Source organism: Vibrio sp. 16 (assembly GCF_963681195.1).
Lineage (GTDB): Bacteria > Pseudomonadota > Gammaproteobacteria > Enterobacterales > Vibrionaceae > Vibrio > Vibrio sinaloensis_D.
The window spans coordinates 1,383,292-1,440,962 of the sequence record NZ_OY808998.1; the positions used below are offsets into that span (position 1 = coordinate 1,383,292).

53 protein-coding genes (2 of these 53 only partly in view) are annotated in these 57,671 nt (G+C 45.4%); 36 read left to right on the forward strand and 17 right to left on the reverse strand.

Features of this window, described 5'->3' with window-relative positions; genetic code table 11:
- The 5 genes in view from citE to U9J37_RS20435 are tightly spaced (at most 52 nt apart) and all read left to right on the forward strand, a layout consistent with a single transcriptional unit that may run on beyond the window.
- Positions 1-223, forward strand: the 3' end of a protein-coding gene (gene citE / locus U9J37_RS20415) for a citrate (pro-3S)-lyase subunit beta (RefSeq protein WP_005474575.1). Its footprint begins 656 nt before the window's first position; 223 of the gene's 879 nt are visible here — the last part of the coding sequence; the start codon falls outside the window, past its left edge; it ends in the stop codon at positions 221-223.
- 52 nt (positions 224-275) lie between these two features.
- Positions 276-1,745, forward strand: coding sequence for a citrate lyase subunit alpha (gene citF, locus U9J37_RS20420; protein WP_416200462.1), 1,470 nt, complete (start codon positions 276-278; stop codon positions 1,743-1,745).
- A 3-nt stretch (positions 1,746-1,748) separates the two neighbouring features.
- Complete coding sequence (citX, locus tag U9J37_RS20425) at positions 1,749-2,270, forward strand: citrate lyase holo-[acyl-carrier protein] synthase (RefSeq protein WP_005474538.1); 522 nt, start codon at positions 1,749-1,751, stop codon at positions 2,268-2,270.
- A 16-nt stretch (positions 2,271-2,286) separates the two neighbouring features.
- A complete protein-coding gene (gene citG / locus U9J37_RS20430) occupies positions 2,287-3,213 on the forward strand; it encodes a triphosphoribosyl-dephospho-CoA synthase CitG (RefSeq protein WP_043887219.1) in 927 nt (308 codons plus the stop codon).
- A 24-nt stretch (positions 3,214-3,237) separates the two neighbouring features.
- A complete protein-coding gene (locus U9J37_RS20435; RefSeq protein WP_005474558.1) occupies positions 3,238-4,011 on the forward strand; it encodes a DUF5718 family protein in 774 nt (257 codons plus the stop codon).
- Between the two features lie 60 nt (positions 4,012-4,071).
- Here the strand turns inward: U9J37_RS20435 and U9J37_RS20440 are convergent, their stop codons facing one another.
- Positions 4,072-4,347: a hypothetical protein gene (locus U9J37_RS20440; protein ID WP_005474527.1), complete on the reverse strand. Its 276-nt coding sequence runs from the start codon at positions 4,345-4,347 to the stop codon at positions 4,072-4,074.
- Positions 4,348-4,628: 281 nt separating this feature from the next.
- Here U9J37_RS20440 and U9J37_RS20445 point away from each other — a divergent pair, with 281 nt between their 5' ends.
- Entirely contained in the window at positions 4,629-6,629 is a 2,001-nt protein-coding gene (locus U9J37_RS20445) for a HAMP domain-containing methyl-accepting chemotaxis protein (RefSeq protein WP_005474586.1), read from the forward strand.
- Positions 6,630-6,911: 282 nt separating this feature from the next.
- Positions 6,912-8,933, forward strand: a complete 2,022-nt coding sequence (gene fusA / locus U9J37_RS20450; protein ID WP_005474589.1) for an elongation factor G — start codon at positions 6,912-6,914, stop codon at positions 8,931-8,933.
- Positions 8,934-9,012: 79 nt separating this feature from the next.
- Here the strand turns inward: fusA and U9J37_RS20455 are convergent, their stop codons facing one another.
- Positions 9,013-9,708, reverse strand: a complete 696-nt coding sequence (locus U9J37_RS20455) for a VV20781 family protein (protein ID WP_005474567.1) — start codon at positions 9,706-9,708, stop codon at positions 9,013-9,015.
- Between the two features lie 731 nt (positions 9,709-10,439).
- Between U9J37_RS20455 and U9J37_RS20460 the strand changes: the two genes are divergently transcribed.
- The 3 genes from U9J37_RS20460 (at position 10,440) to U9J37_RS20470 (ending at position 14,621) form a co-directional block, all read left to right on the forward strand.
- The gene (locus U9J37_RS20460; RefSeq protein ID WP_005474552.1) at positions 10,440-11,144 is read left to right on the forward strand and encodes a response regulator transcription factor; all 705 of its coding nucleotides are present in this window, start codon (positions 10,440-10,442) and stop codon (positions 11,142-11,144) included.
- 26 nt (positions 11,145-11,170) lie between these two features.
- Positions 11,171-12,496: a sensor histidine kinase gene (locus U9J37_RS20465; protein WP_005474505.1), complete on the forward strand. Its 1,326-nt coding sequence runs from the start codon at positions 11,171-11,173 to the stop codon at positions 12,494-12,496.
- A 364-nt stretch (positions 12,497-12,860) separates the two neighbouring features.
- On the forward strand, positions 12,861-14,621 hold the full coding sequence (locus tag U9J37_RS20470; protein ID WP_005474522.1) for a hypothetical protein: 1,761 nt from the start codon (positions 12,861-12,863) through the stop codon (positions 14,619-14,621).
- 71 nt (positions 14,622-14,692) lie between these two features.
- Here U9J37_RS20470 and U9J37_RS20475 read toward each other — a convergent pair whose 3' ends face one another.
- A complete protein-coding gene (locus U9J37_RS20475; RefSeq protein ID WP_005474588.1) occupies positions 14,693-15,415 on the reverse strand; it encodes a TetR/AcrR family transcriptional regulator in 723 nt (240 codons plus the stop codon).
- A 184-nt stretch (positions 15,416-15,599) separates the two neighbouring features.
- Here U9J37_RS20475 and U9J37_RS20480 point away from each other — a divergent pair, with 184 nt between their 5' ends.
- The 9 genes from U9J37_RS20480 (at position 15,600) to U9J37_RS20520 (ending at position 27,619) form a co-directional block, all read left to right on the forward strand.
- Positions 15,600-16,676, forward strand: coding sequence for an efflux RND transporter periplasmic adaptor subunit (locus tag U9J37_RS20480; protein WP_052297972.1), 1,077 nt, complete (start codon positions 15,600-15,602; stop codon positions 16,674-16,676).
- Position 16,677: 1 nt separating this feature from the next.
- Positions 16,678-17,733 (forward strand): efflux RND transporter periplasmic adaptor subunit, encoded by a 1,056-nt coding sequence (locus U9J37_RS20485; RefSeq protein ID WP_005474579.1) that lies wholly within the window; start codon positions 16,678-16,680, stop codon positions 17,731-17,733.
- On the forward strand, positions 17,730-20,789 hold the full coding sequence (locus U9J37_RS20490) for an efflux RND transporter permease subunit (protein ID WP_005474548.1): 3,060 nt from the start codon (positions 17,730-17,732) through the stop codon (positions 20,787-20,789). Before U9J37_RS20485 ends, U9J37_RS20490 begins: the two co-directional genes overlap by 4 nt.
- Positions 20,790-21,403: 614 nt before the next feature.
- Positions 21,404-22,144 carry an SDR family oxidoreductase gene (locus U9J37_RS20495; protein ID WP_005474583.1) on the forward strand — a complete coding sequence of 247 codons (741 nt, stop codon included), beginning with the start codon at positions 21,404-21,406 and terminating at the stop codon, positions 22,142-22,144.
- Between the two features lie 10 nt (positions 22,145-22,154).
- A complete protein-coding gene (locus U9J37_RS20500) occupies positions 22,155-23,363 on the forward strand; it encodes an acetyl-CoA C-acetyltransferase (protein ID WP_005474502.1) in 1,209 nt (402 codons plus the stop codon).
- Between the two features lie 60 nt (positions 23,364-23,423).
- The gene (locus U9J37_RS20505; RefSeq protein ID WP_005474523.1) at positions 23,424-23,771 is read left to right on the forward strand and encodes a phasin family protein; all 348 of its coding nucleotides are present in this window, start codon (positions 23,424-23,426) and stop codon (positions 23,769-23,771) included.
- 58 nt (positions 23,772-23,829) lie between these two features.
- The gene (phaC, locus tag U9J37_RS20510; RefSeq protein WP_005474514.1) at positions 23,830-25,602 is read left to right on the forward strand and encodes a class I poly(R)-hydroxyalkanoic acid synthase; all 1,773 of its coding nucleotides are present in this window, start codon (positions 23,830-23,832) and stop codon (positions 25,600-25,602) included.
- 159 nt (positions 25,603-25,761) lie between these two features.
- Entirely contained in the window at positions 25,762-26,460 is a 699-nt protein-coding gene (locus U9J37_RS20515; protein WP_005474534.1) for an aspartate/glutamate racemase family protein, read from the forward strand.
- Complete coding sequence (locus U9J37_RS20520) at positions 26,450-27,619, forward strand: MFS transporter (protein ID WP_005474492.1); 1,170 nt, start codon at positions 26,450-26,452, stop codon at positions 27,617-27,619. Before U9J37_RS20515 ends, U9J37_RS20520 begins: the two co-directional genes overlap by 11 nt.
- 71 nt (positions 27,620-27,690) lie before the next feature.
- Here the strand turns inward: U9J37_RS20520 and U9J37_RS20525 are convergent, their stop codons facing one another.
- The 4 genes from U9J37_RS20525 to U9J37_RS20540 all read right to left on the reverse strand — a co-directional run bounded on the left by U9J37_RS20525 (position 27,691) and on the right by U9J37_RS20540 (position 31,809).
- Complete coding sequence (locus tag U9J37_RS20525; RefSeq protein WP_005474531.1) at positions 27,691-28,932, reverse strand: SGNH/GDSL hydrolase family protein; 1,242 nt, start codon at positions 28,930-28,932, stop codon at positions 27,691-27,693.
- A gap of 644 nt (positions 28,933-29,576) precedes the next feature.
- Positions 29,577-29,759, reverse strand: coding sequence for a hypothetical protein (locus U9J37_RS20530; protein ID WP_005474533.1), 183 nt, complete (start codon positions 29,757-29,759; stop codon positions 29,577-29,579).
- 149 nt (positions 29,760-29,908) lie between these two features.
- The gene (locus tag U9J37_RS20535; RefSeq protein ID WP_005474560.1) at positions 29,909-31,612 is read right to left on the reverse strand and encodes an FAD-dependent oxidoreductase; all 1,704 of its coding nucleotides are present in this window, start codon (positions 31,610-31,612) and stop codon (positions 29,909-29,911) included.
- A gap of 11 nt (positions 31,613-31,623) precedes the next feature.
- Positions 31,624-31,809, reverse strand: a complete 186-nt coding sequence (locus tag U9J37_RS20540) for a YgaP family membrane protein (RefSeq protein ID WP_038137354.1) — start codon at positions 31,807-31,809, stop codon at positions 31,624-31,626.
- 163 nt (positions 31,810-31,972) lie between these two features.
- On the opposite strand from U9J37_RS20540, the gene U9J37_RS20545 reads away from it, so the two are divergent.
- From U9J37_RS20545 to U9J37_RS20565, 5 genes are read left to right on the forward strand one after another with little or no spacing between them, the layout of a single operon-like run.
- Positions 31,973-32,281 carry an ArsR/SmtB family transcription factor gene (locus tag U9J37_RS20545; RefSeq protein ID WP_005474513.1) on the forward strand — a complete coding sequence of 103 codons (309 nt, stop codon included), beginning with the start codon at positions 31,973-31,975 and terminating at the stop codon, positions 32,279-32,281.
- Positions 32,282-32,311: 30 nt separating this feature from the next.
- The gene (locus U9J37_RS20550; protein WP_005474577.1) at positions 32,312-32,731 is read left to right on the forward strand and encodes a YeeE/YedE family protein; all 420 of its coding nucleotides are present in this window, start codon (positions 32,312-32,314) and stop codon (positions 32,729-32,731) included.
- An 18-nt stretch (positions 32,732-32,749) separates the two neighbouring features.
- A complete protein-coding gene (locus U9J37_RS20555) occupies positions 32,750-33,208 on the forward strand; it encodes a YeeE/YedE family protein (RefSeq protein ID WP_005474585.1) in 459 nt (152 codons plus the stop codon).
- A gap of 40 nt (positions 33,209-33,248) precedes the next feature.
- Positions 33,249-34,253 carry an efflux RND transporter periplasmic adaptor subunit gene (locus tag U9J37_RS20560; protein WP_043887223.1) on the forward strand — a complete coding sequence of 335 codons (1,005 nt, stop codon included), beginning with the start codon at positions 33,249-33,251 and terminating at the stop codon, positions 34,251-34,253.
- Positions 34,254-34,255: 2 nt separating this feature from the next.
- Entirely contained in the window at positions 34,256-37,405 is a 3,150-nt protein-coding gene (locus U9J37_RS20565) for an efflux RND transporter permease subunit (protein WP_043887216.1), read from the forward strand.
- Between the two features lie 47 nt (positions 37,406-37,452).
- On the opposite strand, the gene U9J37_RS20570 is transcribed toward U9J37_RS20565, so the two are convergent.
- Positions 37,453-38,340 (reverse strand): endonuclease/exonuclease/phosphatase family protein, encoded by an 888-nt coding sequence (locus U9J37_RS20570; RefSeq protein ID WP_005474571.1) that lies wholly within the window; start codon positions 38,338-38,340, stop codon positions 37,453-37,455.
- Between the two features lie 293 nt (positions 38,341-38,633).
- Here U9J37_RS20570 and nrdD point away from each other — a divergent pair, with 293 nt between their 5' ends.
- From nrdD to U9J37_RS20595, 5 genes are all read left to right on the forward strand, one after another.
- Positions 38,634-40,754: an anaerobic ribonucleoside-triphosphate reductase gene (nrdD, locus tag U9J37_RS20575; protein ID WP_005474592.1), complete on the forward strand. Its 2,121-nt coding sequence runs from the start codon at positions 38,634-38,636 to the stop codon at positions 40,752-40,754.
- Positions 40,755-40,836: 82 nt separating this feature from the next.
- The gene (nrdG, locus tag U9J37_RS20580; RefSeq protein WP_005474529.1) at positions 40,837-41,307 is read left to right on the forward strand and encodes an anaerobic ribonucleoside-triphosphate reductase-activating protein; all 471 of its coding nucleotides are present in this window, start codon (positions 40,837-40,839) and stop codon (positions 41,305-41,307) included.
- Positions 41,308-41,475: 168 nt separating this feature from the next.
- Positions 41,476-42,657, forward strand: a complete 1,182-nt coding sequence (locus tag U9J37_RS20585) for an amino acid aminotransferase (RefSeq protein WP_038136725.1) — start codon at positions 41,476-41,478, stop codon at positions 42,655-42,657.
- An 89-nt stretch (positions 42,658-42,746) separates the two neighbouring features.
- A complete protein-coding gene (locus tag U9J37_RS20590) occupies positions 42,747-43,391 on the forward strand; it encodes an ATP-dependent zinc protease family protein (RefSeq protein WP_043887217.1) in 645 nt (214 codons plus the stop codon).
- Between the two features lie 189 nt (positions 43,392-43,580).
- A complete protein-coding gene (locus tag U9J37_RS20595; RefSeq protein WP_038136730.1) occupies positions 43,581-43,967 on the forward strand; it encodes an NUDIX hydrolase in 387 nt (128 codons plus the stop codon).
- A gap of 43 nt (positions 43,968-44,010) precedes the next feature.
- Here U9J37_RS20595 and U9J37_RS20600 read toward each other — a convergent pair whose 3' ends face one another.
- Both U9J37_RS20600 and U9J37_RS20605 read right to left on the reverse strand, forming a co-directional pair.
- Positions 44,011-44,484 (reverse strand): BamJ family beta-barrel-assembly machinery protein, encoded by a 474-nt coding sequence (locus U9J37_RS20600; RefSeq protein ID WP_005474516.1) that lies wholly within the window; start codon positions 44,482-44,484, stop codon positions 44,011-44,013.
- An 18-nt stretch (positions 44,485-44,502) separates the two neighbouring features.
- Positions 44,503-45,123 carry a thiol:disulfide interchange protein DsbA/DsbL gene (locus U9J37_RS20605; RefSeq protein WP_039473941.1) on the reverse strand — a complete coding sequence of 207 codons (621 nt, stop codon included), beginning with the start codon at positions 45,121-45,123 and terminating at the stop codon, positions 44,503-44,505.
- Positions 45,124-45,347: 224 nt separating this feature from the next.
- On the opposite strand from U9J37_RS20605, the gene U9J37_RS20610 reads away from it, so the two are divergent.
- Entirely contained in the window at positions 45,348-45,965 is a 618-nt protein-coding gene (locus tag U9J37_RS20610; protein WP_038190593.1) for an OmpA family protein, read from the forward strand.
- A gap of 61 nt (positions 45,966-46,026) precedes the next feature.
- Here the strand turns inward: U9J37_RS20610 and U9J37_RS20615 are convergent, their stop codons facing one another.
- Both U9J37_RS20615 and U9J37_RS20620 read right to left on the reverse strand, forming a co-directional pair.
- Entirely contained in the window at positions 46,027-46,278 is a 252-nt protein-coding gene (locus U9J37_RS20615) for a YgjV family protein (RefSeq protein WP_038136740.1), read from the reverse strand.
- A gap of 301 nt (positions 46,279-46,579) precedes the next feature.
- The gene (locus U9J37_RS20620) at positions 46,580-46,900 is read right to left on the reverse strand and encodes a DUF496 family protein (protein WP_038136743.1); all 321 of its coding nucleotides are present in this window, start codon (positions 46,898-46,900) and stop codon (positions 46,580-46,582) included.
- A gap of 191 nt (positions 46,901-47,091) precedes the next feature.
- On the opposite strand from U9J37_RS20620, the gene U9J37_RS20625 reads away from it, so the two are divergent.
- The 6 genes from U9J37_RS20625 (at position 47,092) to luxQ (ending at position 53,386) form a co-directional block, all read left to right on the forward strand.
- Positions 47,092-47,286, forward strand: a complete 195-nt coding sequence (locus U9J37_RS20625) for a hypothetical protein (protein ID WP_322414271.1) — start codon at positions 47,092-47,094, stop codon at positions 47,284-47,286.
- Positions 47,287-47,319: 33 nt separating this feature from the next.
- Positions 47,320-47,979, forward strand: coding sequence for a YceH family protein (locus U9J37_RS20630; protein WP_322414116.1), 660 nt, complete (start codon positions 47,320-47,322; stop codon positions 47,977-47,979).
- Positions 47,980-48,291, forward strand: coding sequence for a GIY-YIG nuclease family protein (locus U9J37_RS20635; protein ID WP_043887091.1), 312 nt, complete (start codon positions 47,980-47,982; stop codon positions 48,289-48,291). It begins immediately after the preceding gene.
- 69 nt (positions 48,292-48,360) lie between these two features.
- Positions 48,361-49,521 (forward strand): conjugal transfer protein TraF, encoded by a 1,161-nt coding sequence (locus tag U9J37_RS20640; protein WP_005473244.1) that lies wholly within the window; start codon positions 48,361-48,363, stop codon positions 49,519-49,521.
- Between the two features lie 215 nt (positions 49,522-49,736).
- Positions 49,737-50,834 carry an autoinducer 2-binding periplasmic protein LuxP gene (locus U9J37_RS20645; protein ID WP_005473126.1) on the forward strand — a complete coding sequence of 366 codons (1,098 nt, stop codon included), beginning with the start codon at positions 49,737-49,739 and terminating at the stop codon, positions 50,832-50,834.
- Positions 50,834-53,386 carry a quorum-sensing autoinducer 2 sensor kinase/phosphatase LuxQ gene (gene luxQ, locus U9J37_RS20650; RefSeq protein WP_005473223.1) on the forward strand — a complete coding sequence of 851 codons (2,553 nt, stop codon included), beginning with the start codon at positions 50,834-50,836 and terminating at the stop codon, positions 53,384-53,386. The genes U9J37_RS20645 and luxQ overlap by 1 nt, the downstream gene beginning before the upstream one ends.
- Here luxQ and U9J37_RS20655 read toward each other — a convergent pair.
- The 5 genes from U9J37_RS20655 to yccS form a co-directional block, all read right to left on the reverse strand.
- Entirely contained in the window at positions 53,383-54,048 is a 666-nt protein-coding gene (locus tag U9J37_RS20655) for a PilZ domain-containing protein (RefSeq protein ID WP_043887093.1), read from the reverse strand. The genes luxQ and U9J37_RS20655 overlap by 4 nt on opposite strands.
- Before the next feature lie 144 nt (positions 54,049-54,192).
- The gene (locus U9J37_RS20660) at positions 54,193-55,452 is read right to left on the reverse strand and encodes a hydroxymethylglutaryl-CoA reductase (RefSeq protein WP_005473213.1); all 1,260 of its coding nucleotides are present in this window, start codon (positions 55,450-55,452) and stop codon (positions 54,193-54,195) included.
- 82 nt (positions 55,453-55,534) lie between these two features.
- Positions 55,535-55,822, reverse strand: coding sequence for a hypothetical protein (locus U9J37_RS20665; protein WP_005473289.1), 288 nt, complete (start codon positions 55,820-55,822; stop codon positions 55,535-55,537).
- Positions 55,823-55,876: 54 nt separating this feature from the next.
- Positions 55,877-56,038, reverse strand: a complete 162-nt coding sequence (locus U9J37_RS20670; RefSeq protein WP_005473120.1) for a hypothetical protein — start codon at positions 56,036-56,038, stop codon at positions 55,877-55,879.
- Positions 56,039-56,220: 182 nt separating this feature from the next.
- Positions 56,221-57,671, reverse strand: the 3' portion of a protein-coding gene (gene yccS, locus U9J37_RS20675) for a YccS family putative transporter (protein ID WP_322414117.1). It continues 646 nt past the right edge of the window; the window shows 1,451 of its 2,097 coding nt (coding positions 647-2,097); the start codon falls outside the window, past its right edge — the gene reads right to left on this strand; it ends in the stop codon at positions 56,221-56,223.

Genomic DNA, 57,671 nt, shown 5'->3' on the forward strand with positions numbered 1-57,671 from the left:
CGGCAAGTCGCTGATTAACCCTCGTCAGATTGAGTTACTTCACAATGTGTTTGCCCCGTCAGAAGAGGAGGTGGACTACGCACTCGCGGTGATAGAAGTCGCGGCTGAAGCAGAGAGCAAAGGGTCGGGTGTGGTGTCGCTCAACGGCAAAATGATCGATGCGCCCATTATAGAGCGAGCTCGTTGGACACTTGAGCGCGCAAAGTCTGGAATCAAACGGTAAGGCAGTACGTAAGATGAAACACAACAACCTTGATATATCAGAGCGCTACCATTTGCAGCCGTATGCAGGTCCACACACCATTACGCCTCACTTGGTTCATAGTACCAACCGCAAAGCGCGCAAACTGTACGATGATTTAAAAACCGCCATTGAAGCGAGTGGCCTACAAGATGGTATGACAGTCTCATTTCACCACTCTTTTCGTGGCGGTGATAAAACCATCAACTTGGTGATGGACTTAATCGCGGAAATGGGGCTAAAAAACCTCACGCTTGCGTCCAGTTCTTTGTCGGATGTTCACGCACCATTGGTTGAGCATATTCGCTCTGGTGTGGTCAGCAAAATTTATACATCAGGGCTACGCGGTGAACTGGCGGAAGAGATTTCACGCGGCTTGATGGAAGAGCCCATTCATATCCATTCTCATGGCGGGCGAGTGCATTTGGTTGAGTCCGGCGAAGTGGAGATTGATGTCGCCTTTCTGGCGGTCTCGACCAGTGATGAGTTTGGCAATGCGAACGCGGTCAATGGGCGAGCGCGATGTGGCTCATTGGGTTACGCGCAAATCGATGCTCTACATGCGAAGCACACCATTCTTTTGACCGAGCAGATCGTCGACTACCCAAATCAACCTGCGTCTATTCCCCAAGATTGCGTAGATGCGATTGTGCAAGTGAGCAGCGTGGGTGACGCGTCGAAAATTGGCGGTGGGGCAACACGTATGACCAATAATCCCCGTGAGTTGTTGATCGCGCGCCGCGCCGCTGAGGTTATCGAGTATTCCGGTTATTTTTACGATGGATTTTCGATGCAAACGGGTTCCGGTGGTGCTTCGCTGGCGGTAACTCGTTTCCTTGAAGAGAAAATGCAGCGCAACAAAATCAAAGCCAGTTTTGCACTTGGCGGTATTACGTCAACGATGGTCGATTTGCATGAAAAAGGCTTTATCGAAACCTTGCTCGATGTGCAGTCCTTTGATGCAAATGCGGCTGATTCGTTAGCCCGAAATGCTCGCCACATTGAAATCTCGGCTAACCAGTATGCGAACCCTTCATCTAAAGGTGCCGCTGTTGAAAAGCTGGATGTGGTGATTCTAAGTGCGCTTGAAATTGATACCGAGTTCAACGTAAACGTGATTACCGGTTCCGATGGGGTGATTCGCGGCGCTTCGGGTGGTCATAGTGATACTGCGGCTTCGGCAAACCTAACAATCATTGTTGCTCCACTTGTCCGAGGTCGCATTCCTACCGTCGTCAATTCTGTTCTCAATATTGTCACGCCAGGCAGTCAAATTGATGTACTCGTGACGGATCATGGTATCGCCGTAAATCCAAATCGAACCGAAGTGGCACAGCGGTTAGAGAAAGAAGGCGTGCCCTTGGTGACGATCGACCAGCTTCAACAGCGTGCCCAACTGCTCACGGGAGAGCCGCGACCGATTCGATATACCGATAAGGTCGTGGGGATCGTCCGCTATCGAGATGGCTCAGTCATTGACGTGATTAAACAAGTCAAGGAATAGCTTGTGTATGACGGTCCAATTGCCAGTTTAGAGCAGATACTGGAAAGCAGGGAGCTTCGGGCTGTAAAACAGCGAGAGTGGGTCAACGCCCACTCTTTGCCACTCGTAAGTTTCACCATCAACATGGTGGGGGCAGTTAAGAAAAACTTTATCGCCAAAGTGGCTTTTGAGCATGGCTATAAAGCGATCATCAACGCCTGTATGAAAGCAAACATGGCGACGTTAAAACTGGACGTGATCGAAGCCGATACGGGTTATGAACTCCTGATGATCGTCGATACTGCCGACATTCTTCTGCTCAAACAAACGATGGTCTCTATTGAAGAAACACACCGACTGGGGCGTTTATTTGATATCGATGTGATTCGCACTGACGCTCGGCCAATATCACGAACGGTTATCAAACACCCAAAGCGACGCTGCCTCGTTTGTGATCAAGAGGCGAAAGCCTGTATTCGCCAGCAAGCGCATTCCCCTCAGCAGCTAATCAGAAAAATGACGGAGTTAATCAATGCATGCCAATAAAACACTAGAATGGCTGATGGACGATTGCAGCCTATACGAGCCTGATGTCACTGGACGATCGCGACTCAATATCTGCGTCTTAGCGGGCAACCTTGCTTACCATGCGATGATGTTAGAAGTTCACTTAACACCCAAGCCCGGGTTGGTGGATTGCGCTAACTCCGGGGCGCACAGTGACATGGATCTTAAGACGTTTGTTGCCAGTTGCGATGCACTTCGCCCCTACATGAAAGAGTTTGTCCGAGCAGGGTACCAATCGGCGTCGCTACACGCTCGCGATCTCCTTGAGCCGCTGCGCAGAGTGGGGTTAAGCGCTGAAATGGCAATGAATCATGCGACCCAAGGTGTGAATACTCATAAAGGTATGATTTTTACCTTGGGTGTCATTTGTGGTGCGGTCGGTTGGCTTCATCGCAAAGGCATCAGTTACGATTCAAAACGGGTTCGCGCCGTTATCAAAGAGTGCTGCTCTGGATTGGTTCAAGAGCAACTAAGGATGATGTCAGGCGAGCCTAAAACCGCGGGTGAGCGTTTGTTTATTCAATATGGCTTCACTGGCATTCGCGGCGAAGCGCAGCAAGGCTATCCGACCATCTTTAATCACGGGTTGCCCGCCTATCATCACTCAATCAATCGCGGTGAGTCGGAAGAGAAAGCACTCAGCATCGCGTTGCTGGCTTTGATGGCAAACAATCAAGATACCAATGTGGTTAACCGTGCAGGGCTGCCGGGGCTTAAATTTGTCAAAGCGCAAGCCAAGCAGATTCTCGCCTCTCCGATAACCACACACCAAGAGCTGGAAAGTCATCTTCAATCACTGGATGAACGCTTCATCAAACGCAACATTAGCCCCGGAGGCAGTGCCGATCTATTGGCCGCCACTTGGCTTTTGGCACAGTTGGACATTTGTTCGCAAGTGCTGATCAACAAGCAACTCACATAACTCTAAAATAACTAAGGTAAAGTCATGTTAAGTCTCGGAATTATTGGAAACTTTTCCGGTCACCTAAGCGGAGCTGAAAACGTTGAAGAAAATGCATTACCAAATGGCATTTTTGTCATCGACTGCTCGCAAGATCATACGATTACGTCAGGGCCTTCGCTCTCATACCCAACTCAGGGCAGTAACGTCGACATAGAACCCGAGTTTGTCCTGCGTTGTCAGGTGGAATATCAAGACCAAAAAGTCCACTCCCTGATGACCACCCACATCTCCATCGGCAACGATGTGACCATTCGAAATCTTGCTGGAAGTACGAAAATTTCACAGCGAAAGTCATGGGGGAAACACTCAAAAGGCATCAACCGTCATTGGTGGAATGTATCGCGGTTGTCACCGGCAAACTACGATGAAAACATTAAACTGGTCTCCTATATTGAGCGTAACGGAGAATTTCACTTGGCAACCCCGTCGGTAAGTTGTACCGAACTTAAGGTTTTTTACTGTCACTTAATGGCTTGGATGGTGGGAAGAATTAATCACCAAGCTGACGAAGGAATGTACGAAGAAATCTTGCCTAAGCTCAGGGCGCTTGGCTACCCCAAAGAGCTGATCCTTTATACTGGCGCGCCAAACTACACAGAGTGGGGAGAAGCGCACTTTTTAGAGCCCAACGATAAAGTCCACATTGCAGCATATAACGCACGGTTGATCGATGAAGCCATCGTTGAGGAGATGTTTCGTCGTGAGCAACTGATGAACTCTGGCGCAATCCTATCATTTACTCAAATCGTGAGATAAAAAAAGAGCAATGACAAAAACGTGGTCATTGCTCGAGTTCCAACAAAATCCCTACAAATCCTATAAACTTAGCTCTGTTGGAACGATACTGGCACCATCATCAATCTCAATTTGGCTGACGAAGCTATTGCTGTGTTCCGCACACAGTGGCACAACAAACAGCGCCCTTTGGCAGAAAGAGGATTGAGTAACTAGAACCCCATGTTGATGCTGTTTTGTGCAGTTTCTCTCTGCGCAGTAATGGTAATCTTGTTCAGAAAAGTGTTTCCAATAGCTCAGCCAATTTTGTTTTGATTCTTCACTGAGCTTATCGCTGAATGCATTCGTTACTATCATGTCGCTACCTCGCTGTTTAGCTTTAACTACATAGTAAATCTGTGGTGGTAGCAGAGTTTTGAATTAACCCTCATGTTGTTGAGGGAATAATGTCGTTATTGGCACAAATGAACTTAATTCTGTTTAAAAGTAGGCGTATGTGGGAAATGCAGTCACTTTGACCGACGCTAGCTCAAAGCGGTAAGGATTCATGCAAAAGTTTATTTTATTGTTTTACAAATGTTTAACATTGATAACCAAAAAGCTATAGTTAGGGAGCCATTAAACTAGGAGTTATTAGGATGAAACTCTCGATATCAGGGAAGCTACAGTTCAGTTTTCTGTCGCTTGCAGTACTTTTTATCGTTTCAGCGCTTTTTATTTACCGCAGTATTAACACGGTAGAGTTGCACACCGAGTCGTTGCTCAAGTCCGATTTACCCACCGTCGATACGGGGCGTTCAATTCAGCAGTCATTGCAAGCCACCATTTCAACACTACGTGCCTACATGTTGCTCGGCGGTGATGAAGCGCTTGGTGAGCAACAAAAAACACAGCTAGATGCCGTCATCATAGAGGTGGAAGAGAGTCTGCCTAAACTTGAAGTTTTGCTCGAAGAGCAAGCCTATCAACAGATTCAGGTACGTTGGCAAACACTCAAGCAACTGGTGTTAGAGATAGTAGATCTCAGCCATTCTGATGAGAACTTACCTGCGCATTCCCTGTTTTTAAATGAAGCCGCCCCAATTGCTGAAGTGGCATTGGATCAAATCCAAGGCTTAATCAACGACGAGGCGGGGAATAAAGAAGGCGGAGATAGAAAGCGCTTGTTTCGTCTTTACGCCGACAGCTATACCTCACTTGCCAATGCGCTTTCATCAATGCGTGACTTCCTCCAATATGGCAAGCCGGAACATTTAGAAAAGTATCAAGATCTTCTCAAATCTCACGACAAGTTTGTGGCAGAAATTGATTCCAAGAAAGCGTTGTTATCTGACAGTGATTTAAGTTTGTGGTCACTGTTTAAAGAAATGCAGCAGCTTTACCTGCCGATAGCCCAGCAAGTGATAGAGTTACGAAAAGCGCCAAACTGGAATATGGCGAATCAGAAAATGGCTGCGGAGCTGATTCCCGCAGTCGAGGGTTTAAATGGCTCGCTAGAAGCCTTGATCGTGCGCCAGCAAAATCAAGCCGATTCTAGTGGCGCTGGAATCTTTAGTTCGGTGTCAGCTGTGGTTCAGCTGTTGTTTGGATCGGCTGTGGTGATTGTGCTGGTGGCATTAACCGTCTCAACGTACATGGGTAAGAGCATTGGGCGACGTGTCGCCATTGTGTCGCAGCGTGCTCAAGCGATTGCCAAGGGGGATGTCTCTCAAGCGAAACTTGCGGTGGATGGCAATGATGAGTTATCAAGCCTGACTCGCTCTATTAACCAGATGAACGATGCGCTCTCAAACATTGTTCGTGGAGTGACCAACAAAGCCCAAATCGTGACGGAAAGCATGACAACGCTTCAAGAAGCGAACAGCAACACTTCTGCACAAGTTGAGCAGCAGATGTCGACTATGTCACTTGTGAATGAGCAAGTGTCAGACGTCAGTCATTCGGCGGCAGATACGGCCAACCATGCTAAGTTGTCGGTCGATAACTTGTCTGAGTCGAAAAGCCAAATTGCGGTCGGATCGCGAGCGCTTGAGCAAAACAGACAAACGGTAACGGCTTTGCATCAAACGATCGAGAAAGCGAGTGTGCAAGTGGCCGAACTGAGCAAAGAGAGTGAGGCGATTGGTCGCGTGACAGAAGTTATCGAAGGGCTTGCTGAGCAAACTAATCTGCTCGCGTTAAACGCCGCCATTGAAGCGGCGCGTGCAGGCGAGTATGGACGAGGTTTCGCGGTCGTTGCTGATGAAGTCCGCTTACTTGCAACACGAACGACGGAATCAACCACGGAAATCAATAACATTGTTCATGCGATTCAATCGTCTACCGCGGCAGTAGTAAGCGAAATCGACAGCAGCAAAGTGCTAGCAGAGGATGGCGCATCGCATACCGAGCAAGCCTACGGCATGTTAAATGCGACCACAGAGAAAATCGAGCAGTTGAACGAACAGATGAACGACTTGCTTCATTCTGCTGAAATGCAATCGAAAGCAACGCAAGAAATTCACTCATTGATGTCGCAAGTGAATCAATCCGTAGAAGGCGTTGCCAATATTTCCAGTTCATCAAATCAGGTCTCACAGCAAGTGACTGAGCAAGTAAGAGAATTGAATCAGGAAATGGCGCAATTCAAAATTGCCTAATCCCAGTAAGTACGAAAGCCGAACACCGAAACTTTGATGGAGTTCGGCTTTTTGATACTTGCTCATAAATTAGACGGTTAGGATTCGTCTCGCATGAAATAAGTCACAAAATAAATATGGTTATTATTGCATTCTAACCACTCTATCGCCCACATGGAGTGCTTATGCATAGAGTCATCCGAAAAATGACCTGGAAGACGACACGGCGGTAATCCCGCCAAACTCCAACGCAGTTCGTGACCTTATCGGTTATTCCACCACGTTACTTTGCTAGGAGGCTCTATGCCTATCAATAAGATTCGCAACATCGCTTTTGTCGGCCAAGCAGGCTGTGGCAAAACGACACTGATTGAAAAACTACTCTTCGCTTGCCAAGAAACTACCCAATTGGGCAGTGTTGAAAAAGGCGACACGGTTACCGATTTCGATCCTCAATCCATCCAATACCAACACAGTATCGAGGCAACACCCGTTGCATTAAGTTGGCAAAAGCATCGACTCAATATCATTGACACTCCGGGACAAAACGAGCTCTTGGGTCGAACATTGAGTATATTCCCCGCCGTTGAAACCAGCGCATTGGTTATTGATCCGAAAATGCCCCTTAATCAAACCTCTGACCGCTTGTTTGAGTTCGCGTGTGAACAGGGAAAATGCCAGATGATCATCGTCAACAAGATAGACAGTGCCGAGGGTGAACTGTCTCAGATCATGGCGTTGATTCAACAACAGTTTGGTGAGCATTGCCTGCCGATCAATTTACCTTCACAAGATTCGAACGATGTGGTGGATTGTTACTTTGCGCCTCAGACTGACCAACTTACCTTGTTTAGTGATGTAGAATCCGCCCACGAGACGTTAATCGACCAAGTGATTGAAGTCGACGAAGACTTGATGGAAATCTACCTTGAGCAAGGATCTGCACTTACTCCAGAGCAGCTCCATGATCCATTTGAAGAGGCGCTGCGAACAGGTCATGTGATACCGGTGTGTTTTGTTTCCGCTGAGTCGGGGGCTGGAGTCGAGTTGTTGCTGCAAACCTTAAGCGAAATCATGCCGATGCCCAATGAGGGTAATCCTCCATTGCTTGAGAAAGCGGGTAAGCAGATCAAAGTGAACTGTGAAACGCTAGAACACAGTGTCGCGCATGTTTACAAGGTAAGTGTCGACCCGTACTTGGGCAAACTGGCGTATATTCGAGTGTACCAAGGGGAAATTAACACTGGTTCTCAACTTTTCATTGGCGATGGCAATAAACCGTTTAAAGTCGGTCACTTGTATCAGCTTCAAGGAAAAGAACGCCACGAAATATCCAAAGCGCTCGCTGGAGACTTATGTGTCTTAGCCAAGGTGGATGAGTTGGAGTTTGATTCTATCGTGCATGACTCCCATGACGAAGATGGCGTCAGTTTGAAAACCCTCCACCTCCCAGATTCAATGTACTCACTGTGCCTAAAACCTATCAAGCGTGGCGACGAACAAAAGTTGTCTGATGTTTTACACAAGATTGCCAGTGAAGACCCTTCTCTGCGTATTGAACATCGCGCGAGAACAAACGAAACGATCATCAGCGGACAAGGGGAATTTCATCTTAAGGTGGCGCTAGAGAAGATGGTCAGCGTTTACAAGCTGCACGTTGAAACAAGCCAACCGAGTGTCGAATACTTTGAGACGATCACCAAACCAGCGGAAGGGCATTATCGCCACAAAAAACAAAGTGGCGGCGCGGGTCAGTTTGGGGAAGTGAAATTGACCGTTGCACCATTAGAACGAGGTGCGGGATTTAAGTTTGTCAACAAAGTGGTGGGTGGTGCTATACCAACGGCGTTGATTCCTGCGGTCGAGAAGGGGATTCGCCAGGCTCTCGAAGAAGGTGCGATATCTGGCAACCCGATCAAAGATATTGAAGTGACGGTCTTTGATGGCAAATACCATTCGGTCGATTCTAAAGAGATCGCGTTCTTAATTGCGGGCAAAAAAGCGTTTCTTGATGCTGTGTTAAAAGCCGATCCCATCGTGTTAGAGCCGATTGTCCAGATGGAGCTGCTCATTCCGACGGCGAATGTCGGCGATGTTTCGGGTGATTTATCAGGGAATCGTGGCTTGATAGAAGGCGCAGATTCCGCAGGTAACCAATTCACACTGCTTAAAGCAAAATCGCCAATCAACGAGTTACAAGATTACGCGAGACGTTTGAGAGCCTTAACGGGAGGTGAGGGGAGTTTCAGTATGACGCTTAGCCATTATGAGCCAGCACCGACGTCGGTGCAGGATAAAGTGTGCAGTGAAGCATCAGACGCTTAACTGCTCTTCGGGCTAAAAAGCAAAAACCAGCTAACATGTTAGCTGGTTTTTTTATTCAATCTTATCGCTCTCTGCGGGCTTACTCAGCAGGTCTCCAGCTAAGCGCACTTGCGATAGCGCCAACGGCCAACACATCGCGCTGCTCTTGAGTCATTTCAGGTAACCACTGTACCGTTAGAACACCGTTTGTTTGAACGGCTGCGACTTCTTTGCCGTTAAGTTTGAAGCTGTAACCTAGTGGGTTTTCAAGAGGCATCATTAGGTTAGGAGCAGTATGAACCGTCTCTACATCGAAACGTTTACCGTTAACAACGATGTGACCTTTCTCTTTTTTCGCCGTACCGAAATCGATCATCTTCTCTTCGCCTGCAATGGTGAAGTTGCCCACAGATTGACCTTTCGACGTAATGTCACATGTGTAAGGAGCGTTGCCACCAAATTGCATCATGCCTACGCTAACGGAAGTGCCACCGCCAGAGCAGCTCAGAATCCAAGATTCACCGTTATCTTTACGGGTGATTTCTGCACCCATTGAGCCATCTTTAGTCGACACTGTGTTAAACCAAGTCGATGATGAAGCATCACGAGAGTATTTACCTTCGTATAGACCGCCGAGTGTAAACTCACCGTCGCCACCAAGGCCCCAAAGGTCACCGTCTGTTTTAATTAGCATCTCAGGTTGAGCTTTCACTGCTTCAGACTTGTCCATAATGGCAAGGCTACCACATGCGCTAAGACCAAGAGCAGAAAGTAAAATCACGAATTGCTTTTTCATATTAGATTCCAATTAAGTGTTTGGGGCTGCTCCTGATAAGAGCAGTGACATTGATACCTATGAAGCCGTCGTTCATCTCAACACAAATGTGATGTCATTGGAGGCGGCTTATCTGGTGGGGAATAGTATTGACAGAAGAGATAATTGGCAATTATTCATCAGGATGCGTATTGGTCTAATTGTCGTGATTGTAAGTAACAAAAATGGTTTTATTACATCTCTATAACTAATTATCGACTGAATTTGATGGGTTTTGCGGTAGTTATTAACTATTTGCGACGAATCCTCTGGTTATCGCTCCTATTTAACGTGTTTAAATACGGTAAATCGGTTTATGTAAGTGTTTGTAAGGGGTTTAACCATCATTTGTAAGCAAATATTCGACAATTTACTGTCTCATTAGTAAGAATGGAAACCGTAAAAATAGAGTTACAGTACGAATAAACGGCCTCAATTAATCACAATGTAAACATACTGTTTTTCCTTTGTGTTCATATGTTTTGCTAATTGATCTGTTTTGGTGATGAGTGGTGTTTGTTTTATTAATTTAAATAATTAACCATCCATTTTAAAGGTTTGTCATGTTGTAAGCTGTTGCATTTACAAGTGATGTTGGTCGGGTTGTGTAAGGGATTCCTTACTTGAGATATTACTGGCGTCTATGGGTCGTTTTGATACGTCTATTGTTTGCTATATACTGCGCGCAAATGTCAATGTGGGAGTATAGGTAGATGAATTCAAAGATTTTATTGATCGAGGATGATAGGGATATCTCTCAACTGACCAAAATGTACTTAACAGCAGAAGGTTACGAAGTCGAAGCGATAGAGGATGGTTCAATAGCGATTGATAAAATCCAAGAATATAAGCCAGATCTCGTGCTTTTGGATTTGATGTTGCCGGGTAAGTCGGGAGCCGAAATCTGCAATGAGGCTCGTCAGTTTTATACGGGCATGATCATGGTGTTAACGGCAGCAGAAGACGAAATGAGCGAAGTCAGTCTGTTTAAGTTCGGTGCCGATGACTATGTGACCAAGCCGGTAAGAGGTCATATTTTAGTGGCGCGAATCGAAGCTTTGATGAGGCGCTATCAAAGGCAGCAGAAATTAGAGCAAGTTAGTCACGTTTCAGATGCTCACGGCATTGTCATTAACAGTCAAAACCAAACCGCTTATTACAACCAAAAACCAATCAGCCTCACCAACTCTGAATTTGAAATCCTCCAACTCTTGATCGAAAACGCTGGCGAAACTGTCTCTCGCGAACATTGCTGTCGCCTTGCGCGAGGAATTGAGTACAACGTAAATAACCGCTCGATTGATATGCGAGTATCAGGTTTACGTAAGAAGCTGATTCAAGCCGAAGTGTTCACTGCTACGATCAAAACTATTCGCAACCAAGGCTATAAACTCGTGAGTAGCGCTGCATGCCAGTAGTTGCAAAAATGGCAAGGTCACGCTCTATGTTTACAAGTTTGTACACAGAGAGCTTGGTTGGGTTAGTGTTAACCTTTATTGTATTTATGCATTTTGGGGCTGGATATTTACGTCAGGCAGATATTGATCTTTTTGTCGATGATGGGGTGCACCAAGCTCAGCGTTATGCAAACAGTCGTTACGAGCGACACGGGTTATATGAGCGCCTAAATCGCTTTAATGAACTCACGTTTTACGACTATACCTTGTCACTTCTTTCCAACTGGAACGAAGAGCAATCACTGTGTGACCGATGTACCATCCATTACAGCTCACAAGGCATCAAGGTCTACATTGATGAGTATGACCTGTTTCTCACCGCGCTACCCATTCCTAACTCTGATAAACATCTTGTGATCAGGCAGATTGACGATCCTTATGTCGATGCCATTCCTTGGTACGAAGATCGTGAAATTCACTTTATTGTTGCCCTTTTTGTCACGATGAGCGTCGCTCTAGGGTTGTTTATCTATTTACCGGTGTACCGTGTGAATGCTCGCCTCAATCAACTGATCGAAACACAAGAGCGTTTTGGTCGTGGCGAACTAAGCGTACGCTCAGAGCCCTATCAAATGTCACCGGTTAAAGAGGTGTCAGAAAGCTTCAATGAAATGGCTGAAGACATAGAGCGACGCGTAAAACAAAGTCATGTCTTTGCCCACGCGATCCCTCATGAGTTGCGAACCCCTTTAAGCAGAATCCAAATGGCCTGCGATTTAGCGAGGAGAAAAGATTGCCAAAATCGCGATCAACTGTTCGACAACATTGACGATTACATTGAGGATATTGCGGATCTCACGTCCGATATTTTGCAGCTTTCAAAATTGAACAATCGGGTAGGTCTTAAGGATCAAACCGAAATTATTGCGATCTCTCTAAAGCAGTTTTGTCGAGACCGACTTAGCATGATCGCTGGCTGTGAAACCCGGCTACATCTCGACCCGGATATGCTCTTCGATGAGGTGTCGCTCCCTACGGCACTGGCCAAGTTGGTGTTGGATAATTTAATCAAGAATGCAGAGCGATATGGTAATGGTATTGTGGAAGTATCACTGCATGAGTACCCCACATGTTGGACTATTGATGTTGAGGACAATGGCCAAGGAATCCCAGAAGATAAACGGGAAGAGATATTTTTGGCGTTTGCCCGCTTAGATAAAAGTAGGAATGCCAATGATGGTGGTTTTGGTCTGGGACTTGCCATCGCCAATAACGCTGCAAGGATCTTAAACTGGACGATTTCTGTCGACCAAAGTCACTTAGGTGGTGCTCGATTTACCATTATTGTCCCAAAAGAAAGCAAGCCAGTTTGACCTCTTAGAATCAGACTTATTCCAAGCTCTTTAGCGAATCATCTTGTTATTTCATCACCTTCGCGCTGAACTATTTCTTTCGGCGCGAGAGTTTATTTCACTCGCCTGTGATTAGTATTTAATAGTGAGTTATCGAACCTAAACCTTATCAATAAATTAAACGTAATAGTTTAATGACTAGCAAAAAAGGCTTCCTATTTTTCCCATTAGTTCCATCGTTTATAAGCCAATTTGTAATGCCTTGTAAGGGGGAGGGACTTATTATTGATTCAACGTAATTGAATGTAAGCAACGCTATTAACTGATGAACTAATTCTAATGAATCTTTGTCATACTGCCGAACTTATTAAGTAGGGATATAACAATGAAAATGAAATTGGCTCTGTTAAGCGTTGCTATTTTGGTTGGGTGTAATAATGGTGGCGGGAATTCCAAACCAACTAAACACAATGCAAAAAAATCGGTGTTTCAATCTGTGTGTAGCGAACAACTCGACCCAGGTGAACAAGCGTTAACATTCACGGTCAATGGGACAACCGCAGATTTATCCGGGACGATATGTAGTGGTTCTCCGAAAGCTTTTGCTGAAATGATGAATACCCACAAAAATGTATCGCTTCTCAACTTTGTCAAAATTGAAGGTTCGATTAACGACAACGCAAACTTAATTTTGGCAAGGCAGGTGAGAGCGAAGAACTTAGATTCTGTCATCAAATCATCGGGTCATATTGCGTCGGGCGGGACGGATTTGTTTGTCGCTGGCGTCAAGCGCACCATCGTTCATGGTGCAAAGATTGGCGTGCACAGTTGGTCTAACGGAGACAAACAAGCAACGGACTATCCAAAGGATTCGTTAGTGCACCAACCCTACATCGACTATTACAAAGATATGGGGTTACCAAAACCAAGTGAATTTTATTTTTTCACTATTGAACAAGCCTCAGCAGACGGTATGCACTACATGAGCGAGGGAGAGTTAGAACTCTATGGGCTTGGCAAATACAATAAAGATCCGGAAACAGCATTGACGGATAACATTGATAAAATCATGCTCTCTCAAATTAGTAAGGCGACACAAATATTAAAGTCTGAGAAAGTTTGGTTCGATTATGGAAATTACTACGCGAATACGCCACTGTATATGTTGAAAGATGATGGGAAAGGTAATTCGCAAAAAGCATATTTAATTAGACCGACCAAAGCCGGGGAAGATTATCAAAAGTTAGGACACAATGAAAACTTCGGATTAGACGTCTATCGATACGATACAAATATGCATCTTGCCGCTGATAAACTCAAGCCGGAAAATGGAGGAAATACAGCTTACGAATTTGATTACGAGTTTGAAGGTGTTAAATATTATCTTCAACGTTACATCGATAGTGAATTTATACACGATGGCGAAACCAAGCCTTATTCAATTGCGTTAAATGTACATGAGATGTTCCATCATTATCAAAGTAAAAACGTGAAATATCCTGACTGGTATAAACAAGATATAAACAACTATCCGTTAGATGCAAAACAAATCGAACTCAAGCTGATTACTCAGAAAATTTTCAGTGGTTTACCTGACAAGTCATTGAGTAAAGAGGCGCTGAGAAAGAAACTTAAGCAATACGTCGCGTTAACGCATAAGCAAATGGAGCTTGATTCGACTGGTCTTGTGAGAAACATGGGGCTAGGTCAGGAGTTGTTTGAAGGGGGAGCAAAGTACGTTGAAGTAACAACCGTCAATCATCTCGGGGATTTTGACCAGACCTTCGTCTATGATGGATTCGATAAAATTGAGTTTGCTGACCATGATCAGGTCAAATGGCAGTACGCATGGGGAGTATTCTACGACACGGGCGCATCGGTCTTCTGGATTTTGAATGAGCTAGGCTACGATATGAGTAAGCTGTCGACGGGAACGGTTCCTTACTATGCAGCAGAGGCATTATTGGGTTCGTTTGATAAACAAGCGGTGTTAGATGATATCTACGTGAATGAAAACGTGTCTGGCTTTGCCGCGTTGGCAAACAAATTGGCCAACTTACCCAAAAAAGAGAAGCGTTCAGCTCGCCATAGCGAACATGACACTTTCTCTACTCGTGAGGCGATGATGAGTCTTCACCACCACTAATTTGAGACGAAAAAGACGCTACCTGGTAGCGTCTTTTTTCATGATGTTGCCAAATAAAGTATGGCTGCCTATCAATCATTCTCTTGTTCGATAGGGCAAGAAACCTCAAACACCAAATCTTCGACTTTGCTCGGAGCTAACCTTTCTTCTTGTGGAATACTGAAGCGGCAAGCCATCATGTGATTGAACATGCCCCAATGGTTAAGTAAGCATTGGTCAAAATCTTTGGTTTCGTCTCGCCATGTTTCTACCATGAAAGGCGCAAGGCTTGCAGCTGAATGGGCAAACATGATCATCTGCCATTTCACTTCCCAAATCTTCACGGGTGTCTCTGGGTACTGTTCATTGTACTCGTCAGCAATACTGTTCACTAATGCCTCAATCTCGCCAGTATTGTCGATAAAATAATCAAACAAGGCGTCTTCTTGGCGTACCGCATCGGCAATGAGCTGAATGGGTTGCTTAGCAATCAGCATGTGAGCAAGTAACCGTACCGAAAAAAGATACAGCTTTACATTCGCTTTTGCGTCTTTGGGAATGTTATCGAGAATGGTATGCAGATAGTTTTCCATATATTTGTGCAAACCATCGCTTATCGCATACCAAATCTGCTCTTTGCTACCAAAGTGGTGACGAATCAAGCTGTGTGACACGCCTGCTTTATCACTGATATTTCGTAAAGAGACACGCTCATACCCCAGCTCGCAAAACAGCTCGGTAGCAACTCTCATGATTTCGCATTTTGTCTTCTCAGCGTCTTGTGCGCTACGGCGACCTTGTTTTCTTTCTACCATTTTCTCTATCAATCACTTGGGACGCGGTATTTCTACCAGAAATGGGCCGATATTTCATTAACTACGTGAGTGTTAATAGGAGCATAACAGAAATTTTTACTGCACACATGGAAAATAAATATTGAACTCAGTGATGAATTCAATATACTGCACACCTGTGCAATATGTAATTATGGGATTGGATATGATCATAAAATCGATAAATCGAAGGCAAGCAAAGCATTGGTTTGCCTCGTTATTATTAGGCTCAATGCTGGTTGGTTGCAATCAAGCCAACTCTGAAATTGCCACACCGGTGATTACGCCAGTAAAGCTATGGCAAGTGCCTGAATTGAATGCGAGCGCACAGGATTCATTCATCGCAAAAATCGATGCGACCGACAGAGCGTCTTTGTCTTTCCAAGTGGCAGGGGAAATCGAATCTCTCAACGTGAAAATGGGAGCGAATGTCAGCAAAGGAGAAGTACTGGCTTTGCTTGAACCAAATGACTACCAATTGACGTTGGATGCCAAACGCGCAGAGTTTGAATTAGCCAAGACGGGGTTTGAACGCGCAAAACAGCTGTATAAGAAAAAGCTCATCAGTACCGACACTTATGACCAGTCGGAGACTCAGTACAAAGCTGCTCAGGCATCCCTAAAGCAAGCACAAGCTGATCTTAAATACACGAAGATTATTGCTCCGTTTGATGGCGTAATATCGATGACTTTCGCTAAAGAGCATCAAGTTGTAGCAGCTTCACAGCCAGTGCTCAATATCATCAATAACCAAGAGTTAGACATTGTGTTTACCGTGCCTGTTTCATACGTTGAAGAAAACGGCTTAGAGAATATTGAGTTTTCTCCGCTGACCGTCACGATGGATAGCCGCCCCGAGCTCCACGTCCCTGCTGTATTCAAAGAGATATCGACTCAACCCGATCCTGACACCAACAGCTATACCGCGACCGTGACAATGGAACGACCGAAAACGATGAATTTACTCCCAGGAATGGCCGCGCAAGTCCATGCGTCCCATTCGCGCCAATCGACAGGTCTAAGTATTGCTGACAGTGCGTGGCTGGCCCGAACTGATCAGACAGGTGAACTGTTCTTGTTCGATCAGGTGACGGAAACAATCAGCCGAGTTGATGTTCAGTTCGACTCAAATGGCAAGCTCGTGTCTGGTCTGTCTGCAGGTGACCTCATCATAGAGGCGGGTGTCGACCGTTTGGTTGAGGGACAAAGGGTAAAAGCATGGACGAAGGAAGGGGGAATTTAACATGAAGTTTTCCAAGCTAGCAGTGCTAACCCTCGCTGTTGCCACGCTGATGGGGTGCAAACCAGAGGTCGAGCATCGCAGCAAAAATGGAACGGTGGTCGAAACATTCAATGTTCAAGCGCCCATTGCAACTCAACACCGGAGTTTCAATGGTCAAGTGGTACCCGCGGACTTGACTCCGTTGGCGTTTCGTCTTGAGGGTGAAATCATCGGAATCATGGTGCAAGAAGGTGATCATGTGGAGAAGGGACAAGTGATCGCCATGTTGGATGACAGCAAGCACCGCGAAAACCTCACTGATGCTCAAGCGCGTTTTGAGCTTGCATTAAAGCAGTTCAAACGCGGTGAAGAGTTGCATGCGAGCAAGATGATATCTAAAGCGGAACTTGATCAGCTCCAAGCTAACTATAAGTTGGCCAATGCGCATCTCGGATTAGCCCAATCTCGGATCAGTTACACGCGGCTTAAGGCACCGTTTAGCGGCGTAGTCTCTAGTGTGATCAAACAAAAACATGAAGTTATCCAGCCTGGCGAGAGCGTCGCAACGGTTTATCGAAGTGATGATGTTTACGTCAAAGTGAGTGTTTCAGACTCAGTGCTCGCCATGTTGAGGCCACAAGTTGGATCGAGAGGTTACAAACCCAAAGCGACGTTTTCTGGACATGAAGGTGAGTATGAAATGCGTTACTTGGAGCATACCAGCGAACTCCACCCAGAGAGTCAAACCTATGAATTTTGGCTAACAATGCCTCAAGTAGAAGATGAAATTCTGCCTGGTACGGGCGCTAAGATTGCCGTGGACCTAATGGAAGCTGGACTGCAAATGTCCAAGGCATATCAACTGCCGATAACCGCTATCGAAGCGGGAGATCAACAGCGCGAATTCTACGTGTGGAAACTTGAAAACAATAAAGTACACCGACATCAAATCACGGTTGATCAGATCAATGGCAAAGGCGCTGTTGTGCTCGATGGCATTAAGCGAGGGGACGTACTGGTTAATTCGAGCCTACGGAAGCTCCGTGAAGGAATGGAAATAAAAGGAGCGCAGCTGTGAATATTGCTGAGTATTCGATCAAAAATAAAGTCATTAGTTGGCTGTTTCTCGTCATCCTTGCGATTGGTGGATACACCTCATTTATGGACTTAGGTCGCCTAGAAGATCCGGCATTCACCATCAAAGATGCGATGATCATATCGACTTACTCGGGCGCAACCTCCCAAGAAGTTGAAGAGGAGCTAACTTACCCGTTAGAAAAAGAGATCCGCAAGCTCCCTTATGTAGACCGGATTACCTCGACTTCATCCAATGGAATGTCTCAAATCATGGTCAGTATGGAAATGGAATATGGACCGGATGAGCTCCCTCAAATATGGGATGAAATGCGTCGTAAGATAAACGATCTCCGGCCTAATTTGCCCAGCGGTGTGAACTCAATTCAAATCTTAGATGACTTTGGCGACGTGTACGGCATCATGCTCATGCTCACCGGCGAAGGATACGACTATATTGAGTTGAAACGATACGCTGACTACCTAAGCCGAGAGCTAGAACTGGTTGATGGTGTAGGTAAAGTTGCCATCGCGGGAGACCAACAAGAGCAGTTATTTGTTGAGATTTCATTGGAGAGATTGGCGGCATTAAACCTCGACATGAATACGGTCGTGGGGCTGCTGACACAGCAAAACAGCGTCCAATCTGCGGGCGAAGTGATGGTGAACGGTGAGTCGCTAACGATTCGTCCAAATGGCACAATGAATTCGGAGCAGCAGCTTCAAGACCTAATCATTCATGGTAGAGATACTGGTAATCTAATTCGACTTAAAGATGTTGCAACCATATCACGCGGGATTCAGGAGAAGCCGTCCAATATTGTCACTTATAACGGTAAACCTGCGATAAACCTTGCGGTTTCATTTGGCGCTGGGGTCAATGTTGTTGAAGTCGGAAAGAACTTAGAGGCTGAAATCGCAAGCCTTGAAAACATCAAACCTGCCGGCGTCGAAATCAATTACTTCTACAACCAATCTGCAGAAGTCGACAAATCAGTCGATGATTTCATTGTGAGTTTAGGTCAAGCCGTTGGGATTGTGATCATCGTGCTACTGTTCGCGATGGGACTGCGCAGTGGCATTATCATCGGTGTCGTTTTGCTACTTACGGTATTTGGTACCTTCATCATGATGAAACAAAATGATGTCGAATTGCACCGGATATCGCTCGGTGCTTTGATCATCGCATTAGGGATGCTGGTCGACAACGCGATTGTGGTCGTAGAGGGGATACTGGTTGGCCTGAAAAAGGGGAAAACCAAACTTCAAGCTGCGGTTGATATCGTCAAGCAAACTCAGTGGCCTTTGCTTGGTGCCACCGTCATCGCGATTACCGCGTTTGCCCCTATTGGGTTGTCTGAAGACGCGACGGGTGAATTTATGGGCTCACTGTTCTGGGTACTATGCTATTCGCTATTTCTAAGTTGGATCACCGCCCTAACGCTTACGCCTTTCCTCGCGAACTTATTGCTCAACGAAGAAAAGCAACAGGGCAATGTTGAGGTCGACCCCTATAAAGGTATGTTGTTTACTATCTTTGGATCCATCCTCAAGCTAGCCCTGCGTTTCCGTTGGTTGACCGTCGTGAGTATGGTGGGCTTACTAGTGGCTGCTGTAATTGGATTTGGCGCGGTGAAGCAGTCGTTCTTTCCACCGTCAAATACGCCTATGTTTTATGTCGACGTGTGGATGCCTGAAGGGACGGATATCCGACAAACATTGGCTGAGACTCAGAAAGTAGAGCAGTTCATCCGCGCGAAAGACAACGTTGATTTTGTTACTACCACGACTGGACAGGGGCTGCAGCGATTCGCATTAACCTACCAACCAGAAAAAAGCTATGAAGCATATTCCCAAATTCAAGTAAGAACACATGACCGTGACGCCATGTTTGCGCTGCTTGAAGAGTTGGATTCCGAGCTTTCAGCCGAGTTCGTGCAGCCGACATTCCAGTTCAAACTGATGGAATTTGGCCCTTCTCCGGCATCAAAAATAGAGGCAAGAATTACTGGCGCCGATCCCCAAGTGTTACGCAATATCGCCGTTGAAGTTGAGGATATTCTAAATGCCGATCCAGGCGCTCGAAACGTACGTCATGATTGGCGTGAAAGAACCAAAGAGTTGGTACCGCAATTCAATGAATCAAAGGCAAGACGTTTAGGCATCTCAAAACAAGAGGTTTCAGAAACATTGAAAATGGCATTTGGCGGAACGCCAATCGGCCTTCTTCGAGATGGAACAACGATGCTGCCAATCATTGCTCGTTTACCAGAGCAAGAGCGAGTGGACTTTGAATCTATCGCTAACGTTAAGATTTGGAGTCCATCATTACAGACGTATATCCCCGTAGAGCAGGTGATTGATGGTGTTCAGCTTGAGTGGCAAGAGCCGTTGATTCAGCGCCGTGATCGAAAAAGAACTTTGACCGTTCTTGCCGATCATGACGTATTAGGAGATGAAACGGCAGCGAGTTTGTTCTCTCGTATTCGCCCTCAGGTAGAGGCACTGCCTTTGCCGGAAGGTTATCAAATCTCATGGGGAGGGGAGTACGAATCATCCAAGGATGCTCAACAGGCATTGTTTGGCTCTCTTCCAATGGGATACTTACTGATGTTTATCATCACCATGCTGTTGTTTAACTCGTTAAGAAAACCACTAGTAATTTGGTTGACTGTGCCGTTGTCGGTGATTGGTGTGTCAATTGGTTTGCTCGCGACCGATATGCCGTTTAGCTTCACCGCATTTTTGGGTTTATTAAGCCTAAGTGGGATGATATTGAAAAACGGAATCGTACTATTGGATCAAATTAACATTGAGCTAGAAACAGGCAAAGACCCTTACTTAGCGGTATTTGATAGCGCGATTTCAAGAGTTAGGCCAGTCAGTATGGCAGCACTCACAACGATTTTAGGCATGATACCGTTGGTATTTGATGCTTTCTTTGGCTCTATGGCGATAACGATCATGGCTGGGCTGGGTTTTGCTACCGTATTAACCCTAATTGTCGTGCCTGTCCTGTTTGCCATATTTTATCGAATCAAACCATCCACTGCCGGATAAATTCATGGAATGAATACCGATTCGTATTAAGCCAGCCCAGTCATTGACTGGGCTTTTTTATAATAACGACTTATTTTCCTGTTAGACCAAAGTATTAATAGGTTGAGTAAAACAATAAATAAGTTGATTCAGTAACTTATTCATAGAAATCATTCGTTAATAACAAAACTCGCAGTTAATTCTGATACCAAGGTAGATATAGCTAATGATAAAAATGTAATAAAATTCACCATGAATAGCTCATGAGAATAGGATGTGAGAAATCAGCAGTCTGTTTTATGAAAATGCTCAAATTTGAGAAAAAAGGCGAAAAAACAGTAATTTAGAAACTACTGATAAAAGTGCTCTTATGAATTAAGTCATTAAAAACAATAACTTAACGGTGGTTAACAACTATATAACATTTCATTCCTTATGAGACTTTGTTCAACTTTATGCATTTAATTTAAGAAATTATTTGAACTGTCATATTTTCGGTTTAGCTTTAATAAATAGAACGAGAGCGGGAAGTCTCTCCAATAATATTAATAACAACGTTGGTTGGTGCTATTTCTTAGCATCAAACGATAACCAAAACTTACTGTTAAAATTGCTGTTAAGAATGGAGTCTCTTAATGAAAAAAATCGCTTTGATCACTGGATCAAAAGGCGGAATCGGTTCTGCTATTTCCTCTCAACTTGTTGACGATGGCTATCGAGTCATTGCCACTTATTTCACCGGAAAATATGAGTGTGCCAAAAAGTGGTTTGACGAAAAAGGCTTTACATCAGAACAAGTGCGACTGTTCGAATTAGATGTCACGGACACAGCCCAGTGTGCTGAGCGACTAGCAACGCTCCTTCAAGAAGAAGGTACGATTGATGTTGTCGTCAACAACGCGGGCATCACACGCGATGGCGTTTTCAAAAAGATGACAGCAGACGCATGGAAAGAGGTGATCGAAACGAACCTCAATAGCTTATTTAACGTCACTCAACCTGTTTTCGCCGCAATGTGTGAAAAGGGTGGTGGTCGTGTCATCAATATCTCTTCAGTGAATGGTCTTAAAGGTCAGTTTGGCCAAACAAACTACTCGGCAGCAAAAGCTGGGATGATTGGCTTCTCAAAAGCGTTGGCTGCCGAAGGGGCACGAAGTGGCGTGACAGTTAATGTTATCGCCCCAGGCTACACGGGCACACCAATGGTTGAGCAGATGAAACCTGAAGTCCTTGACTCAATCAAAGCGCAAATCCCGATGCAACGCCTTGCGACCCCCGAGGAAATTGCCAAGTCGGTTTCTTTCTTAGTCAGTGATGCTGCAGCTTACATTACGGGTGAAACCTTGTCCGTCAATGGCGGCTTATACATGCACTAAGGAGTTGAACATGGAAAAAGTATACATCGTTTCGGCAAAGCGCACTCCAATCGGAAATTTTGGTGGCACGTTGAAAGACATCAGTGCCGGAAATCTTGCTTCAATCGCTATCAAAGCGGCGCTAAATGAAGCCAATGTTAATCCTGATGTCATCGACGAAGTGATTGTTGGCAACGTGATTGGCGCGGGACAAGGCATGAGCGTTGGCCGTCAAGCATCAATTTATGCGGGCATTCCTGAAACCGTTCCTGCCTACACACTAAACATGGTGTGTGGCAGTGGAATGAAGACCGTCATGGATGCCGCGAGCCACATCAAAGCCGGTGACGCTTCTATAGTGGTTGCGGCGGGTGTGGAAGTCATGTCGCAAATTCCTTTTACCGTATCCGGCAACATTCGCGACGGCCACAAAATGGGCAACATGGCGCTAACAGACTTGCTGATTAATGATGGCTTAACCGATGTGTTTAACCAATATCACATGGGTGTGACGGCAGAAAACATCGCTAAGCAAGTGGGGATCTCGCGAGAGCAACAAGACGAATATGCCTTAGCGAGCCAAATGAAAGCGGTAGCCGCGATTGAGGCGGGTAAGTTTAAAGATGAGATTGTTGCTGTTGACGTGAAAAAACGCCGCGAAACCATCGTCTTTGACACGGATGAATACCCGAAAGCGACGGCGACCTTAAGTGGATTAGAAAAACTGCGTCCTGCATTTGACAAAGAAGGGTCAGTGACCGCGGGCAACGCGTCAGGAATCAATGATGGCGCAAGCGCGGTTGTACTTGCGAGTGAGTCGGCAGTGAAAGATCTGGGTTTGCAACCTATCGCAGAGCTGGTGAGCTACGCGCAATCTGGTCTTGATCCAAAGATTATGGGATTAGGTCCTGTTGAAGCGGTATCGAATGCTTTGCTGAAAGCAGACTTAACCACTGATGATATCGACTTGTACGAACTGAATGAAGCATTTGCGGCACAAGCGCTCGGGGTTATTCATCAATTGGCAGACGAGCAAAATGTCTCTATCTCATCCATCTTGGATAAAGCCAATGTTAACGGTGGCGCTATCGCGTTAGGTCATCCACTGGGCGCATCAGGCAACAGAATACTGGTTTCGCTTATTCACGAACTTAACCGAAGTAAAGGCAATTATGGTGTCGCTTCACTTTGCGTTGGTGGTGGAATGGGCACTGCTGTTGTAATTAAATCAATTACTTAACGCTACTAGTTAAGTGAACTGAATTCGTAATTAAATGGAATTAACTCAGGAGTAATACTCATGTATACCGATTTTTTTAAAACGTTTACCGATCAAACAGAAAAAGGCTTGGAGCCATACATCAAGTTCAACAAGCTTGTGACTAAAAATGTCGAAGTGCTAACAGAGCTTCAACTCAATGCGATTCGCACATACAGCGAAATGGGTCTAACGCAGATGAAAGCCGCGAGCGAAGTGAAAGATGTTACCTCACTGACTGCTTTTAACGGTCAGCAACTGAACACGCTGACTAAGCTTTCTCAGCAAATGATCGATGACAGCAACAAGCTACAATCTATCGCTAAAGAGTTCAAAGAAGATGTTGAGCAACTCACAACGGAAAACCTTAAGACAGTGACTCCTGCATAACACTGTGATTTATTGCCGCCTTCAATGGCGGCTTTTTTCCGATCTTAGGAGTAATACTATGTATCAAAACTTCTTTTCGGACTACCTTGTTAAGCTCCAAGAAACCAATCAAAAGTGGTGGGAAGATCTAGAACAGAGCAGGGCAGCCGTAAACTCTCCCCTCAATAAAGCGATGCAGGAAGTCAATTTCGAAGATACGGCCAAATTATTTGAAAGCGCCGCCAATCAACCTGCTGCGCTGTTACAAATTCAAGCCGACTGGTGGCAGCAACAGCTTCAGATATGGCAAAACGTAGCGCTCGCGGGCAACACGAATGATGTAGTAACGCCTGAGCGTGGTGACAAACGTTTTTCAAATGAAGAATGGCAGCAAGATGTGTTTTCTAACTTTATTAAGCAGTCCTATTTGTTGTTTAGTAAAACGTATCTGCAAACCATTGATAGCATTGAAGGACTGGATGAGAAAGCCAAAGAACGTATCAGCTTCTTTTCTCGTCAGGCGATCAATGCCTTGTCGCCAAGCAACTTTATCGCGACCAATCCAGAGCTGCTTAAGCTAACCTTAGAGCAGAATGGTGAGAACCTATTAACAGGGTTAGACCAACTTAAAGCAGATTTAGAATCGAGTGCGGATATTCTCAAAATTCGCATGACGAACAATAACGCGTTCAGACTAGGCGACGATGTTGCGAACACCGCAGGTGATGTCGTTTATAAGAATGAGCTGTTTGAATTAATTCAATACAAGCCTCTAACTGAAACGGTCAACGCGGTCCCGCTGTTGATTGTCCCTCCTTTTATCAACAAGTACTACATCCTTGATCTTAGAGAAAAGAACTCAATGGTTCGTTGGCTCCTAGAGCAAGGACACTCGGTGTTCATGATCTCTTGGCGCAACCCAGGTGCTGAGCAACGCGACGTTGAGTTCGGTGATTATGTTACCGAAGGTGTAGCAAAAGCGGTCTCGGCTATTGAATCTATCACTGGCCAAGAGCAAATTAACGCCGCAGGTTACTGTATTGGTGGAACGGTATTGGCAAGTACAGTGGCATATTATGCTGCGAAGAGAATGAAGAAACGCATTAAAAGTGCGACCTTCTTTACGACCTTGCTTGATTTCGCGCAGCCTGGAGAAGTGGGCGCGTACATCAATGAAACCATTATCGATGCCATCACGCAGCAAAACGATGCTAAAGGGTATATGGATGGTCGCTCATTGAGTGTTACCTTCAGTTTGCTAAGAGAAAATAGCCTGTACTGGAACTACTATGTGGACAATTACCTAAAAGGAAACAGTCCGGTAGATTTCGACCTGTTGTACTGGAATAGTGACAGTACAAACGTGTCTGCAGCAAGCCATAACTTCTTACTACGAGAGTTGTATCTTCACAACAAGTTGGTGCAAGACAAAGGGGTTAAGATTGGAGGGGTATGGATTGACCTCAATAAAATCAAGATTCCGAGCTACTTTGTGTCAACCAAAGAAGACCACATCGCTCTATGGCAAGGCACGTATCGAGGCGCGTTGAACGTAGGTGGTAATAAAACGTTTGTTCTTGGTGAGTCTGGACATATTGCTGGTATCGTCAATCATCCTGCTAAGGGTAAGTACGGTTACTGGACGAACGATAATCTCGATGACAGCGCAGACGAATGGTACAGCAACGCCCAGCACACGGAAGGGTCTTGGTGGACACATTGGAACCAATGGCTGTTAAGTTTTAATCCGGAAGAACAGGTTGAACCCTACTCTATAGGCAATGAGGATTTCCCGGTCATTGATACCGCCCCAGGCCAATACGTCAAGCAAGTACTCCCTATTCAAAGCTAACGTAATCACTCTTCCCCTAACTGTGTTAGGGGATTTTTTTATCTATCCTTTTGTAACTCTTCTATTTCTCACTTGTGTGAGTTACGAACTTTTATTTTGTTTGTAAACTGATTGTGATTTTGTTTAATTGGTATGAATCAACCGCATGGAGGGGCAAGAATGAAGACAATCGGTGTCATTGGCGGCATGAGTTGGGAATCGACGGTCACTTACTATCAGGGACTTAACCAAGGGATCAAAGAGAGACTAGGTGGCCACAACTCTGCCAAGGTCCTGATCAATAGTGTCAACTTCGCTGAGATTGAACAAATGCAGCGCGATGGTGCATGGGATAGCGCGGCAGTTGTACTCTGCAAGGCCGCCCAATCATTAGAAAAAGCGGGCGCAGATTTCATTCTTATTGCCACCAACACAATGCATAAACTAGCAGGTCAAATTGAAGAGTCGATTTCGATTCCTCTTCTGCATATTGCGGATGCAACGGGGCACGAGTTGACACGTCGCGGTATTAGCAAAGTTGGGCTGCTCGGCACCGCATTTACAATGGAAGAGGATTTCTACAAGCAGCGAATTACCAATAAATTTGGCATCGAGGTTATCGTACCAAATGGCGTACAAAGAAAGTTAGTTCACGATGTGATTTACGACGAGCTGTGCCAAGGAAAGCTCAATAGACGTTCGAAACATGATTATCAAACCATCATTGAAGAGCTTGCAATGAATGGCGCACAAGGGGTGATACTGGGTTGTACTGAGATTGGTTTATTGGTCAATCAAACGGATACCGAAATCGCCTTGTTTGATACGGCAGAAATACATGTACAGGAAGCGATAAAAGAGGCATTGAATGAATCGTAATGTTTGGCTTTTATCGATTTGCCAAGCGTTACTAATGACAGGCAATATACTTCTTATCTCTGTCGTCGGTCTTGTTGGTAAGGCGCTAGCGCCAGACTCTAGCTTGATCACCTTACCCGTGGCGATGCAGTTTTTAGGGCTGATGTCCGCGACCATTCCCGCCTCTCTCATTATGGGTAAACTTGGGCGAAAAATTGGCTTCAGTCTTGGCAACGTCATTGGTATCAGCGGTGCGTCAGTCTCCACTTATGCGCTGGCTACGCAGCAGTTTCCGTTGTTTTGTGTGGGCACTTTTTTACTCGGGATCGGAATAGGGTTTGGCACGCTCTACCGATTTGCTGCTATCGAGGTGTGTGATGAGAGCGCGCGTCATCGAGCTATCTCTATTTCCATGGCTGGAGGGGTTCTTGCGGCGATACTTGGCCCTAATCTCGCGGTTTACGCTCAGCAATGGTCAAACGATGGTCTCTATGTCGGAGCCTTTTTAGCGTTGATTGTTTTGAACATTATGGCGTTGTTTTTATTGCAAACGATACGCTTTCCAAAGCAAAACCTTGCCTCTGTTAAAGTAAACGCAGACCCGCTTAAAACGATTGTTGCTGCACCAAACTTTATGCTGGCGGTGTTTGCCGCGATGGTTGCCTACGCCGTTATGAATATTTTAATGACAGCCACCCCTCTAGCCATGATTGGGTGCGGTTTTGAATTTGATAAGGCGGCAGGTGTTATTGAGTGGCATGTGTTAGGAATGTTTGTCCCTGCATTTTTTACAGGTCGGTTGGTTGAACGATTTGGCCCCCGAAACATGATCCTTGCTGGTGGCGTGCTGTTCGTTCTTTGTATTGCTGTCAATATACATGGCCAGTCCATTTGGCACTTCTCATGTGCTCTGGTGTTGTTAGGAGTAGGGTGGAACTTTATGTTTATCGCAGCGACGGGATTGTTTAGCCAATCATACTTGCCTCATAACAAATCAAAAGCACAAGCAATTAATGAGTTCTTCGTGTTTAGTTGCGTTACTATCACAGCTTTATTATCGGGTTGGTTGGAGTCAACGGTCGGTTGGGAGGCGATGAACATCTACGTTCTACCGTTTGTTGTGGCCGTCATCGGAATGTTTGGTTTTTCAAACCACAAATCGAAAAGCGTAGCGGCTTAGTAGCTCATTAAAGTAAAGAGGCAGAGTTGATCACTCTGCCTCTTAGTTTATTTCGATATTGTTCTAGCTAGTTAGAATGGAAACTGTGAAAACTGCTCGGCGATGATGTTATCAGCAATGTATTTGTGAGCAGCAGTCGTTGGATGCGTAACTCCCCAAAACACATATTTATCTGAACCATAAAGCGCACACTCATTGGTAAAACTGTGGCTGTACAGATAGTCAGCCGCAGAGCTACGGTTGATGTTTAAACACGCATCAGTGGCATTTTCAAACCCATGCTGTTGTGGATGACTTGTCATAGACTCGAATAGAGAATATGCGTCATACAAGGCAATGTTCATCCCTTGCTGCTTGTAGAGCTCCGCTTGCTCTGTAATGAACTGATTGAATTCGACAATTTTAGCGCGAACCTTTTCGATTTCTTTTGGCGTCGAATACTTAAATTGAGGCGCTTTCGTCGCATCTGGCAGGGTAAGCATGATTAAGTGATTTGCTCCTGCATCTTTCAGGCGAATCAGCGCACTGCTCAAGTCGGCTTTGACGTCGGACACCTCACGGTTGTAGTTCATAAAGTCGTTTAGCCCGAACTCCAACGTGAACAGCGTTTGTGAAGGATCGTAATTCTTTGCCATTTTCATGTAAGTCAAATAGGAGGTGACTTGGTCGTAGATGCCGGTCAGTGCAACGTATTGATTGGTTCCTGCCGCGCCTCCTACTGCCCAGTTATAGAGTGGTAAGCTTTTCTCTTTGGCTAAATATTCCGTCCAAACAAATCCATTACTAAAGTGGCCCAAGAACCATGAGTTTCTATTTGGGAATACCCATTGTGAACCGTTGAAAAGATTTCCTGTATCGGAAAGGCTATCGCCAAACGCTACAACGCGGTTAATTGTCGCGGTTGGAGCGTTGTCGTTTGTCCAAATAGAATGGTTGTACGAGAAACGATTGTCTGACGCATAGTACAACATATCTGCGGTATCGTGATCGACTGCGAGTGTTTCTTTACAACGTTGTGCTATCTCATTTTGTGGTGTTGCCGTGTAGAACATATTTTTGAAAGAGACAGAAGACCACCAGTAGCCATCGATAGTGTAATAACTGCCATCTTCATTTAACGCCCATTCCCAAGTTGATGCGGGATCGTCGTGTGTCTGTGCTGGTCGATACCAACATTTAACGTAAGTGTATGTTTGGTTATCTTGCACTGACTGGCTGTAAGCCGCTGTGACGGCTTCGGGTGTTGTTGGGAGCGTGTCGGCCAATGCTGGCATGGTCGCGAAAATACTAGCCAATAGAAGGGTATGTTTCATAACGTTCTCTTTCTTGTTGTTAGAGCTAAAACTCCACTAAAGATATCATGAGAGAATAAATAAAATAAAAATATAGCGGCAGTGAATGATTGATTTATTGAATAAAGATCAAATTCTAAATAATTAGAAAATACTAAATTAGACTATGGGATATAAATACTATAAGTATAAGTGTTGCTACTTTGCTGATTTGGAATAGGTTATATTTAAGAGAAGTGCGACTTGTTGCCACATTTATAATAAGAAATAATTATTCTCTTTGTATTTTATTTGATTTCCAATAAATTCATTTGCTTACTATGTTTTTTTGAAGGCTAAAAAGTAGGCTGTTTATTAATTGGGTGAACGTTTATATACGTGGTGATGAAATTTTTGGTTAAACGTTTGAGTGATATTAATAATGTTAACGCTTAGCTTAATAGGACATTGTTAATAAATTTTTCTGATTTTGTCATTAATTTAATTTAGATTGAGATCAGATCGGAATAAACAGTGCTTACTTGGGCGGCGTCGAATAGAGACAAATCAGAAGGCGATCCACCATGAGCCAAGGACAGTGACTGGCGGATCGGGATTAATGCAGTGCTTGCGATGTGGGAAGTAAAAGAGGGTGTAGTAAAAGGGGTCTTCCACGTCCGAAGCGTTTAAAATTGCTCTTTAATCAACTGAACAAGTTCGCTCTCTGTTTCAGGGGGGCGTGCAAGCTCCAACAAACATTCAGCGCCACCATTAAGCATGTACGCCGTTGCGGTGCAATGGTCGTGATGAAACCACTTACCGTTGATACAGACATCGGTGTAGCAGCGACGGTCTTTCTTAAGTTCCATTTGTTCTCTCCTTGTTAACTAATGGTGTCAATTGTTAAGTTAACGACACTGAGCTGGGAGAGGAATGATGTAGATCAACCTTAACTCATCAAGAAAAAAATGGGTCCATTCGGACCCAAAAAATTAGCGCAGTGTTATGTAGGAATCTTTTATGCTTTCGCAAACTTGTAAGTGCGATAACCGCCAATCAGGTTACGAGCTTTGAAGCCGTTATTGACTAACTGACGATATGCGACGTTACCGCGTAACCCAACTTGGCAATAGATTACAATCTCTTTGTCTTTTGGCAATTCGTCCATGCGGTGGCGTAATTGGTCCACTGGAATGTTAATCGCATCTTTGATAAAGCCGACATTCTCAAGTTCACCAGGGTTACGTACATCAAGCAGCACTTGCTCTTCGGTTAGTGAGTCCATTTCATCAAAGTGAATTGGAGTGGCGTCGCCCTTAATGATGTTGTTTGCTACAAATGCCGCTTGGTTGATCACATCTTTAGCACTGCCGTATGGCGGCGCGTAAGTGAGCTCAAGGTGCTGAAGCTGCTCGACAGTCATACCTGCGCGTTGGGCAACTGCCATTACATCAATTCGTTTATCGACACCATCTTTGCCTACCGCTTGCGCGCCAAAGATTTTGCCTGTTTTTGGATCGAACAACATCTTGAATGAGACAATCTCAGCACCTGGGTAGTAACTTGCATGGCTTGCGGTATGAACGTAGACCTTTTCATACTCAACACCATCACGTTTAAGTTGTTTCTCGTTTTTGCCCGTTGAAGCAACCGCGAGGTCAAATATCTTACAGATAGCAGTGCCTTGTGTACCTTGATAGGTTTCACTGCGTCCAAGCATGTTGTCGGCTGCCATACGACCTTGACGGTTTGCTGGGCCAGCAAGTGGAACGAGAGTTTGTGCACCTGTAACAAAGTCTTTTTCTTCGACTGCATCACCCACAGCGTAGATGCTAGGATCGCTGGTCTGCATCATTTCATTGGTGTAGATACCACCCAGCTCACCAATTTGAAGTCCTGCTTCTTTTGCTAACCTAGTCTCAGGGCGCACACCAATAGCCATGATCAAAATGTCAGTGGTTAACGACTCACCGTTGTTAAGAGTAAGATTAAGCTCACCTTCGATATGTTGATGCGCGTCGTCTTCACCAGAGCCAAGGCTTGCAATGTGCTCGTTTGGAATGTATTCAACCGCTTGAAGCGCTACGCCCAGCTTCAAATCAATGCCTTTTTGACGAATTTCAGCGTGAGCAAACCCAGCCATTTCACGGTCGACAGGTGTCATCACCTGATCTGCCATCTCAATCAGCGTGGTTTTAATTCCCAATTGGTGGAAAGCTTCCATCATTTCAAGGCCGATAAATCCACCACCAACTACCGTTGCGTGTTCAGGCTTATTCATCTGGATCGTTTGAATGATGCGATCCATATCTGGAATGTTGCGCAGTGAGTGAGTAAGCGGATTGTCGATGCCTGGAATTGGCGGAACGATGGGGCCAGCACCAGGGCTAAGGAGCAAGAAGTCGTAGCTTTCCGTGTATTCGCTACCGTCTAGTAGATTCTTAACCGTAACCTGCTTGTTATGTCGATCGATGGAAGCGACCTCGTTCATTACTCGAACATCGACATTAAATCGTGCTAAGAAGCTTTCTGGTGTTTGAAGTAGCAATTTGCTGCGCTCTTGAATATCGCCACCAATATGGTAGGGCAATCCGCAGTTTGCAAAAGAGACGAAAGGGCCTCGCTCGAACATGATGATTTCTGCGTCTTCGCTTAATCTTCTAGCACGCGCAGCCGCAGAAGCACCACCAGCTACACCACCAACGATAAGAATCTTAGTCATTTGAAACTCCGTTATTGAAAACCTAATTTTTTAAGAAAATATGCTGCCGGACACAGGCCAGTAAAGGCACTTTGGATCAAGTTGACCCCGACAAATACCGTTAACCAAACAAACCCACTATGCACGGTTACCGTCAATATAACTGAGAGTAGAACCATACTTCCTGCTAATACTCGGATTGCATTTTCAAGTGTCATGTCGTTCTCCTTCGTGTCCATTTTCCTTGATGAAAACTACTATAGAGTCTTAATTTAGAAAAGTCTAATGTTAATTTGTCTAATTTTAAATATTCTAAATTAGTGTTGACTAAATTATGTTGTTTAGTATTATCTAATTTAACTGACTAACTGGAGACGAGCCATGAATGATCAAACAGTTAACATCGCAGAAATGAAGAAGAATGCGGTAGAAGCTGCTGAGCTATTGAAAGTAATGGCGCACCCAGAACGACTCATGGTGCTGTGTCAATTGACTGAAGGCGAAGTTGGCGTTAGCGCACTACAAAGTAGTTCTACGCTGAGCCAATCAGCCTTTTCGCAACATTTAACCGTGTTAAGGAAACACGGGTTAATCAAGTTCCGCAAAGAGTCGCAACAAGTTTTCTATTCGCTGGACGATGAGCGCGTTGTTCAGCTTATCCAAAATTTACAAACCACGTTTTGTGGTTAACGGTTTTTTTAATTTAGCTAAGAGGTAGTTATGGCTTTCACGATCCCATGGGATTCATTGGCAGGAGGCATTTTATTGGGAATATCAGCGACGATTATGTTGTTGATTAACGGGAAAATTGCAGGCATCAGCGGCATTATGACTGGGCTACTCACCCCTAAGTCATCAGATTTCGCATGGCGCTTGTTATTTGCTATTGGCATGGTCTCTGGCGGTGTCATTGGTGTGTTGGTATTTAACGGTAGTATCCCATTGCACTATGAAAGTAGCAGCTGGGTACTGGCACTTGCGGGGTTGCTTGTTGGTATAGGTACTCGTCTAGGAAACGGCTGCACGAGTGGACATGGTATTTGCGGTATTGGTCGATTATCCAAACGTTCAATTGTCGCAACTCTGATCTTTATGACCGTTGCAGCGATTACCGTGTTTGCACGATTTCATCTTTTATAAACCTTAGTGAGAGACACAATGAATAAAGTAATTTTCCGTTTAACGTCTTTGTTTGCAGGGATTTTATTTGGGTTAGGGATGATTATTTCAGGTATGGCTGATCCTGCAAAAGTTGTCGGGTTTCTGGATATTGCTGGGCAATGGGACCCAAGCCTCGCTTTTGTGATGGGTGGTGCGTTGTTGGTATTTATGCCAGCCTACTTTTTCGTCATTAAGCCTAGAACCCGTCCTGTTGTCGCCGGTGAGTTCTGCCTTGCTAAAAAAGACAAAATCGACCAGCGATTAGTGAGCGGCGCAGTGATCTTTGGTTTAGGTTGGGGTTTAGCGGGTATTTGCCCAGGTCCTGCAATGTCTAGCTTGGCTCTGGGGAACATGGGTGTTTGGCTGTTCTTTGCCAGCATGATGGTGGGATTGGGAGGAACAAACCTACTGATTTGTATGAAAAATAGTCGAGAGTCACAAACGCAAACTGCGTAGCGACTACAATGGATGAAACAAGCGTGATGGAGTGGTGATGATGAGAAGGATGAGTTTGAGTGTTGCTATTGCCTGTTCAATAGCAATGGGAGCAAATGCGCAGCAAAATGAACAACTGTACACCGTCAATTTGGAGCCACTTTCGCAAGTTATTCATTTAGACGGGGTGGTGCAGCCTATCAATCAGGGGACGGTTGCGGCGCAAACATCGGGCCGTATTGTAGGTTTGAATGTTGACGTGAATGACTATGTCAAAGAGGGGGCTGTTCTACTCGAAATCAGTGCAGTGCAGCAATCTGCCTCTTTAGATGCGGCTCAGGCTCAACTTTCCAGTGCCGAGGCTCAAAATAGAGAGGCTCAGGCACAACTGAAACGCTTTACACAATTGTTTCCCAAAGGGGCGATTTCCCAAGATCAGATGGACTCAGCTCAAGCGCGAGCCAGAAGTGCAGCGGCTTCCGTCAAATCGGCGCAAGCAAACGTGGAACAAGCCAAAGAACTGTTGGGATACACCAGTGTAACAGCACCCTATGATGGCATTGTGACCAAGCGCCATGTTGAGTTAGGAGAAACTGTCGCACCCGGTACGCCGTTACTGAGTGGCTTCGCCCTTAATGTGCTGCGTGTCGAAACCGATATTCCTCAACGTTACCAAGCAAGGGTAGAAACCGTTGATCAGTTCCAAGTGGTTGCCCCAAGTGGTGAGGAAATCGCACCGACCGACATGAGCTTGTTCAGTTATGCCGATCCTCAATCTCATACGTTCAAGATTCGATTGTCGCTACCGGAAAACACGGATGCTGTTGTACCGGGAATGTGGGTTAAAACTGAATTTGTCTATGGTGAGAAAGAGACATTAGTCATTCCTTCTACGGCAGTTGTACGCCGGGGGGAACTCAGCTCTGTCTACAGGATTCAAAACCAGCAACGTGTGTTGAATCCTGTTCGCTTAGGTCAAGAGTATGGGGATTATGTAGAGGTTTTATCTGGGCTTGAAGAGGGCGATGTGATCTCAACGGTTGCGTTGGCGCCAAAAGGAGAGTGATGATGGATAACCGATTAGGGATTTCAGGTCGTATCGCAGCTGCGTTCCAAAACTCCGCGATGACGCCACTTTTGGCTCTCGTCGGGATCTTAATGGGCGTGTTTGCCGTAATCGTCACACCAAAAGAGGAAGAGCCGCAGATAGACGTCACCTTCGCGGATGTCTATATTCCATTTCCAGGTGCTTCACCGAAAGAAGTCGAAAGCTTGGTTACCATGCCAGCCGAGCAAATCATCTCCGAAATTCAAGGTATCGATAAGCTCTATTCATTTTCGCAGCCCGACGGCGCGATGATCGTTGCGATTTTCGAAGTAGGTGTGAGTCGAAATGACGCGGTGGTAAGACTTTATAATAAACTCTATTCAAACAAAGATTGGATGCCACAAGGTATTGGCGTCGGTGAACCTATCATTAAACCCAAAGGCATTGAGGATGTGCCGATTGTGAGTTTGACGTTAAGTGATCACTCGGGCCGTCTAGATCAGCAACAGCTTACACAAGTTGCTCATGGGTTAGAGACTGAACTCAAGCGTATTCCTGGTACTCGCGATATCTACACGATTGGGGGGCACAACACCATTGTCGATGTTCGCCTTGATCCCGCGAAAATGAACAGCTTTGGTATCACATTGGATCAATTGATCCAACATTTACCTTCTGCAAATAATAGTTCACCGATGTTGCGCCTTACCCATGATAACCAAGAGTTCCCAGTGCAAATTGGCCAGTTTCTAACCCGTGTGCAAGAAGTTAAGCAACTGGTGATTGGTCTACATAACAATGCCCCTGTCTATCTTCAAGACGTTGCGGAAGTCACCTTGGGGGCCAACACGCCCACGCAAAATGCATGGACTAGCGATAAGCAGCAGATTTACCCAGCGGTAACTTTGGCCATCGCTAAAAAAGCAGGCGAAAACGCGGTTAACGTTGCGCAAGCGATTGAAAGCCGAGTTCAAGAGCTCGAAAATCAACTGATTCCCAAGAGCGTTACGGTCAAGATCACGCGAGATTACGGTAAAACGGCAGCGGATAAGAGTAATACACTCATCGGTAAGTTGGCATTTGCAACTGCCGCGGTTGTGATTCTTGTTCTGCTTACCATGGGGTGGCGCGAAGCCTTTGTTGTTGGCTTTGCAATCATCGTGACACTTATGATCACCTTGTTCGCCTCTTGGGCATGGGGTTTTACACTCAATCGCGTCTCTCTGTTTGCGCTTATCTTTTCTATCGGGATTCTTGTCGACGACGCTATCGTTGTCGTTGAAAACATCCACCGTCATATGTCGCAGGGGAAAGCGAAGCTGAGCGAGCTTATCCCGAGTGCAGTAGATGAAGTGGGTGGACCGACGATCTTAGCGACGTTGACGGTTATCGCAGCGTTGTTGCCAATGGCGTTTGTGAGTGGGTTAATGGGCCCTTATATGAGCCCAATTCCGATCAACGCGTCAATGGGGATGCTGATTTCTTTGGTGGTCGCGTTTGTGGTTTCTCCTTGGTTAGCTGGCAAGGTGTTAAAGCCGGCAGCACACGGAGAATCAAAATCCGGCAGCACTTTTTTTCACCGAATCATGTCACCCTTTGTCACCGCAAAAGCGCAGGGCAGAAATCGATTTATGTTGCTGCTTGCGATCTTAGCGCTGATTGCCGGATCCGTTATGTTGCCAGTGGTTCAAGCCGTTGTATTGAAGATGCTGCCATTTGACAACAAGTCGGAATTCCAAGTGGTATTGGATATGCCAGAGGGAGCGTCATTGGAGAAGACTCAGCGTGTGCTATTTGAAATGGGCGCGCAGCTTGATAATGTGCCGGAAGTCACCGATTACCAAATCTACGCTGCTACGGCCGCGCCGATTAACTTTAACGGGCTTGTTCGTCATTACTTTATGCGCAACCAATCTCATCAAGGTGATATTCAAGTGAACTTGATTGGGCGGAAAGAGCGCGATCGAGACAGCCATGAGATTGCTTCTGCAGTTCGTCCTTTGTTAAACGAAGTCGCGCAAAAGTTTGGTGGCAAAGTCAAAGTGGTTGAGGTACCACCGGGGCCGCCAGTGTGGTCGCCAATTCTTGCCGAAGTATACGGACCAACGCCGGAGCTTCGTCATCAGGCAGCTCGTGAGATTCGACAAATCTTTAAAGGTACAGAAGACATTGTTGATGTGGATATGTACTTACCTGAATCACACCAGAAGTGGCAAGTTGTGATCGACCGTAGCAAAGCTGCACATTTTCAAGTGCCTTATGGTGCGATTGTTGATGCGCTCGCTACCTCGGTGGGCGGAAAGCCGGTCAGCTACCTACACAGCGAACACAGTAAATATCCGGTTCCGATTCAAGTTCAGGCGAGTGAGAGCGCTAAAGTAAGGCTAGAGCAAGTTCTGAACATGAAGGTGGGCAGTGTTAATGGTCATGCCTACCCACTGTCTGATTTGGTATCTGTCCGCCAAACACGCATGGATGACTATATCGTCCACAAAGATATGGTGCCGATGGTTATGGTGGTCGGTGATATGTCTGGCTCGGTTGATAGTCCACTGTACGGCATGTTTACTATTGGCAGCGCGATCGATGAGAAAATGGATGTCGAGCAATTTTATGTGAACCAACCAGATGGTTTGCAAGGCATCTCTATTTTGTGGGATGGTGAATGGACCATTACATACGAAACTTTCCGCGATATGGGCATAGCGTATGCGATAGGGATGGTATTGATTTACTTGCTGGTGGTCGCTCAGTTCAAATCCTATCTTGTCCCACTCATCATTATGGCGCCAATTCCGTTGACGATTATAGGTGTTATGCCGGGGCACGCGTTGCTAGGGGCTCAGTTCACTGCAACGTCGATGATTGGCATGATCGCGCTTGCAGGGATTATTGTCCGCAACTCAATTCTGTTGGTGGACTTCATTAACCAACAAGTTGAAGAAGGGGTTGAGTTTTCAGAAGCGGTGATTCAATCGGCCGCGGTGAGAGCAAAGCCTATTATGCTGACGGCACTAGCGGCAATGATTGGCGCGGTGTTCATTCTCGACGATCCGATATTTAATGGACTTGCGATCAGCTTGATATTCGGCATCTTTGTTTCGACTGTACTCACTCTGCTCGTAATACCTGTCCTGTATTATGTCGCGATGAGAAAGCGCTTTGCTTAGGGCGTGTTGACTAAACTAAAACCCCGCTACGTATCAGCGGGGTTATTTTATTTGGTGAGGGTAATAGGGCAATGGTCGCTGAGTTTGTACCGAAATAAATCGTCAGTCTTGTAGTTACGCTGCTCGATTTTAGAGACTGAGATTTGATCACTGGTAATCACATGGTCAATCAAAGAGCGGAACTGGTGAGTCTTGCTTGGGTTGTTGCGCGATCTCACTTTGCAGGTTGCTTTGGTCTCTCTGGTTGCCAATTTTGCAGTTGAGTCCTGTGAAACGATTTCCCATAGCCAATCCTTGGGATAACTCATATTGTGGTTGAAGTCGCCCAAAATCATGTAACGTTCGCCATGCGCTTCTCGTTCTCTAATCCAGTGGTTGAGCGCTTCTCCTTGCCTCTTTAATGTTCGGCACGCATCGTTGTGACGAAAAGCGCCTGAACAGCGTGCCTTCAAGTGGACAGAGAGCGCGTGGATAGGCGTGTCAGATGTCGGTGAGATAACAACATAACTCGCAAAGCGCAATTTACTGCGATGGCTTGTGTCAAGTTGAAGGCTCTCTTTCTCAATCACAGAAATGCCTTCGCGTACGGCAAAGCCGGTATATTGATTGATCGCTGTAAACTGATGCGCGGCATGCTCTGGGTTGCGGCGAGTAGAGAAAAAGACTCGATACTGCTTGCCTATGACTTTGCGCAGAGCCTTTTCATCATTCACTTCCTGAAATGCAACGATGTCGCTATCCATAGACGAAAAGTGCGCTGCGAGCGCTGAGTAATCTTTTTCTAAGCGTTGCGACTGCGGAAATTTATCGGATGGGGTGGAACTTAACCACTCTAGATTCCATGTGGAAAAGTTGAGTGTCTTTTCGGCATGTACAGAAAAACAGATGGGCAACAGTAAAGTGACCAAAAGTGAGCGCAGTTTAGTGTGTGTCATACTCTAACATTCATAAAATGGATTACAGCCTTTATCCTATAAGAGCTTGAAAAAAATCAAGCGTAAATATCCTCATTTTTGCAATTTTCATGGTTTTCTTTCAGCCTGAGATCGGTGCCACTAAGATCGCGTTGATCTTAATCTACGGCCTATTTTTATTGATCGAAATCAATACTTTTTGTCGGTTCATCCCGTTAAATACGCCACAACATCTTGTGTCAGCTTAACAAAAAATAGCCTATATAGTGTATTTGTGGATAACACTGTGAATATACTAAGGGTAAGGAGAATCAGTGAATCCAATCGTAATCAAGCGTGATGGCTCTAGAGCAGAATTTACTAGAGACCGCATCCAAGCAGCAGTGGAAGCAGCAGCGGATCACAATAGCAAAGAAACCGCGATTTACGCACTTAATGTGGCGTTAGCGGTGGAATTAAAGCTACAAGATCGCGATGAAGTTGAGATCACTGAAGTTCAAAAACTGGTTGAAGATGAGCTAATGCAAGGCCCTTACAAAGAGCTTGCGCGTGCTTATATTGAATATCGCCATGATCGCGATATCGCCCGTGAAAAGCAGAGTGCGCTTACTCAAGAAATTGAAGGGTTAATCGAGGAAAGCAACCTTGATTTGATCAATGAAAACGCCAATAAAGATGGCAAGGTTATCCCTACGCAACGAGATCTATTAGCTGGCATTGTTGCAAAGCACTACGCGAAAACGCACATCCTACCGCGAGACATCGTACAGGCTCACGAGCAGGGGGATATTCACTACCATGACCTAGACTATGCGCCGTTCTTCCCAATGTTTAACTGCATGCTCATCGATCTACAAGGCATGCTTACAAGTGGTTTTAAAATGGGCAACGCGGAGATCGATACGCCTAAATCTATATCCACAGCGACTGCTGTTACGGCACAAATCATCGCGCAAGTTGCAAGCCATATTTATGGCGGTACCACAATTAACCGCATTGATGAAGTCCTTGAGCCGTATGTGCTAACAAGCTACGAAAAACACTTAAAGATTGCCAAAGAATGGAATATTCCAGAGCCGGAAGCGTTCGCAATGGCGCGCACTGAAAAAGAGTGTTATGACGCTTTCCAGTCTTTGGAATACGAAGTGAACACATTACACACTGCGAATGGTCAAACGCCTTTCGTTACGTTTGGTTTTGGTTTAGGCACAAGTTGGGCATCGCGTCTTATCCAACAATCTATCCTCAAAAACCGAATTGCGGGACTGGGCAAAAACCGTAAAACGGCGGTATTCCCTAAACTGGTATTCGGCATCAAAGATGGTCTTAACCACAAAGCGGAAGATCCAAACTACGACATTAAGAAGCTCGCACTGGAGTGTGCTTCTAAGCGTATGTACCCAGATATCTTGAACTACGACAAACTTGTTGAAATCACCGGTTCTTTCAAGACGCCAATGGGGTGTCGTTCATTCCTTGGCACTTATGAAGAGAATGGCGAGCTTATTCACGAGGGGCGCAACAACCTCGGCGTTGTTAGCCTAAACTTGCCTCGAATCGCTATTCAGGCGAAAGGCAGTGAAGCCACTTTCTATCAACTGCTCGATGAGAAGCTGGAACTGGCACGACGTGCACTACAAACACGCATTACGCGTCTTGAAAACGTTAAAGCGCGTGTTGCGCCAATCCTCTACATGGAAGGGGCGTGTGGCGTTCGTCTAAAAGCGGATGATTCCATTGCTGACATTTTCAAAAATGGCCGCGCGTCTATTTCGTTGGGGTACATTGGTATTCACGAGACCGTGAACGCGTTGTTTGGTACCGAAGCGCATGTTTACGATGATGCCCTATTACGCGAGAAAGCGTTGGATATCATCAAGCACATGAAAGACGCTGTTAACCAATGGACTGAAGAAACAGGTTACGGTTTTAGCTTGTATGGAACACCGAGTGAGAACTTGTGTAGCCGTTTCTGTCGCATCGACAATAAAGAGTACGGTGTGATCAAGGGAGTAACCGACAAAGGTTACTACACCAACAGCTTCCACCTTGACGTTGAGAAAAAGGTAAACCCTTACGACAAGATCGATTTTGAGATGCCTTATCCTGAGATCTCGAGTGGTGGTTTTATCTGTTACGGTGAGTTTCCTAACATGCAGCGCAACATTGAAGCACTAGAAAACGTTTGGGATTACAGCTACACACGCGTTCCTTACTACGGCACCAACACACCGATCGATGAGTGTTACGAGTGTGGTTACAACGGTGAGTTTGAATGTACCAGTAAGGGCTTCACCTGCCCAAGTTGTGGTAACCATGACTCGACGAAAGTGTCGGTGACACGCCGTGTCTGTGGCTACCTAGGCAGCCCTGATGCTCGTCCGTTTAACTTTGGTAAGCAAGAAGAAGTTAAACGTCGCGTTAAGCACCTGTAATTGACCTTTGCCTCGCTCGTATGAGTGGGGCATTGTGAAAACGACTAAGCCCTCTATTGGGCTTTATTTTTTGAGTTTGAAGATGAATTATCACCAATATTACTCAGTGGATGTGGTCAATGGCCCTGGCACGCGCTGCACCTTGTTTGTTTCTGGGTGCGTGCATCAATGTCGTGGCTGTTATAACCAGTCTACTCAGCGATTAGATTCGGGAATGGCTTTTACTCAGCAAGCAGAAGACCAAATCATTTCAGACTTAAAGGATGAACGAATCAAGCGTCGTGGTCTCTCTTTGTCTGGAGGGGATCCTTTACACCCTGCGAACGTCCCTGACGTTCTCAAGTTAGTGAAGCGAGTTAAAGCTGAGTGCCCTGACAAAGACATTTGGGTATGGACAGGTTACACCTTGGCAGAGCTGGACGAGGCACAACGCGAGGTGATCCAGTACATCGACACGTTAATTGATGGTAAGTTTGAACAGGACAAAAAAGACCTCAACCTTGAATGGCGTGGCAGCTCAAACCAGATTATTCATACCTTCAAGTTGGGTTGAAGAGTGACTTTACACGCGTGCGTGCGAGATATAATTTGTTAAATGTATGTTAAAGTTTACAGATTTTTATCCTGTTTTGCTCTGAGCCAGTGAAATTTTATTTCTAGATTTATAATTTAGATGCTAACGTGTTGGTCGTTACTTGAATTTCAAAGGGTTGTGACTTTCATGTTCTCACATTTACCAAAACCAACTTTAGATCCGATTCTCTCTCTTTCCGTTGCGTACCGTAACGATCCTCGTCCTGACAAAGTCGACTTAGGCATTGGCGTATACAAAAACAGCGCGGGCGAAACGCCAGTGATGAAGGCGATTTTGCAAGCTCAAAACATCGTTGTTGAAACGCAGAAAACCAAGTCTTACGTTGGTCTCGCAGGATGTGAAGAGTTCAACCAAAGCATGGTGAACTTACTTCTTGATGGCACTTCCGCGATGGATCGTGTCGCCGCGATTCAAACGCCTGGCGCCAGTGGTGCACTGCGCATGTTGGGTGACTTAATGAAGGTGGCTCAACCGAATACGACGGTTTGGATTTCAAACCCAAGCTACGTGAACCATCGTCCAGTTATGGAAGCGGCTGGCCTTAAAGTTCGCGAGTACCGTTATTTCAGCCGTGATACCAAACAAGTCGACGCAGGCGCAATGCTGGATGACCTAGCCAAAGCTGGGCCAGAAGACGTTGTTTTGCTGCATGGTTGCTGTCATAACCCAACGGGTGCAGATATCGACTTCGATGCGTGGAAAGCGATCACCGAATTGTCACAGAAAAATGGTTTCACACCTTTCGTTGATATTGCTTATCAAGGTTTTGGTGATGGTCTAGAAGAAGATGCAAAAGGCCTACGTTTTATGGCTGACAACGTCGAGGAAATGCTCATTACAACCTCATGCTCTAAGAACTTTGGTTTGTACCGCGAGCGCACTGGCGCGGCTATCGTCGTCGGTAAGTCGATGGAAGATGTTGGCAACGCGAAAGGTAAACTACTGACACTTGCTCGTGCGACTTACACCATGCCACCTGATCACGGTGCAGCTTTGGTTAAAACTATCCTGCAAAATCAAGACTTAACCGCGGTTTGGAAGCAAGAGTTAAGTGAAATGCAACAGCGTTTGTTAAACCTTCGTCAAACCTTGTGTGAGGAATTGAGAAATTCGCACAATACTTCACAATTCGATTTCATTGAAAGTCACAAAGGCATGTTTACTGTGCTAGGCTTTAGCCAAGACCAGATGCTACAACTACGTGAAGAATATGGAATTTATGGCGTGGGTGATGGTCGTATTAACATCGCTGGTCTGACTGAGAAAGACATTCCGTACGTTGCGGATGCTATTGTTAAAGTGTCTTAATAGACCGAGTTTTTAATTCCGGATCTAAGGCTCACTTTTGTGGGCCTTTTTATTGCGTGTAACTATTGTCAATTGAATTGGGTGATCGAATGAACAAAACGTGGAAGCTAATTATTCCAGTTATGCTTAGTGGCGGTTTAATGGCGTGTACAACAACGGGGCAGACGCCAGTTGAGCCAGAACAAAAACCACAAATTGAAGAGCCTAAAGTCCAAGAGCCAAAGGTCGAAGAAAAAGAAGTGGTCAAAGAAACCAAACCTGCGGAAAAACCAAAACAACCTGAGGTTGTCCTAAAAGCGAAAAAAACTTCAGATGGCAAGCTGATTCTCGGTGAGAAGGAATGGGTTTATGTACCTGGGTTAGAGCAAAACTTTAGAGCTCGTATCGACACAGGCGCGACCACCTCATCGATCAGTGCTGTCGATATCGAACCTTTTGAACGAGATGGAAAAGATTGGGTTAAGTTCAAAATTGAACACGAAGGGCATAAGAGTAAAGAAATCGCACTGCCTGTTCAGCGTTGGGTGAAAATTCGTCAATCGAGTGCCGATGGCACGCAAGAGCGCGCGGTCGTTGATGCATGGATTCAAATTGGTGATCTTAAAGAGAAAACAGAGTTCACTTTGGCTGATCGTACTCATCTTACATTCCCACTGCTATTGGGGCGTAGCTTCTTCAAAGACGTCGCAGTCGTGGACGTAAGCCAGCAATATGTCCAAGACAAACACAAGTAATCAATAACCAACGAAAAACCGGCAACTGAAAAGAAGCCGGTTTTTTTGTGCTGCAAAACCATAAATGTGAATTAGTTCATAAGCAAGAACACACACATTGCGATATCATCCACGCCAATCAACAGTGATCCCAATACAAACGGACTGGCGGCGACGCCAGTTTTTTATATGGAATGGAAGGAGTCAGGCATGAAGCACTTATCTATGGCGGTGGTAGTCAAAGATGGAAAGGTGTTGGTACAAGAAAGATTTAGACCAGCGAAAGGGATGGTGGTCGAGTTCCCAGGTGGTCAGGTGGAAAACAACGAATCAGGGACAGACGCCGCAATCAGAGAGCTGTATGAAGAAACCCAGCTTCAAGGCCTAAAGCACGTTGCAACCTTCTCCAACGTCAACGAATACGGTGGGAGAATTTACTACGCGGTATTGAAAGCACTAGAGGAAGTTGAGCCGACTCAAGTGGATGAACAAAGACAGCAAACCTTTAAGTGGTTGGCACCAACAGAGCTACCTGTTGAAGAGTTTTACGCAGCTGATAGAGAGTTTATTCATAAGAAGCTCCCTGAGTTTTGCTAGCAAATACAAAGAAGCCAGTCATGTGACTGGCTTCTTTTATTCATTACTTGATTTCTAGCAGTTCGACATCAAAAATCAGGGTCGATGCTGGTGGAATAGGGCCTGTGCCACCTTTCCCGTAAGCAAGTGGGCTTGGGATGAACAAGCGGAATTTGTCTCCCGGAGACATGTAAGTAAGGCCTTCTTGCCAACCTTTAATCACTTGATTCAATTTGAAGCTAATTGGCTCACCACGGTTTACAGAGCTGTCAAAAACGGTGCCGTCAATCAGCGTGCCGTGGTAGTGGACTTTGACAGTGTTACTTGTTGTTGGTTTCTCGGAGCCTTCACCTTTAACTAAGATCTTGTACTGCAAGCCACTTTCTGTGGTAACAACACCTTCTTGCTTACCGTTTTCCAATAAAAATGATTGGCCAGCAGCAAAGTTCTCTTCACCCGCTTTGTTGTTATTCCACGTGCGGTAAATCATGAATACCGCTAAAACCAAAATGACAATTGGGAAAATAAATTTTGACATTGATAACGTCCAGTTTGTTTAAGGTTGGTTGATTAAATAGTTGATGGTGTTTGCGATGCCTTCAATGTCCTGATGACCCGCAGTCAAAACCATGTATTTGCCGTTGACGACAAAAGTCGGCACAGAGTTAATTTGACCTTTCTCGGTAATATCTTGTGCTAGGTTCATTGCCTCAAAGAGCTGCTCTTGTTGTTGTTCGTTTAGCTCATATGGGCTAATTAACCCGCGAGATTGGAACGCATCATCAATGGCTTGTTTTTTGTCAGCTAATGTCGCGCCATCACCCATTTGGGTCGCGGCGAATAGCGCATTCATGAACTCATGATCCGGTTTTTTACCAAGTTGCATCTCTGCGGTGTAGTAGATCATGGCCGCGATTTGTGCGCTCTCGTTAAAGGTCACATGAATTTTACCAATAGATTGTTGGGTCAGTTCTTCTAATTGAGGAAGGACAGCCTCCATCTTTCGGCAATGGCCACAGTTTAGCGAGAAGACTTCCGTGACTTGAGGTAAACGAAACGTAGCGAGGTTAACAGGCAGTTGTTGGTATTGCTTGCCTTCTTGCGGCGTATTACTGTCAGAGCAGCCAACTAAAACCGTAGCTGTTAAAATCGTCAGCAAGGTGAAGAGCTTTTTCATAATCGATTTCTCAAAATGGTTCGCGCAACATGATGCACGATGAATCAGTGCTAGGATTTTACTCTTTCAATACGCAGAACTAAATAGTTGTGAGGCTGATTTTATTACCAAATTGTTTCGGGGGAAACGGCGTCAAGCTGTTTAAAAAGAGGCTAAAATTTACTAAAGATTTGGTAAATCTGTCGATACAGTATTTGTAGTAAAACGGAACTTATGGTGTAGAGATGAAATATGTAACTTTGCCTCTGATAATCTTGCTATCAGGATGTTCAAACATGGCGCAGAACATCGCCAACATGACCGATGATATGCTCGATACGGCACCAAAGACTGATTTTGAAGTTAAATATCCAGAGTGGGGCGCGGACCCTAAGTTAACCGCGTCAGACGTGAGAGGTCCACTAGGACAAAAACGTGCGCCGCACTATCAGGATTTGCAAAGTTTTTTGCTTAAAAATGGTGTGGACTACGAGGTGCTGCCTGGCAACCACATCATGGTCAAGTTGACTGATACCATCAAGTTCAATACGGGGTCATCGAAAGTGATGCCCGATTCCGCCTATTGGTTGGATATGATGGGTGAGTATCTAGCGACACAACCGGGTATTGATATTGTCATTGACGGCCACGCCGATAGCACGGGCGCACCTTCGTTTAACGACAGTCTTTCTATGAAGCGAGCGAAAGCGGTCAAGCAACAGCTGGTTCGTAACAATGTCGCGATGGATTCAATATTTACTCGCGGTTACGGAGAGTTCGTTCCGGCGTGTTCAAATGCATCAAGTGCGGGTAAGGCATGTAATCGAAGAGTTGAGGTGTTATTCATTGTTTCGAATAACTAGTAGCTTCGTTTCCGGGGAGTAAAAAAGAAAACCCTAGACAATGTCTAGGGTTTCAAATTTTTTAGGCTGCGCTTTTTGCGTCTTCAGACTTTTTTTCGCTTTGCATCTTCGCTAGGAAATAGACGTTCACACACGCAATAAATCCGTTAGTTACCACAACTGGCCAAGCGTCAATCATTAGGCCGTAAGCGGTAAACAGAGCACAGCCGATGAAGTTCAACACGCGCAGTTTTACGATATCTTTCATGGTAAGTGAAATTGCAACCATGATAGAAGCTGCGTAACCTAGAATTTCAACCATATTCATTTCCATTATTTGACCCTCTTAAAGTTTGCCGATCAGTGTCAGTGTCGGTACCAATTCTTCTCTTCGTGAGATAAGTGAGGAAGCTCCATGCCTCGAATGGTCTAGTTGTCTGTCTGAAATCAAATATAGCAGTGGTAAATGTGTGATGAAAGTCAGAATTTTATGAACGGAGAAGGTTAGCGATTACGCAAACGTTTAGCGCTATTTAGTGAATTATTATAACGATTTATGTTGGAATTGGCGTGCAGCGAGCAATAAAAAGGCCCACACAATGTGCAGGCCTTAAACAGAGTAAGAGCGGCAGGAATTATTTTTTCTTACCTTGGCTTACTTGCTTGTCTTCTTCAGTCAGTTCGCGAATACGGCGGCTGATGTCACGACGCTCTTTAGAGATTTCTGCGCTTTTGATGATATGATCATCGACACGATCTTCGTAATCCGCTTTCATGTTTTTGATAATACCAACGATTTCCTCGTTGCTCATATCCGCTTTGATGTAGTCAAGTAGGTTTTCTAATAGGTCTACACGTTTACGGTTATCACGAACTTTCTTTTCGTTATCAATAAGCTCACGTTTCAATTTGTTCTTACGACGTGCTTGAGACACGATTTCAAATACACCACTCATAGGTTTTCTTTCCTGATTTTACCTTTAACTACCAACGATTAAATCACATCATTAGGGGCGATAACAGTCTTAAGATCAATCATTACAGTATGTTGACGGTTTTATCGCCAATCTCGTAATTTGGTGATTGAGACTCGCCTACCGTTCGATATATGATTCGAAAATACAGTGACATCGAATGCAATAAAGACATGCTTACTTCTGACATTATAGTTACGAAAGAAGAAAAAATGGTGACGCCATCACCCGCACAAAAACTCATTGAAGCATATCGAAATGAAAGAACTCGACAAGAAATCACCGAGGTCGAGCTCAATCGAACTAAGATCGTTATGATTGACGAAGATGGCAACATGAAAAAAGTTCCCCTACTTGCAGAGCACTAGTGAGCTTTGTAAGCGCATAATAAGGAAATAATAATGAATATCGAACTGAGTCCTATTGAGGCGAGAATCATAGGCTGCCTTATCGAGAAAGAGGTGACCACGCCAGATTACTATCCTCTAACCCTGAATAGTTTGACCTCCGCCTGCAACCAAAAGAGCAACCGTGAGCCAGTCATGTCGTTGAGTGATCTCGATGTTCAGCAAGCTGTTGATGCCTTGATCGCGCAGCGACTTGTCAGTGATGAAAGCGGTTTTAACAGCCGTGCGAGCAAGTTCCAGCATCGTTTTTGTAACACCGAGTTCGGTGATCTTAAGTTGTCCAAACAAGAAAAAGCCATCACCTGCTGCCTACTGCTTCGAGGTCCTCAAACGCCAGGTGAGCTGAGAACGCGGACCAATCGTCTTGCGGACTTTGCTGACGTCAAAGAAGTTGAAGCGGTGCTAGAAAAAATGGCAGCACGTGAAGAAAGTGCATTAGTGGTTAAGTTGCCACGTGAAGCGGGCAAACGTGAATCGCGCTACATGCACTTGTTTAGCGGTGAGATTGATATTGAAGCGCTTACTGATGCCTCTGCGGCATTGCCAAACGTTGGCCAAGGTAACGAGCGTATTGAGGCACTTGAGAATGAAGTCGCACAGCTAAAGTCTGAGTTGGCTGAACTCAAGCAACGCGTTGAACAGTTGACAAGCTAAATGTCTGCACCTTCGAATTCCAGTACGGATTGGTATGTTTACCTAATCCGTACTGCTTCTAACGCGTTGTATTGCGGGATCACTACAGATGTAGAGCGGCGTTTTAAAATGCATGTATCTGGTCAAGGCGCAAAAGCGCTAAAAGGGAAAGGGCCACTTTCTTTGGCTTGGCAGAGTGATGTGGTTGAGTCGCGCAGTATCGCATCGAAGATAGAATACCAAATCAAACAGTGGCCAAAATCCAAAAAAGAACAGTTAGTGAAAGGCCATATTGAACTAATAAATGTGATTGATGTGACATCAGTGGAATAATTAAGCATCAAATTAGTTCAAATGTATTAACCTTGATTATGCAAATAAATAAGAAGGTTGATGCGAATTATGAAACAACGACACTTACTTTCCACCGCAGTGGCTTGCGCCCTTATTGGTACCTCCGCTTCAGCAGCAAACGTTGTCGCCGATGGTCGAGGCAATGCAATGGGCAACACTGGCGTCACCAGCGCCGATTATCTCCTTGCTCCTTTCTATAATCCAGCACTCACTGCTGTCTATCGTGATGAAGATGACTTTGGCATCTTGGCGCCAGCGATTGGTTTTACGGCGCGAGATACAGATGAGTCTTTAACAACGCTAGACGATCTGCAAGACACTATCGAACAATATGAAGATAGTGGCAGCAGTAATGCCAGCCTGCGAAATGACCTAAACACTCATTTGGATAATCTATCTGATGACAAGCCATTGGCTGTGAGTGTTGGCGGCGGATTGGCCGTTGCCGTCCCATTTGGATTGGTTTCTGGTAACTTTTACACTCGTGGTTACGCTGAAATCATCGCGCAAACCGATATTGCTGAGTCCGATACCAGTATCGTCGATGAAGATTTAAGAGTAGCCGACCGCTACAACAACTCAAATGTCAATATGGCTGCATTTGGCTATGTTGAATATGGCGTTGCCTTAGCGAAACGTATGACCGTTGCCGGTCAAGACTTCTCGTTCGGTGTGACTCCGAAATACCAAAAACTGACCACCTACAGTGAAACATTGACCGTTGAAGATTTTGATTTAAGTGACTACGACGAAAGCGAAACGTCAAAAAGCGCATTTAACCTAGATTTGGGCGCGGTATGGTTTTATAACGACTTCCGCGCTGGCATCGCAATCAAAGATCTTCTCTCTCAAGAAATCGAAACCAAAGACAAAACGGACAAGTACAAGCTAGATACACAAGTGACCATTTCAGGCTCTTATGCCACGGAGTTGTTAACAGCGACCTTAGATTTTGATGTTACGACACAAAAACGTTTTTCTGGTTCAAATGATGACACACGTTTTGTGCGAATGGGCATTGAAGGAAATGCTTGGGGCTGGGCACAGTTACGCGCCGGGTACGAAATGGATATGGAGGACACGTTAGACAATTCATTTACCGCCGGATTGGGGATTAGTCCGGGCGATCTTGTAAGTATTGATCTTGCTGGTAGCTATGCCGGAGACAATCAGTTCGGCTTATCAGGCAATCTCGCGTTTACATTCTAGGGGGCAATAAGTTTGTAAATAACCGTGTCAAATTAATGACTTGAGACTTTAATTTGACACGGTTAAGCGCTTGAAAACACAAAAGGAAATGAAATTTATTGAATCCGTCGTTTTAATGAACACTCAACACGTTAGAGGGTTTTTATGCTACCAAGATTGGTATGAATCATTATACTGAAATAAGATTTCGATAAGTGTAGGAAGAATAATCACCAATGTATAAAGCCTCACTATTCTCTTTGTTGGCACTCGCGTCGGCAGTATCACAAGCGCATACCACTCAAGTTCTCAATGGTTATTGGCAATACGATAGCTACTTGGAACAGCATCCAGCACAAAAGCAGCTGACGGATGCGTTGTCCGATGCGGTCAGAGATTATCCCGTCCCTGTAAGTTTAACTCAGAGCAAACCAATTTCGATCTCTGTCGTCTATCCTGGGCAGCAGGTCTCGGACTATTGGAGCCGCAACATTAAAGCGTTCGAGACTCGCCTTGAGAAGCTCGGTATTCGCTACAGCATTAATCAGGTGTTCACTCGCCCAAATGTTGATGTTAGGCAGCAAAGCCTTTCGCTTTTAGAGGCCATACAAAATAATACGGATTATTTAATTTTCACGCTTGATACGACGCGCCATCGCAAGTTCATTGAGCACGTGATGAGTTCGACGGACACAAAGCTCATCTTGCAGAACATCACCACGCCAGTTCGCGCATGGGACAATCATCAACCCTTTTTATACGTTGGATTCGATCACCTCCATGGCGCAAGGTTGTTAGAGGAGTATTACAAGTCAACGGTTAAGAAAGATAGCCGCTACTCGGTGCTCTATTTCTCTGAAGGCTATGTGAGCTATGCTCGGGGTGATACGTTTATCGAAGAGATGAGCCACCATGACAGCTACAAACTTTCGTCCTCTTTTTACACTGAGGCGACAAGGGAGTCTGGTTATAAAACAGCGCTTCAAGCGCTAAGCAGTGATAAGGACCTAAGTTTTATTTACGCTTGTTCTACCGATGTGGCTTTAGGAGCGGCAGATGCGCTTAAAGAACTAAACCGCACTGACATATTGTTGAATGGTTGGGGTGGGGGAACGGCAGAACTCGATGCGATTGCCAAGGGTGAGCTCGATGTGACCGTTATGCGCATGAATGATGATACCGGCATTGCAATGGCAGAAGCGATCAAGTGGGACATTGAGGGTAAACAAGTGCCAGTGGTTTACTCGGGTGATTTTGAGTTGGTAACCAAGCAAGATAGCCCAATCAAAATTGAAAAATTAAAGCAACGTGCATTCAGGTACTCTGATCTTTAATGATGAAGATATTTAAGCGTGGACGGCGTTATCAGCTCGCCACGCTTCTTACTAACTCAATATTTCTGACCATAGGTGTGTTGACCTTGGTCATGGTGCTACAAAACTTCCAAGTAAACCGAGAAGTTGTCGCGCAGGAAGTCGCGCGTACAAAAACTCAGACCCAAAGCCTCGTCCAAGAAATCTTCAACTTCCGCCTGAAAGCTCTAGAGATACAGCAAGACAGCTACTCACGAAGCGTCTCTTTAATAAATGGCGTCGTCAGCCGAGACCAGATGGCGATAGACCGATTCTTCACCAGTATTGATCAGATTCTGCCTAATTTAGCGCCCGACATCCGATTTCTGGCCAGTGGTGAAGGGGTGTTTTGGGATGACGGCAATGCAGAATTTTACGGGATTTCTCCTTTTCAACTTCAGCACTTGAATACTGATGTTGTCACGGGAAATTCTTGGCATATTTCACAAACCCCATCAAGCATGGGAATGCGATATTTGATGATGCGCCGCTCCCCAGTGGTGAACCTAACCAATGGTGAGGTGGTCGCGCATCTTTATATTGGTGTTGTCCTGAACAACAATTTCTCGCTGGTCAATGCGATCACCAAAGGAAGTAATGCGGATGAGCTTATTCTTGCGGTAGGATCTCAAGTGATCGCATCAAGTAAGAAAATTGATGATTTCCGTTATGTTGCCCTACTTGAAGAGTCTTCTGAAGCGCTCAATACCAGCAGCTACATGGTGTCGCGAACCGACCTGACCATTGCTGGTGTACCTACCTTCTTATCGGTCTATACCGTTCAAGGCAACAATCACATCGAACATTTTGTAAAAAGCCAATACTTGTGGATGTTGTTTACAGGCGTCATGATTGCTTTCATTGCGATATCGACACGCCTATGGCTTGGGAAAAGAGTCTCGCTTGAACTGAAGAAGTTGATGGACTTCATCGAATCGACGTTTACTGAACAGAAAACACATCAGTTTGATGGCTCGGGTATCGAAGAGTTTAACCAAATCGGTCAACGCTTTGAACTTTCATTTAAACGACTCAACGAGCAAGAAAAACAGTTTGCCGATCTATTTAATTTCTCCCTTTCACCTATCACCTTGTGGAGCACCGACGATGGTCAGTTGCTGCGGTATAACCCAGCGGCAGAACGTTGCTTTAAAGACGAAGTCTCACGAGAGCGTTTAGTTGAGGCATTGTCTCATCACGTCAAAATGTGTGCTCAAGGTGCGACCCTAACAGGTGTGAACACTACCATTGGCGGTATCACTTATCGCTGGAATCTTTCACCGATCATTAGTGACAATGCCACCAAGCAAATCATGGCTCAGGGGCAAGACATTACGAGTTTTGTCGAAGCGGAAAAGCAGAGCCAAGCAGCCAAAGAAGAAGCGGAAGAGTCAGCGCGAGTGCGTGCGGATTTCTTAGCGAAAATGAGCCATGAGTTACGCACCCCTTTGAATGGAATTCTAGGTGTTTCGCAACTACTCAAACACAGCTTGAACGAACAAGAAGCATTGGAGCACGTTGACGTGCTGTGTAACAGTGGTGAGCATCTGCTTGCTGTTCTTAATGATATTCTCGATTTCTCTAAAATCGAGCAGGGCAAGTTCAACATAGAAACCAATGAGTTTCGCTTGATCGAGCTTGAAACCACCGTCGAGAAAATATTCATGCCGCTGTGCGTTGAAAAAGGAATAGAACTCTCTATGCGCAGTGATATCGAATCACAGATGTGGGCCAACAGTGACCAAGTTCGCTTGAACCAGATTCTGTTTAATCTTGTGAGCAATGCCATCAAGTTCACCCATCAAGGTCAGGTTTGTGTTGAATTGTCGAGCATCGAAACAGAGCAGCAGTTTGAGCTTGAAATTGTGGTGAAAGATACAGGAATTGGTATTGAAGAGCCGCAGCTTAAAACCATTTTCGAACCCTTTATTCAAGCGGAAGCAACCACGACACGCGAGTATGGCGGAAGTGGCTTGGGGCTGGCAATTGTTCATAGTTTGGTTGAGCTTATGAACGGTACCATCTCCATTGACAGTGTTGTGGGGAAAGGGACGACACTTGTGGCGCGAATCCCGATGGATATGTACATCGGGGAGCGCAATGTCGAGCCAAACAGCTTACTTGTTGAGCCTCAGGCGTTGTTTGATGAGTCGTTGCACGTTTTGTTAGTCGAAGACAACCACACCAATGCCTTTATCGCGAAGGCATTTTGCGAAAAGTATGGCATGAGCGTTACTTGGGTCCAAGATGGTCATAACGCCATCGACTATCTGCGCGATGATCCAAACGTCGCATTGGTATTGATGGACAATCAGCTTCCTAGCTTAGGTGGCATTGAATCGACTCGAATTATTCGAGAAGAACTTGGGCTGAATGTGCCCATTTTCGCGTGTACCGCAGACGGTATGCAAGATACCAAGCGAGCGTTTATCGCCAGTGGTGCCGATTACGTGATTGTTAAACCAATCAAAGAGTTAGCCCTGAACAAAGCGATGATTTATTTTAAAGAGAAGTTTATCGACATCGAGCGTTAATACCGACTTGCCAAGTAAGCGTGCTCTACCAAGGCTTGCTTTAGCTCATCATCAATATTGATGGGAGTATTAAATTTGATGCCAAACTTATGCCCGTTACGCTCTCTGGTGATGTTTACGATACTCAGTTTAATTCCTTGAGGTAAGAACTCCGTAAGTGCACTTTGCAGCTCTATGACGCTGTTCGTAGTCAACTCATTCTCGCCCGAGAGAAAAAAGCCACATCCTGACGCCGAAAAGTCCACTAACTTGCCATGATAAGTGACATCTTGGCTTTTAAGCTCAGCGGGAAGGTCCATTGAATGTCGCTCATGTTGCCTTATTGGCTTTGAGGCGAAATGAGTCGGCATTCGAAGAAAAAGCAGCGCGGAAGGAGTCGAAGATTTAACGATGATGGTCGATTTAAACGCGATGATATGACCCAATTTGGTATTGGTTATCGCTCGAACAACAATTTCTGTGTTGCTCAGTTTTCGAATGATCAGTGCTTCACGCGCCTTTGTCGGTAAATCAACAATTAAAAACTGAGGAAGTTTGCACCCAACATACGTGGTGGCAAACGAATAGCGGTCATCAGGGCCAAAATGAATGGTTGCTGAGAGCTTACTCCCAGGCTGAAGTAAATTCCCGAGCTCTTCTATTGAATCTTCTTTGCTAGGCATTGTGTTGTAGTGCATTGAGGTGAATGACGAAACTATACAAAATTTCGACATTGACCGCATAACTACAGGATAAGGAGTTGATACCCCGCACATTTTGAACAAGGGGCTGAGTGCAGTCAGCCCCATATCCAAACTGTTTTTCGATCAGCGGGCGAGCTTTTGATGAGCTTTGGAAAAGTGCTCTGCGCAAAACGCACCAACGATAGAGAGCTCACCGGCGAGACAAAGTGCAGCGGCGACTTCTGCTAATGCCTTCGCTTTTCCGTTACCGTGTAACCCTAAAATATCTAAACACGCTTTTTGGCTAGGTAATCCAGTGCCGCCACCGACAGTCCCGACCATAATGTTAGGTAAAGTCACACATGCATAGAGTGCGCCTTGCGGGTTTAGCTCCATGCGGGTTATGCCTATTGCAGATTCCGACACGCAAGCGGCGTCTTGACCACATGCAATGTAAAGTGCCGCCAACGCATTTGCGTAGTGAGCGTTAACGCCAATTCCACCACTGAGCGCCGATCCTGTGGTTGTCATTTGGCCAAACTTCACCATTTTTTCTGGCGTAGTATGAAGATACTTTTCGACCAAGTGTCGAGATAAGGTGACTTCCGCCGTGACCTTTTTACCGCGGACATGCCTCATGGTATGCGCATTGGGCTTCTTGTCGCCCGATAAGTTGCCATCAAGGAACGATTCCTTTGGCTCGATGGGCGCGTGTTCAAGGATGTATCGATAGACTTCGTTTGTCGCTATCGTCACCATGTTTTGTCCAGAGGCGTCACCAGTGTGGAACTCAAACACTAAATAGACGTGATTCCCTTCAATGTTGATATTGATGTCGTGCAGTTTGCCGTGGGAGGTCGTCGATTCTGCGACCTGCTTAAAGTGATCGTATTGCGTAACGACCCAAGCAACAAAACTGCCTGCATCTGCAATGTTATGGAAAGCAAAAACAGGCGTTCGCGTTACCCCTTCATTGATCAGCATCGCACTGGATCCACCCGCGGCAGTAATAAGCTGGGAGCCGCGATTGTAAGATGCCACCAACGCTGCTTCCGTGGTCGCGAGTGGTACAAGGTAATCATCGTTGGCATAGAGGCCATTCACACGCAGCGGCCCAGCAATACCGACAGGGAGTTTCACCGTGCCGATAAAGTGCTCGATATTTTTGTTGTAGTGCTCTGCATGTTCAAGGGTGTGCTCATCCAACAGGTGTTTTTTTTCTGTGAGAGGATCTATTTTTTGCCAACGTTTTTCGAGCGTCTTTTGGCTGATGTAAGGGCTTGGTGTCAATCGAAGGGAAGGGCGTTCAAAACGTGGGCTGAGTAATTGTTCTAACTCGTCCGTGTGCGGACCTTGATCGAAGATTGGATGCAGGTCGCGGTAAGACAAATTTAATTTGGGCATAGCGAAATAGTATATAAAAGTTATCGGAGGATTCTAACGGCTCTGATAGGGATAACAACCGTTGTTTATGGATTGCTACAATTTAAACGTGAATATCTAACAGTGTGCCGATCATCTCTTGGTCTCTTTGTAGCATGTTGGTTCCCACTTTACTGTACTGAGTGGCTTGGCTAAGTTTGACCATCGAATCAACATAAGAAGGGTCGGGAACGGCTGGGGCTTTAAACTCAACTTTGTTGAAATCGAGAGATTTGTCGTTTTCGACTTGCGGAAGTGAAGAGGTAAGATTAACGTCGCGCGCCGCTTCCTCAGCCATTTTCGATGACTGATCAATCAACTGATGCCCTGATTGAATAACTGACACGGCCATACACTCCTCCCTTAATTAAAGCTTAAGGTGAATTTGTGTTTTGAGCAAGTTGTGCTACGAAAACAAGCTAGAGATCAGGTTTAGCTCTTCGTCAGTGATTAACGTACTTGAACTGTCCTCTAGCGTGTTATTGATTTCACCGCGTAATGCCTTTAGCTGCTGAGGGGTGAGCTGGCTAATCTGCTGTTTAAATAATTCAAACTGGATTGGGGTCATCGTATTCTGCCTCCGAACCTTAGGACTTGAGTGTTCTCCTTTCACACTCATCTCCAATTGATTGATTTATTTCTAGTCTATGCTTGGCTGTTCAATAATTGTCCGAAAACTGTCAGGTAGTGTAAGGGTTAGGTGAAGGAGGCTTAACTTAACCTCCTTCTATAACGGCTCTAAATTGATCGCTAATGAGTCACTCTTACCGCGAATTTGGCGGCCAAAGAGTGAAGCTCTGGCAGCATTCGGTAGATCAAGTAGAGCTGTTGAAGCACCATTCTGACTGAATTGTCATCTTCTTCTCGCCACTCAGATAAACGCGCTTCCAGATTTGGGTCGTCGATACTGGCGGTTTCACATGTTTCGCAGTGTTCATTCAACTGATCAAAGAGCACCTGTAAATGTTGATGGATGGTTCGGTGAGCATCCAATACCAACTGGTGAGTATCTTCATTGTCAATGCGTTGTCGATGCGCGCCCAGTGCAGAGATATAGCTCAATAGCGCGTGACTGAGGGTTAAAAAGCGAAAACTTTCATCGGTGGCGCTGCGGTACTTGCCGGGCTCTGCCAACATCGCACTGATTGCATTGGTCAGGTTTGCATCTTGATTATGCGCGTGACGTCTAGCGATGCGATAGGAGAGGTTATCCTTCTTACCGATACGATATTGACCAATGATTTGCGCAAGGTAGGCTCGATGCGCGTTGATCGCCTCCGCCATTACTTTGTGCAAACGCTTGGATTGCCAATCGGGCAAGATAAACGCCACCGCGCCCACTGCAAGCGCGCAGCCAATTAAGGTGTCGGCAAGACGCGGCAAGACAACCGCATAGCCATAGTTTGCCAAACGAAACGCAAAAAAAGCGACACCGGATAGAACGATAAACACCAGTTGACTCTCTTGAGACGGGAAAAATGTCAGCAGTGGTACGCCCACCAGCAAGCCTGCAAGCGTGCCAATGACACGAGCGACGAGCTTTTGCCTAGTCGCACTGTAGTTGGGTTGGCAAACAAAGAGGGTAGTGAGAAGAATCCAGTAACCGCGTTCAATATCGAACCCTTGGATGATGCCATACCCCAACGTGAGGGCGATTGACATACGAACGGCATGGCGAAACAGCATCGAATCTTTGTTTAGATTGGACTTTATGCGCAGCCACATCGCCTTGATGGTATGGGCTTCAGTATCGTCGAGAACATCTTCTTCCAGTTTATTCGCATCCGGATTGTTAACGTTGCTCAACTGCTTTTCAACGGTGGCCAAATTATTAAACAGATAGTTCAACTGATTGATCAGCGAGCGCCATTGGGGTTTCTCTTGTTGCTGAAGATAGTTGAGTGAGTTCATTACCTCGTCAAGAGCGACGATAGACTCATCACTGTGTTGGTATTCTTTACCCAAACGAATTGACTTCGCGATCTCGCGACACGCTTTTGCTTGGCTTTCTAGTAGATGTTTGAAGCGAAACAGGACATCAGAGCGCTCGAAGTGCGCCGAGAGCTCTTGGTATCGATAGTGACTAGAGCTGACTCGTTCATGAATGTCTTGTGCTAGGAAATAGATGTTGAGAAAACGGTCAGACGCACCGTCAACGTGGCCGCGTTTAGAGCGCGTTAATAGCGTCATCTTACACGTAT

What these genes read in the sequence shown, in the direction of transcription:
- U9J37_RS20585 (WP_038136725.1), top strand. Translation starts at nt 41,476, where the DNA reads ATGTTCTCACATTTACCAAAACCAACTTTAGATCCGATTCTCTCTCTT.
- U9J37_RS20640 (WP_005473244.1), top strand. Translation starts at nt 48,361, where the DNA reads ATGAAACAACGACACTTACTTTCCACCGCAGTGGCTTGCGCCCTTATT.
- U9J37_RS20475 (WP_005474588.1), bottom strand. Translation starts at nt 15,415, where the DNA reads ATGGTAGAAAGAAAACAAGGTCGCCGTAGCGCACAAGACGCTGAGAAG.
- U9J37_RS20665 (WP_005473289.1), bottom strand. Translation starts at nt 55,822, where the DNA reads ATGGCCGTGTCAGTTATTCAATCAGGGCATCAGTTGATTGATCAGTCA.
- U9J37_RS20465 (WP_005474505.1), top strand. Translation starts at nt 11,171, where the DNA reads ATGTTTACAAGTTTGTACACAGAGAGCTTGGTTGGGTTAGTGTTAACC.
- U9J37_RS20645 (WP_005473126.1), top strand. Translation starts at nt 49,737, where the DNA reads ATGTATAAAGCCTCACTATTCTCTTTGTTGGCACTCGCGTCGGCAGTA.
- U9J37_RS20530 (WP_005474533.1), bottom strand. Translation starts at nt 29,759, where the DNA reads ATGGAACTTAAGAAAGACCGTCGCTGCTACACCGATGTCTGTATCAAC.
- U9J37_RS20660 (WP_005473213.1), bottom strand. Translation starts at nt 55,452, where the DNA reads ATGCCCAAATTAAATTTGTCTTACCGCGACCTGCATCCAATCTTCGAT.
- U9J37_RS20595 (WP_038136730.1), top strand. Translation starts at nt 43,581, where the DNA reads ATGAAGCACTTATCTATGGCGGTGGTAGTCAAAGATGGAAAGGTGTTG.
- U9J37_RS20525 (WP_005474531.1), bottom strand. Translation starts at nt 28,932, where the DNA reads ATGAAACATACCCTTCTATTGGCTAGTATTTTCGCGACCATGCCAGCA.
- U9J37_RS20515 (WP_005474534.1), top strand. Translation starts at nt 25,762, where the DNA reads ATGAAGACAATCGGTGTCATTGGCGGCATGAGTTGGGAATCGACGGTC.
- U9J37_RS20555 (WP_005474585.1), top strand. Translation starts at nt 32,750, where the DNA reads ATGAATAAAGTAATTTTCCGTTTAACGTCTTTGTTTGCAGGGATTTTA.
- U9J37_RS20505 (WP_005474523.1), top strand. Translation starts at nt 23,424, where the DNA reads ATGTATACCGATTTTTTTAAAACGTTTACCGATCAAACAGAAAAAGGC.
- U9J37_RS20565 (WP_043887216.1), top strand. Translation starts at nt 34,256, where the DNA reads ATGGATAACCGATTAGGGATTTCAGGTCGTATCGCAGCTGCGTTCCAA.
- U9J37_RS20535 (WP_005474560.1), bottom strand. Translation starts at nt 31,612, where the DNA reads ATGACTAAGATTCTTATCGTTGGTGGTGTAGCTGGTGGTGCTTCTGCG.
- nrdG (WP_005474529.1), top strand. Translation starts at nt 40,837, where the DNA reads ATGAATTATCACCAATATTACTCAGTGGATGTGGTCAATGGCCCTGGC.
- U9J37_RS20545 (WP_005474513.1), top strand. Translation starts at nt 31,973, where the DNA reads ATGAATGATCAAACAGTTAACATCGCAGAAATGAAGAAGAATGCGGTA.
- U9J37_RS20455 (WP_005474567.1), bottom strand. Translation starts at nt 9,708, where the DNA reads ATGAAAAAGCAATTCGTGATTTTACTTTCTGCTCTTGGTCTTAGCGCA.
- U9J37_RS20670 (WP_005473120.1), bottom strand. Translation starts at nt 56,038, where the DNA reads ATGACCCCAATCCAGTTTGAATTATTTAAACAGCAGATTAGCCAGCTC.
- U9J37_RS20570 (WP_005474571.1), bottom strand. Translation starts at nt 38,340, where the DNA reads ATGACACACACTAAACTGCGCTCACTTTTGGTCACTTTACTGTTGCCC.
- U9J37_RS20445 (WP_005474586.1), top strand. Translation starts at nt 4,629, where the DNA reads ATGAAACTCTCGATATCAGGGAAGCTACAGTTCAGTTTTCTGTCGCTT.
- U9J37_RS20625 (WP_322414271.1), top strand. Translation starts at nt 47,092, where the DNA reads ATGCTTACTTCTGACATTATAGTTACGAAAGAAGAAAAAATGGTGACG.
- U9J37_RS20630 (WP_322414116.1), top strand. Translation starts at nt 47,320, where the DNA reads ATGAATATCGAACTGAGTCCTATTGAGGCGAGAATCATAGGCTGCCTT.
- U9J37_RS20520 (WP_005474492.1), top strand. Translation starts at nt 26,450, where the DNA reads ATGAATCGTAATGTTTGGCTTTTATCGATTTGCCAAGCGTTACTAATG.
- U9J37_RS20560 (WP_043887223.1), top strand. Translation starts at nt 33,249, where the DNA reads ATGAGAAGGATGAGTTTGAGTGTTGCTATTGCCTGTTCAATAGCAATG.
- U9J37_RS20655 (WP_043887093.1), bottom strand. Translation starts at nt 54,048, where the DNA reads ATGCCTAGCAAAGAAGATTCAATAGAAGAGCTCGGGAATTTACTTCAG.
- U9J37_RS20610 (WP_038190593.1), top strand. Translation starts at nt 45,348, where the DNA reads ATGAAATATGTAACTTTGCCTCTGATAATCTTGCTATCAGGATGTTCA.
- U9J37_RS20470 (WP_005474522.1), top strand. Translation starts at nt 12,861, where the DNA reads ATGAAAATGAAATTGGCTCTGTTAAGCGTTGCTATTTTGGTTGGGTGT.
- U9J37_RS20615 (WP_038136740.1), bottom strand. Translation starts at nt 46,278, where the DNA reads ATGGAAATGAATATGGTTGAAATTCTAGGTTACGCAGCTTCTATCATG.
- U9J37_RS20620 (WP_038136743.1), bottom strand. Translation starts at nt 46,900, where the DNA reads ATGAGTGGTGTATTTGAAATCGTGTCTCAAGCACGTCGTAAGAACAAA.
- citG (WP_043887219.1), top strand. Translation starts at nt 2,287, where the DNA reads ATGGACGATTGCAGCCTATACGAGCCTGATGTCACTGGACGATCGCGA.
- U9J37_RS20540 (WP_038137354.1), bottom strand. Translation starts at nt 31,809, where the DNA reads ATGACACTTGAAAATGCAATCCGAGTATTAGCAGGAAGTATGGTTCTA.
- U9J37_RS20600 (WP_005474516.1), bottom strand. Translation starts at nt 44,484, where the DNA reads ATGTCAAAATTTATTTTCCCAATTGTCATTTTGGTTTTAGCGGTATTC.
- U9J37_RS20460 (WP_005474552.1), top strand. Translation starts at nt 10,440, where the DNA reads ATGAATTCAAAGATTTTATTGATCGAGGATGATAGGGATATCTCTCAA.
- phaC (WP_005474514.1), top strand. Translation starts at nt 23,830, where the DNA reads ATGTATCAAAACTTCTTTTCGGACTACCTTGTTAAGCTCCAAGAAACC.
- U9J37_RS20635 (WP_043887091.1), top strand. Translation starts at nt 47,980, where the DNA reads ATGTCTGCACCTTCGAATTCCAGTACGGATTGGTATGTTTACCTAATC.
- U9J37_RS20480 (WP_052297972.1), top strand. Translation starts at nt 15,600, where the DNA reads ATGATCATAAAATCGATAAATCGAAGGCAAGCAAAGCATTGGTTTGCC.
- U9J37_RS20550 (WP_005474577.1), top strand. Translation starts at nt 32,312, where the DNA reads ATGGCTTTCACGATCCCATGGGATTCATTGGCAGGAGGCATTTTATTG.
- luxQ (WP_005473223.1), top strand. Translation starts at nt 50,834, where the DNA reads ATGATGAAGATATTTAAGCGTGGACGGCGTTATCAGCTCGCCACGCTT.
- U9J37_RS20500 (WP_005474502.1), top strand. Translation starts at nt 22,155, where the DNA reads ATGGAAAAAGTATACATCGTTTCGGCAAAGCGCACTCCAATCGGAAAT.
- fusA (WP_005474589.1), top strand. Translation starts at nt 6,912, where the DNA reads ATGCCTATCAATAAGATTCGCAACATCGCTTTTGTCGGCCAAGCAGGC.
- U9J37_RS20495 (WP_005474583.1), top strand. Translation starts at nt 21,404, where the DNA reads ATGAAAAAAATCGCTTTGATCACTGGATCAAAAGGCGGAATCGGTTCT.
- U9J37_RS20590 (WP_043887217.1), top strand. Translation starts at nt 42,747, where the DNA reads ATGAACAAAACGTGGAAGCTAATTATTCCAGTTATGCTTAGTGGCGGT.
- U9J37_RS20435 (WP_005474558.1), top strand. Translation starts at nt 3,238, where the DNA reads ATGTTAAGTCTCGGAATTATTGGAAACTTTTCCGGTCACCTAAGCGGA.
- U9J37_RS20485 (WP_005474579.1), top strand. Translation starts at nt 16,678, where the DNA reads ATGAAGTTTTCCAAGCTAGCAGTGCTAACCCTCGCTGTTGCCACGCTG.
- U9J37_RS20605 (WP_039473941.1), bottom strand. Translation starts at nt 45,123, where the DNA reads ATGAAAAAGCTCTTCACCTTGCTGACGATTTTAACAGCTACGGTTTTA.
- U9J37_RS20440 (WP_005474527.1), bottom strand. Translation starts at nt 4,347, where the DNA reads ATGATAGTAACGAATGCATTCAGCGATAAGCTCAGTGAAGAATCAAAA.